Raw genomic sequence first — 57671 nt, forward strand, 5'->3', positions numbered from 1 at the left:
AAGTGACGATACGTGCTCGAACGTGATGGCTGACATCGTCGTATCATCAACGTATTAATAGTGCTTGTTTGAGGTGGCTAGGTGTTGTAAAGGTTGAGTACTGTTGCACGTCTTTTATTCCAAGCCTCGATGGTAGCTCAAACAAACCAGTTTTTGCTGAATGAACATCACGCAATTTTGATGAAGTTTTGTGTTGAAAAAGTAACCAGCATCACTCTTGTCGGCAAATCTAAGGGTATATTCAATTCTGTTGTTAAACTTTGGTCAGAGACTGTGTTCAGCATTGATGATTCTATAGTTTGGATGACAACTAACGCTTCCAAAGGCAGGAGCGTTAGTTATCTGGGTTGTTCCATTGAGAGCAGTGTTTCAATCAATGTGATTTCAGTTTATCGAACTGAGCTTTGGCAAAATCAATAAATGCTCTGAGTCGTTTTGGTTGATAGCGGTCTTTGTGGTAAATGGCAGAAAACTCGACGTGAGGGATATGCCACTGTGTAAAGACTTCTTCAAGTTGTCCTTGAGCGATTTCTTCGGTGCAATAAATGGTAGGGACGCGGATGATGCCGTTATTGGTTAACGCTCCTTTGACCAGAACACGTCCATTTTTACACTGTAAGCGACCTTTGATAGGTACATCGACTTTCTCTCCATTGTCATTGCTGACAAAACTCCATCGGGTGACAGAGCCAGTAAGACAGTGGTGCTGAGTTAAATCTCTAGGATGGGTGGGGCGACCTTGTTGTTTAAGGTAGGTTGGGCTGGCCAGTGTACTGATTTGGACATCCATGATCTTACGAGCAACAAACCCTGCGTCCTCTAACTTGCCCATGCGAAAGGCGATATCGAAATCGTCTTCGATCAGATCGATGCGGTGGCTGCTAAAGTCGAGGAAAATCGAGACATCAGGATGCAGCTCCATAAAGTCTGTTGCAATTTGCGCGATGAGCTCTTCACCCAAATACCCACCGACGCAGTTAATACGAATTTCTCCGCGGATCGCTTCGACATCATCAACCGCTGCCAACAATGCTTGATCAATACTATGAAGCGCTTGCTCGCACTGCTGGTAAAACGCTTTGCCAGCTTCTGTCAGCTTCAATGTTCTTGTGGTCCGGATAAGTAATGTGACCCCCATTTGTGCTTCTAAACTGCTTATCTGGCGTGAAACGTGTGATCGAGAAACACTGAGTGCTTCTGCAGCCTTAGTGAAGTTGCCCAGTTGTGCGATAAAAACAAATGAGCGGATGTCAGACAAATTGACTTGATTAAGCATAGTGATAGCCCCGAGGATAACTTTCTTTATTGTTGCACCATGACAACAGTGTTTCAACTCAAGTGATATATATCAACAAAATGGATGGGAGTAATATCTTCTCCATCGCAGCAATGGCTGCTCTAACTGAATCTTGAGGAATGAAAAGATGAAAAAACTGATTGTGATTACTGGTGCAAGTTCGGGTATTGGTGAAGCGATTGCTCGTCGTCTGAGCGATGAAGGGCACCCTCTACTTCTTTTAGCGCGTCGTGTTGAACGTTTGGAAGCATTGAACCTGCCAAACACAATGTGCGAAAAAGTTGATGTGACAGACAAAGCGACCTTTGAAGCCGCCATTGCCAAAGCAGAAGAGAAATTTGGTCCAGCTGATGCGCTAGTAAACAATGCGGGTGTAATGTTACTGGGTCAAATTGATACTCAAGATGCGGCAGAGTGGAAGTCGATGTTTGATGTTAACGTACTTGGCCTGCTAAATGGCATGCAGTCGGTACTGGCACCAATGAAAGCTCGTAATTCTGGCACCATCATCAATATCAGCTCGATTGCAGGTAAGAAAACCTTCCCTGACCATGCGGCTTACTGTGGCACTAAGTTCGCTGTTCATGCGATTTCAGAGAATGTTCGTGAAGAAGTGGCGGCATCCAATGTACGCGTCACCACGATTGCACCGGGCGCCGTTGAAACTGAATTACTGTCTCACACCACATCACAAGCGATCAAAGATGGTTACGATTCGTGGAAAACAGACATGGGTGGCGTTTTAGCTGCGGATGATGTTGCACGTGCGGTTGTGTTTGCTTACCAACAGCCACAAAACGTCTGCATTCGTGAAATTGCCCTCGCACCAACGAAGCAACAACCATAAGCTCCAAATTACGTTCCGCGTAATAAAACCAGTCACTTGTGGCTGGTTTTACTCTTTAATGGTGAGCGATTATTGAACGGCAGTGGCATTAACATGTAACCGTCTAAATTGGCTCAGTATTATATGGACTACAAATCTAAGTATTCGACTTTTGCGGTACTCACCGTATCCGTTATCGGCAAAAATGCGGGGTAGTGGAAGGCGTCTGGATTTCAGACCTGAAGTCTGGTGCTTCCCCTTTAATCTATACTGTATTTGACCCTACGTCTCCTTAGGTCGTTTGCCAATCAGTTTACGCTGGTTGGCTTTTTATTGTGGGCTTAAAAACAAAAAAAAGCGGTGCCTTAGCACCGCTTTGTATCGTGATATTAAACGAGGTTAACCGTTTTTAGGTGGAACAAATGCCGTTAGCTCTAGCTCAGGGCCTTGGTACTTTTCAATGCGTACTAGCGCTGAGTTCGCCGCACAGCCATTGGCAAGGCGTGAGGTTGGAATGTCCAGCGTTAAGACGTTAGCACCGCCGTTTTTACACAAGCCAGTCGCTTTATCTAGATCTGGCCAGCCACCTTCGTGGATACAAACCGAACCCTGTTTGATACGGTCTGTGACTTCAGCGCCAACCAGTACTTGACCACGTTGGTTGAATGCACGAACCAAATCACCACTCTTAATGCCACGTGCTTTAGCGTCTTCTGGGTGGATCCAAATAGGTTCACGATTGGCCACAGCATATTGCTCACGCAATTTCGCGTAGTTGAACTGGCTATGCAGGCGATGAGCCGCGTGAGCCGTCATCAATTGCAGTTCGCCTTCTTTTGCACTTCCGGTGTATTCCGTTGGTGCCATCCACGTTGGGTGCGCAGGGCAATCTTCCAGTGCGTAGCCTTCGATGGTTTTCGAGAAGATTTCAATTTTGCCACTTGGTGTGCCTAGTGGGTTCATCACTGGATTTTCACGGAAGTCTGCGTAACGAACAAACTGGGCGTTTTTCTCGTTCCACTTCATTTCGATAAGCTGATTGTCTTCCCAGAACTTGCTGAAGTTTGGCATTGCAACGCGGGCAGCACGGCCACTCTTTTGTGCTGCTTTGTAGAAGCTGTAAAGCCACTCCATCTCTGTTTTGCTTTCGGTGTACACCTCACGGCCACCTTCGCCAAGTAAGCCCGCCATATCAGCGAAAACATCAAAGTCGCTGCGTGCTTCACCTTGCGGCTCGACCACTTGTTTCATTGGCACTAAGTGCTGATTACTGTAGTCGCCAGTCATGGTCAAATCGTTACGCTCAAACGAGGTGGTGATTGGCAACACGATATCCGCGTGTTTTGCAGCGGCTGTCCAGTACGGTTCTGAAATGACAACCAACTCTGGTTTTTGCCATGCTTTGATCAAGCGGTTAGTGTCTTGGTGGTGGGTAAAGTTACCGCCACCAGCCCACCAGATCATTTTAATGTCTGGGAAGGTCAGATCATGGCCGTTGTGGTGGTATGACTGACCTGGGTTTTCCAGTGCTTCAACGATACGTGCAACCGGGAAGCTTTGCGTCGCCCCGGAAACCGACCAGTTACTGTCTGCGGCGATAGAGGCAGACATAGCAGGAAGTACGCCCGCATCACGTGCAGGGTTACCGCCGTTAGAGTAATGGTATGAGAAACCAAAACCACCGCCCGGTAGGCCAATTTGACCCAGCATGGCAGCGAGCACCACTAGCATCCAGTGACGTTGCTCACCATATTGCTGGCGCTGCATACCCCAACCTGCCATCAGCATGGTGCGGTTTTTACTGAAGATGTCAGCCAGCAGCTCGATTTGTTTTGTTGGAACACCACAAATGTCAGAGGCCCATTGTGCTGTTTTCTCTACGCCATCTTCTTTACCCAGTAGGTAAGTTTCAAACTTTTCGTAGCCAATGGTGTACTTGTTGATGAACTCAACATCGTGTTTGCCTTGCTTGATTAAGGTATGCGCGATACCCATCATCATGGCAACGTCAGTCATTGGGTGCGGTGCAATCCACTGTGCATTGTCACCAAAGAACTCGATGGTTTCTGAGCGAATCGGATCGATAGCAATAACCGTCTTGCCAGATTTCTTTAACTCATGGAAGAACTCTAAGCCCTTAGTATCGCTCGAACTCCACGCAATTTTTAGCGTGTTAATTGGGTTTAGACCCCAAAGAACAACGACATCACTGTGCTCCAGCACCATAGGGTAGGTGGTTTGTTGCTCATACACTTCGATAGAGCCAACCACGTGCGGCATGATGATCTGCGCCGCACCAGTCGAGTAATCCCCAAGGTGACCAGAATAGCCGCCCGCCATACTCATGTAGCGTTGTAACAGCGTTTGAGCTTTATGGAGCACACCACTAGAGCGCCAACCGTAAGATCCGGCAAAGACAGACGCAGGGCCGTTTTCTTTACGGATGCGCATATGCTGCTCGTGGATCAGTTGATACGCTTGATCCCAACTTACGCGAACAAACTCGTCACTGCCACGCACGCCTTCAGGCGCAGCAGGGTTGTTCAAAAAGCCTTTGCGTACCATTGGGTATTTTACGCGAGCTTGGGTATGAACCTGATCAGGGCCAGTACTCTGCAAGCTGTTTGGAACTGTTTGTGCCAATGCATTGGTGGTCGAAACCAGTTTTCCATCTTGCACTTCACACAATAGCGGGCCCATACGGCCTGCGGTAAGAATGCCTTTGCCACGTTTGTCTGAACTTGCGACAGACATCGGTGAGAAAGAGGTAAATGCCATTGCGCCAGCAGCCATGCCTGAGCCTTTCAGGAATCCACGACGTGTTAATTGAGTCATAATTATTTCTCTCTCTTAGTGACCAACCACATCTTTTGCGTGGTGCTGGAAGAACTTGGTAAGAATCTCTAGGTTCTCATCGGCAATATCGGTGCGTTCACCCATAGCTTTCGCCACCGGGCCCCATGCATTCACTGTGAAGTGATTGGCTGGGATCTTAGCGTGACAGGTTGAACAGTAAACGTTGTCCAGCTTTTGTGCGTAAGTCCAAACCGGCTCTAGATCATCCAGTACAGGCTGATTAATTTGCGCAGTCAGTGTTACTGGACGCCATTCATTGCCATAAGCATCAGCTTCGAATTCACCAGCATTCAGCGCTTTTTGACCTTGCTTGGTCAGAGTTGCAACGATTGAGCGTTTACCCAGATCCATGTACAGCACTTGTTCTGCACCTTTCATTTGGTACGCGTCTAGTTCGACAGTGCGCTCATCACCATTTGCGCTTACCACTTTCAGTTCCGTTGTTGGATTGATGGTGCCCAGTTCACCCATATCGATGGCCGTCGCTGGATAAACAACTTTAGCGTCAGCTGCGGTTTGTTTAGTGAACGCCATTAAGGTGTCGAATGCTTTGCTGTCTAGCTCGGCTTCTGGAGCGAAGTGAGCCACACCTTTGTGACAATCGATACAGGTTTGATCGTTGTCTTTTGCGTATTGGTGCATCTTCGCAGCATCTGCTGATTGTTCAAACTGTTCCATGGCGCCAAAGTCGTGGCATGAACGACACGTTGCAGAGTCGTTTTCGCGGAACTGTTGCCAAACGGTTTCAGCAAGCTCTTTACGATGAGCTTCGTATTTTTCTGGTGTATCGATCTTGCCAGTAACGAACTCGTGGTAGATGTCTTTTGATGCTCTTACTTTTGTAATGAGGTAATCCATCGGATCCGATGGGATGTGGCAGTCTGAACATTCTGCACGGATACCCTTCGCATTACTAAAGTGAACAGAGCCCTGATATTCCTTATACGGGATGTCCATTGAGTGACAAGATACACAGAACTCGGTATCTGATGTGTAGTGCATTACAGCGGCGGTGCCGCCTAGGGTCAGCCAGCCGATACCCATACCAGCGGCCGCTACCAGTGCGATATAGCGTTTTTTTATTGACATAATTAGTAATATCTTTTTAAGAATGTTTACATTGCGCCGCAAATTTACTCCTTTAGAGGTAGCTTGTCTTGACTCAGATCAGACACTTCATGTCGACTAATAATATTTGTCAGAATTATTAGACTTGATCTTATAAGTTAGACAAAAGTCTTTTATCTACAAATGGTTAGGTTCATATGTGAAACATATAATATGGCATACCAATGGATTGGTGAGGTCAATGTTTTGTGTGTGGTGCTATGTGCAATAGACTATCCGCAAGAAATAAAAAGGAATTCACCATGAAAATTGGAATTATTGGCTTAGGCGATATTGCACAGAAGGCTTATCTACCTGTTATGACGCAACTGGGTCAGGTGCAGCCAGTATTTTGTACTCGCGATCCCAACACCTTAGCCGCGTTGAGTCGCCAGTATCGCTGTGAACAGATTTGTCAGGACTATAAACAATTGCTGACGATGAATGTTGATGCGGTGATGATCCACGCGGCAACCAGCATCCATTTTGAGCTGGCTTCTTTTTTCCTTAGAAATGGCATCCCTACTTTTGTTGATAAGCCGCTGGCTGATAGCGCAGAACAAGTAGAAACGCTGTATCAACTGGCACAGCAACATCACCAGCCACTGTATGTTGGGTTCAATCGACGCCATATTCCTCTGTACAATCAATACATTCCTGAATTGGCACAAGGGCAGGTGGGAGCGCTACGTGCATTCCGCTGGGAAAAACATCGTTTTGATTTGCCGGGTGATTTGCGTACGTTTATTTTTGATGACTTCATCCATCCGTTGGACAGCATTAACCTCGGTGCAAAAGCCGATCTTCAAGATGTGTACATCACACATCAAAAATGCGGAGAACAACTCGCTCGCTTAGATGTGCAGTGGCAGGTCGGTGAGACCTTGTTACACGCGTCAATGAATCGCCAATTTGGTATCACGACAGAGCGTGTGTCTGCCAGCTATGAAAATCGGGCGTTTGAGTTTAATTCGTTTGTTGCGGGTTGTGAATGGCAGCAAAATACCAAACGTCAGCTAGCGCTGAAAGACTGGACTCCTATGCTGACCAGTAAAGGCTTTGACACCATGATCCATGACTGGATTCGAGTGGTCGAGCAAGGGAAGCTTGCCCAATCAGTAATAGAAAGGAATATTGCTTCCCATCGCCTTGCTGAATCGGTCTTTGAACGCGTGGTAAAACAATTCAACTAAGTGGCTGCTCAGATATTAATAAAAGGCAACCCGTATTGGCGTTGCCTTTTTTAGTATCGATGCGTTTTTAGTATGGGTGAGTGTTAGCCGTTTTTCGGTGGAACAAATGCGGTTAACTCAAGTGGTGCCCCTTCATACTTCTCGACTTTGACAAGTGATGAATTGGCTGCACATCCGTTTGCTAGGCGTGAAGTTGGAATGTCCAATGTCAGCACATTTGCCCCGCCGTTTTTACACAAACCGGTTTTCTTATCCAAATCTGGCCAGCCACCTTCATGGATACAGACTGAGCCTTGTTTGATTCCGTCTGTGACCAATGCCCCCGCCAAAACCTGTCCGCGACTATTAAAGACACGCACTAAATCGCCTTGCTTAATGCCTCGGGACTTCGCATCTTCAGTGTGAATGGTGACAGGTTCGCGATCGGCAATCGCATATTGCTCACGCAACTTGGCGTAGTTGAACTGGCTGTGTAAACGGTGTGCTGCGTGCGCCGTCATCAGCTGCAATTCGCCTTGTTTGGCATTGCCAGTGTATTCAGTTGGCTCTAACCAAGTTGGGTGTGGTGGACAGTCGTCAAGTTGGTAACCTTCAATGGTTTTTGAATAGATCTCGATTTTGCCACTTGGGGTTCCGAGTGGATTTAATACCGGATCTTTTCTGAAATCGGCATGGCGAACAAACTGAGCAGCTTTCTTATTAAACTTCATCTCAATCAGTTGGTTATCATCCCAGAACTTACCAAATTTCGGCATACGGACTCGTGCTGCTCGACCGCCTTTTTGTGCCGCTGAGTAAAATCCTTTGAGCCAGTCCATCTCTGTTTTGCTTTCAGTAAACACATCACGGCCGCCAGCTTTTAGCATTTCTGCCATATCAGCAAAGACATCAAAGTCGTTACGCGCTTCGCCTTGCGGTTCCACCACTTGTTTCATCGGTACTAAGTGTTGGTTACTGTAGTCACCGGTCATGGTGAGATCGTTACGCTCAAAGGATGTCGTGATTGGTAAAACCACATCGGCGTGTTTGGCTGCTGCCGTCCAGTAGATCTCAGAAATCACGACCAGTTCAGGTTTTTGCCATGCTTTGATCAAGCGGTTGGTGTCTTGGTGATGGGTAAAGTTGCCACCGCCAGCCCACCAGATCATCTTAATATCAGGGAAGGTAAGATCATGGCCATTGTGTTTGTAGGCTTTACCTGGGTTCTCCAGCGCTTCAACAATACGTGCGACAGGGAAACTATTAACCGCTCCTGAAACCGCCCAGTCATTCCCAGCCGATGAACCACCGCCGATAGAGGCGGATATCGCAGGTAACACACCTGCATCTCGAGTTGGGTTACCGCCGTTAGAGTAGTGATACGACAGACCAAAGCCGCCACCCGGTAAACCGATTTGTCCAAGCATGGCCGCTAGTGTTACCAGCATCCAGTGGCGCTGCTCACCAAACTGTTGACGTTGAATGCCCCAACCGGCCATCAGCATAGTGCGATTACTGCTGAAGATCTCTGCCAACATTTCCATCTGTTTAGCAGGTACGCCAGTGATTTTTTCTGCCCACTGTGGTGTTTTCTCAACGCCATCAGACTGACCAAGTAAGTAAGCTTCAAACTTGTCGTAGCCGGTGGTGTACTTAGTGAGGAAGGCTTGGTCGTGCTTACCTTTTTTCACCAGTGAATGGGCAATACCCAGCATAAGCGCGACGTCTGTCATTGGGTTTGGTGCAATCCATTCCACTTTGTCTTCAAAGAAATCAATGGTTTCAGAGCGCATTGGGTCAATGGCGATAATAGTTTTGCCCGATTTTTTCAGCTGATGGAAAAACTCTAGGCCCGTGCAGTCGGTTGATGTCCAAGCAATTTTGAGTGTATTGAGAGGGTTAATGCCCCAAAAAACAACGACATCGCTGTTTTCCAGCACCATAGGATGGGTGGTTTGTTGCTCATAAACCTCGATGGAACCCATAACATGAGGCATGATCACTTGCGCAGCCCCCGTAGAGTAATCGCCTAAGTGACCGGAATAACCGCCAGCCATACTCATGTAACGCTGTAAAAGGGTTTGTGCTTTGTGAAGCACACCGCTGGAACGCCAGCCGTAAGAGCCTGCAAAAATGGCCTCAGCACTGTTTTCTTTACGGATTCGCATATGCTGCTCATGGATGAGTTTGTATGCTTCATCCCAAGAGATACGCACAAATTCGTCGTCTCCACGGGTACCTTGCGGCTTACTTGGGTTGGCGAGGAAGCCTTTGCGCACCATGGGATATTTGACCCGTGCTTTTGTGTACACTTGATCTGGCCCAGTGCTTTGCAAGCTATTAGGAACGGTTTGGGCCAGTGCATTGGTGGTTGAAACGAGCGTGCCTTCTTTTACTTCACATAACAGTGGCCCCATTCGGCCAGCAGTCAGTACACCTGATCCCCGTTTGTTAGACGCGTTGACAGTCAGCGGCGTGAGGGAGGTAAAGGCTAATGCCCCAGCAGTCATCCCCGTTCCTTTCAGGAAACCTCGTCTCGTGGTCGTAATATCTTTCATGTTATTGTCCTTACTCTTAGTGGCCAGCCACGTCTTTCGCGTGGTTCTGGAAAAACTTGGTCAATAGTTCAAGATCGGCAGCAGAAATATCCGTTCGTTCACCCATTCCTTTTGCAACAGGACCCCAAGCATTGACGGTGTAGTGATTGGCAGGAATTTTCGCGTGACAGGTTGAGCAGTACACGGTGTCTAACTGTTCAGCGTAATCCCAAATCGGTTGTTGAGAGTCCAGTACTGGAACATCAATTTCAGTGGTAAGTTTGGCTGTGCGCCATTGGTTGTCGTATTCATCAGTCTCAAACTGTCCGACCTCCAACCCGGCTTGCCCTTGTTCACTGAGCATCGCCACAATGGCACGCTTTCCTTTGTCTAAATAAAGAACTTGTTCGGCCCCTTTCATTTGATAGGCGCTAAGTTCTATTTTTCGTTTGCCTTGCTCATTGGCGAGTACTTTGAGCTGGGTGGTTGGATTGATGGTCCCGATGTTATCAATGGCTACGGGCTCTATTGGATACACGAATGTCGCGTCAGGGGATGTATTTTGGGTGAAAGCAATTAAGTTATCGTACGCTTCGCTGTCCATCTCTGGTTCTGGGGCGAAATGTGCCACCCCTTTGTGGCAATCGATACAGGTTTGCTGATTTTTCTGTGCGTATTCATGCATTTTTGCTGCATCTTCTGATTGCTCGTAGTTATCCATCGCATTAAAGGTGTGGCAAGAACGGCATGTTGCTGAGTCATTGGCGCGCAATTGTTCCCATACGGTTTCCGCCATAGCGATGCGGTGTTGTTCATATTTTTCTTCCGTGTCGATTTTTCCCGTAACGTATTCGTGGAATATGTCTTTTGAAGCACGGATCTTAGTGACGAGATAATCGATGGGTTGGGAGGGAATATGGCAGTCGGCGCATTCGGCCCGGATGCCTTTCGCATTGCTAAAGTGAATAGAGCCCTGATATTCCTCGTAAGGAATGCTCATAGAGTGGCACGACAGGCAAAATTCGGTTTTGGAAGTGTAGTTCATGACCGCGGCACTGCCCCCAAGTGTAAACCAGCCAATAGCAACACCAGCTAGCACCAGTAATACGAGATTTCCTTTTTTTATTGTCATAAATTGCAACCATATATTTATGCATTCTCTCGCAAAGCTACTCCTTTAGTGGTAGGTATTTTTGACTTAGATCATAACCATTATTTTTTTAAGGTTTTTTGTGGCGAGTTTTTATTCTAGATCTCATTTATATAAAATCGATTGATTGATATAAATTTCATATGTGTAAAGGCGAGAAATTTTGCTTGTGGTTGTTAGGTGCAGGCGTCGTTATTGATACAAAAATGGCCAAAAAGCTGCACTGCTTTTTGGCCAGTAATATCTAGGTGTCAGTGACAAAGCTATACTTTGTACTTATCGATTTCCATCCTTAATGTTTCTGCAAGCTTAGCCAATTCTTGAGTGGAGTAACTGCTTTGCTCTGCACCTGTTGCCGTCTGATTAGAGATATCACTGATGGCAATGATGTTTTGATTAATTTCTTCAGTTACTAGGGTTTGTTGTTCGGCTGCGGTGGCAATTTGAGCGTTCATCGCGGTGATCTGATCAACGCTAGTCGTGATTTGTTGCAGTGCTTGCCCTGCCTCTCGAGCCTTTTCTACCGTCTGACTTGCGTTTTCTGCCCCATGTTCCAAGCGAACGGTGGAATCTCGACTGCCTTGTTGCAGCCTTTGAATGGTATTTAAAATTTCTTCTGTTGATTGCTGGGTTCGACTGGCTAATGTACGGACTTCATCGGCGACCACGGCAAATCCGCGTCCTTGCTCACCTGCTCGTGCTGCTTCAATCGCTGCATTAAGGGCAAGCAAGTTGGTTTGCTCTGATATCTCTTGAATTACATCAACCACACTGCCAATTTCTTCTGAATGCCGGGCAAGGGTTTGCATGGCCTGTACGGATTCATGCATTTCTGCAGATAATTGTTCAATCATTGTGGCGCTCTGTTCCACAATTTTCTGACCTTGAGCCGCGGCTAAATCTGCTTGCTCTGAAGCTTCGGCTGCAGAGCTGGCACTTTGTGCAACTTCATGAACAGTGGCGGTAAACTCGTTAATTGCGGTGGCAATTTGTTGGGTTTGATTTTGCTGATCTTCGACATTTTGCTTCGTTTGATCGGCTACCGCTGAGCTTTCTTCAGCAGAACGTGCGAGTTGTGCGACAGAATCACGGTTGGTTTGCACTACATGTTGGAAGCCCATAACAATGCAGTTAACCGACTGGCCGATACGCGCAAACTCATCTTCTCCCTGAATCGTAATTCGTTGGGTTAAGTCGCCCTCAGCAATAAAATTGGCGGACAGTTCGAGCTGACTCACAGCGTTGTTTACACGGCGGACGATCATCATAGAAAGCGACGTGATCACAATAAGCGCAACCCCAACAACACTTGCGACCACGAGAATAAAGTGGTCGATGTTCTGGTTGGCCTGCTGAAAGTTCTGTTTTCCTTCTGCGACTTGCAAGTCAAGGAACTGCTCGGTGTACTGATACGCTTCTTGAAAAAGTGGATTAATTTTTGTCAGCAATACTAAGTTGGCGGCGCGGTAATTACCTGCTTCCAGCTGTTGAATCGCTGGATTAAAACCGTCTTGAGTGATTTTATCTAGGGTGACAGCGAGTGGATTAATGGTGCTGATTTCTGTGCCTGTTAATTCTGAGGTCAGAATTTGATTGTCGATAATGTCTTGCAGTGTTGTGAGTGACGTTTGGATATCTTGAATGTGTTTGCTTATCGGATGGTCATGCATGTTAGCAAATTCAGAAGATGGATCATGTTGAAATGCGAGTAATAAGGAGCTTCGTGCGTTGCCGAGTTCATCAAGTACTCGGCCAGAACGAATGGTGTGCTGCATGCCTTGGGTGTACAGATCTTCAACAAAAGCTGCGGTCGTTTGCATTCCGGAAATACCTTTGTAACCCAATAGTAAAAAGGAAAGAAGGGTCAGTCCGATGATCAGCTTTAGCCTGAAACTGACATTTTGTAGTTTGTCGGTAAAGCGGGTGGAGGGTAACTCATGAAATTGTTGTTCTTGGGTGATTGATGTCGCCATAACTAGCCTCATTTATTATTTTAGATTTAGTTAATATAGGCGGGATGGTGTGGGAAGCGCTGAATTGAATTTGATATGGATCAAAGTGAGTATGTTTTATGAAAGACAAGACGATTTATGTTGCTTTGGTCACTATTTAGCCAGAAGTTAAGAGTAGATCTTCTGGCTAAATGAAAGAGCGTTATTGAAAACAGACTTGTGCCCAGCGAGCTAACCCGGCGGTCACAGATCCAAAGTAGTTGCCACTGACGACAGGAATGCCGGGCAGCGCTTGTTCCACCGCCGCGCGAAGGATAGGTGAACGTGCTGAGCCACCTGTCATAAAAATTACATCAGGTTTGGTGCCACCAAGCTCAATCGCTTCAGTGACCAGTTCGGTCATTTTTGACTTAGGTACTTCGATAGCGTCGATCATCTCGCTTTGCTGAATAGTGATATCCAGCAACTCTGCCGCTACAGGAAGCTGGGCTGTCGCCATCCCTTGTTCTGATAAGGCAATTTTCACTTCCTCTGCTTTTTTCACCAAGCTATAACCTAATGTGTCTTCATAAACCTTGATTAATCGCGCCAGTTTTTCCGGTTCGCGCGCTTCTTTATGTAGGTTAATCAAATCACGACGATTTTCCCGGCCATAGAATTTACCTTGTGCGCTGACGTCATTAATCGCAATAGGATTCCAAAACTGAGTCAGTGGCATGTCTAAGCCATTTAAGGTTTGGCTACCCAAACCAAAAGGTTGCATCAGTGTTTTAAAGGTTAAGTGAATGTCGAGATCATTACCGCCGATCCGCTGACCACTGTGGGCAATGAGGCTTGAATTGCGATCGGCTTTGCCGCGCCAAGTCGGGCCCATTTGAATCAGTGAGCAGTCCGTGGTACCCCCGCCAATGTCGACAATTAATACAGTTTTGTCGTCAGTTAATGTTGCTTCGTACTCTAACCCAGCAGCCACTGGCTCAAATTGAAACTCAATATGCTGGAACCCAGCTCGGTTTGCCGCGCGTCGTAATATACTTTCTGCTTGTTGGTTGGAGTCATAGCCGCCTCGGCCATGGAAGTTGATTGGGCGACCAATCACGGTGTGCTTGATCTCGCCACCGCTATTATGTTCGGCTTGTGTTTTGATGTTTGCCATCATGGCGCACACCAGATCTTCGAAGAAGCTTAGCTGAACGTCGCGCAGCCCCATCGTACCTAAAAAGGATTTAGGTGATTTAACGTAATAGACTTCTTGTGGGTCGGTTAAATATTGATTTAATGCGGCTTGTCCGAAGGTGACGTCGTCAAACAGAAGTTGGATATCTTCTTCTTTATTGGCGTTAATCGAGCGTCTGAGAAGCTGCTCCCCTAAGGCATCGAACGGTTTGATATCACGGTGACGAAACAGGTGCTCTGAAACCGACTCGCGGGTAGGTGCCGCAAGTGTTGAAGGGATGTAGAAGCTTTCTCCCTCTAACGGAATGAGTTGCGGTTGGTCTCCTTGCATTCTTGCTACTGAACAATTCGCTGTTCCGTAATCAAAACCAATGTACATTGTTACCTCCGCTCGATTTTAAAAAGGCCGCAGATGCTACCTCAAGCGTTCAAGGAATACCACTGATTATGGACAAAAAAGCCGCCATATTGGCGGCTATGTCGTGTTCGGGGGAATTAATTAAGCGTGCTTAATCAAGGTCGACTTTAATCCAGACCATACGGTGATCAGATGAGATGTCTTTGCCGTTGCCATATTTACCGATGCGACTATCGTTCATCAACAGATGTCCGGTTTCACTGGATGCAGGCCAGTATACGCCTGACTCTTCAACATCAAGTGTGACAGAAGGGATCACGTGATCGACACGTAAACCAAATGTGCTGGTGACCCGGTCTGGGTAGGTCTTATCGCTGTGTTCTTCTGCCGCGCCATTGCTGGTCGGCACCAGATTACCCACTGTGGCTTTGCCATTGACTTTGTCGTGGTTCAATAACCCAGCAATGGTTTGTTGGAATCCATCGCCGTCCACAGGGTCGGCATTGAGATCTCCCATGATGACAAAGTGCTGATTGGCTGCTAAGCCACCACGCACATTCGCATCGTCATAAATGTAATCAGCATTGTCGATGTAATCTGCCCAAAATTGAATTTCGTCTCTGTTCTTTAATTTATTGTGTTCAGTCACGGTATCAAAAACCGGAGGAGTCGGGTGTGATAGCAAGAGGTGAATGGTCTGGTTGCCATCTTCTGTTGGCACGATGATTGGTGCGTCAACATGATTTTTGGAAGAAAGACGCACGTCATTCCATTCTGCATCACTGTACCAATTGTCGCCACAAGCCATCCCGGCCGGGATTGAGTTCTGCGGATCGCTGCAGTTTGTAATGGTTGGCATTTGTGCGCTTGGCATGTCTTTCCACTTGAAGTTTTGGAAGGTACGTGTGTTGGCTTTGTCGATTTCAAACTTAGACATTAACGCAAAAGCATACTGGCCGTGGTATAAACCAAAGCCCCAAGCATCGCCAGGCATTTTGCCTGCAACACCATCATTATCTAGGTCAAGATTACTGTTTAGACCAGTGTTTGTGGCAAAGCTTTCTGCATAAGGGAATGAAATAGGCTTAAGCGTGTCGCCACCATCAATGCTATTCGGGCTTTGACCCACGCTGAGGTAGTTGTTTTGAAAACCAGTTAACGCGCGCAGATCGTTTCCGTCACCACTGTTGTTGTATTCACCCATCATCAGAACATCTGGACGATTGGTTTGGATGATTGCAGCCACGTTGCGGATCTGTATGATTTTTTCCGCTTTGCTTTTGTCACTGTCGCTCATACTGGCTTTATCGGTAACGTATTGATCGACTAGGGTTTGTTGCTCCTCTGGTGAGGTTTCCATCTCATCGACTAATTGTTCGAAAGAGCTTCTATCAAAAGAGAGGTTAAAAGCGGCGATAGTCACTTCATCGTTAGTTTCATTGGTATCATCGCATCCCATTAACAGCACAGTGGATACGGCTAAAGCAAGCGTAGTTTTGAGTAGTTTCATCGTGTTCTCTATATCATTTGATAGGGCGGCTGTAAGTGTAAAGACTCAAATAGATGCATAAAACGATGATTATCACGCTATCATGCAATAACGGTGTCTTGATGTTGATAATTGTGTGACTGATGCCAAATTGATTGCTGAGCTACAACGTAGGAAGTTAAGTCGATAGAAGGGTGAAAGGGAGCGTTGTCCACTATAATTATGGATGTCGCAATACAACTGAGGAAATCACATGGAATTACGTAATGAGCGCGGAGATATTGCCAATGTTGCCGATAATCTTACTCTGAAAGAGATCACTGAGATGGGGTTCTCAATCGATATTTGCGATGAGTCGTTTGATCCTTCTGAGCGATGGCATGCAAGTAGTGAAGCTCATCCCCAAAGTGCAGAGTTTCCCGAAGATTAGCTACAAGAGTCGTTATGTGCGTCTCTGAATTCCTAAGTTCTGAACTCAGAGGCGCAGTTTTGAATAAAGCGGTGGCAGATATCAATATTGCTTTACAGCATGGTGTTATGACCGATATCAAACTTCTTAGATAGAATATCCTTGGGTATTTCTCCTGCTTGTAGGCATAGCTTTTTTCTTTCTGCTTTTATTATGAGGCAAACATTTCCATTGCCGTCATCGTGAACGTAATCGTAGTAGCGTTTTAACCCAAGATCATTATTTAGTTTAACATTGAGTCCTTTTATGGTTGGAGAAAATTGACCATTTTTGTATATATAGGTGTCAGTCACGATAAATATATAATTACCAAAGAGCAGATTAAGAAAAACACCTTTATTAGCATGGTGTATCTCACCGTCAACATAAGCGATTGCTGTGTAATCAAACCCTTTGTAGCTTGATATAACAAGCCTAATTTCACCTGCATTATCATAATATGCCGTCATAGGTTGGTACGTAAAAAATGTTTTTACTATGACGTAAGTGATTAATAATGTGGTCAATGATAAGTTGATAATAAAAAACTTTTTCATAACTGAAATACCTGCCAATACTTAGCTATGATCAAAAACTGAATGACTAATAACACTAAGTTTAAATAGGTAAATTTGTTTTGAAATATATTTGCCACTTTATCTCGGTGAAATTGTGATGATGGCAGTGATGTTGATTCGCTTGATGGGAGAATAGGGGTTTTGATTTCAATTTCTTCGATTTTTTCCGCTAAATAGTAACCCTTGCCTCGAGAAGTCATGACGACTTCGTCTGGCGTAAAGCCACGAATATGTTTGCGTATGTTGTTGATGAGTACATTTAAAGAGCTTTGTGTGACCACTCTCCCTTCCCAACATGTCATTAGCTGCTCACGGTCACAAGTCTTTGGGTATGCGTCAGATAACATTTTAAGGACATTATATTCAACCAAGTTCAAAGGGACTTGTTTTATGATGTTTTCAGAGTCAGTAAATTGCAGCTCCTGACGATTTTTAACGAGTTTCAACATACACGCCTAAACTTATTATTATCAGATGGTGATTGTATAATTATGTACCCTAATTTTGAGTAAGTGCTGATAATATCATCTAATAAAGTTTTTGTAGAGTTAATAAGTGAAATGTAAATTATTGAATTTCGTATGTATTTTTAGTTTATATAATCAAGTTCAATAACTTGAATTTCACTTTGTTGCATAATAAATCTAGTTGGTACAATCATTTTGTCATCGGCTTTATTTAGAAAATCACACAATGCACTACCTTTAGATGGTTAAACTTTATGTTGGTTCACTTGTTGGATTAAATACGACTTTGGTTTATTTGAGTGAATATGGCTATGACAGAGCTATTTGTGAAGCTACACAGATTGAAGGGGAGCCGCTTGCCTGCTGGCGTGTTTCACTTGTAAAGTTGTTAGAGCGTTAAGTAACTGCAGGAGACGTGCGATGGAAGAGTGGCCACAGCCGAGGGAGATCATGCGAAGTGGTAACTTCCCCTATATCTTCAAAATCGAAGAGGATTTCACCCAGAAAACCAATTGGAAGTTGGAGAAAGCCTTTGACTCAGAATGGTTAAATATTTCTGTCGATGGTGTGATTACCGTAAAAGCCAACCGCACGGGTTATGCATGGGATGGGTGTACCCCAAAATGGAGTATTTGTAATTTATGGGTGCTAGGGGTGCCAGATGGGCACATCGATTACCGCACCATGCGCCCTTATACCTATCATGCATCACTAGTACATGATGCGCTTTATCAATATCTTGATACCGTTCCGGTCACCAAAGAACAGATTGATTCACTGTTTTTAGAGATGTTGGGTGACTTTAAACCAAGGAAGCTTTACCACTTTGCTGTAAAGCATTTAGGGGGAAGGGGTGTTAAGCAAACGGGCATTCGCTGAGGATTATCAAAGCGCTTACTATCCGTAAGCGCTTTTTCGTTGGGTTAACTAAGCAAGTTGTAGATCAGTGCAGAAATAGCCACAAGCCCAGTGAGTAAAATAAAGTAAGTCGCTGCAGTTTGACGATACGGTTTTAGTGCTTCTACTTTGAAAGCCGCAACCATCGGCATGATAAACAAAATCATCGCAATGACAGGCCCTGATAGGGCTTCGATCATGCCAAGAATACTTGGGTTAAGTACCGCTGCTGCCCAAATGGACAAAAATAAGAACAGCGTGGTAACAGCGTCAGATTGAATCGCAGTCAACTTGGTGTATTTGGTGAGAAGGCCATTCATGCTTTCGCGAGCCCCTAAAAAGTGCCCTAAGAATGAGGATGTTATCGCGATAAATGCAACTAAAGGCCCTAATGTTGCGATGTACGGATTATCGGTAACATTTGCTAAGTAAGAAAGCACGGAAACATTGAGGGACTTGGCTTGTTGTAGCTGCTCTGGTGATAACGCCAGCACACAAGAAAATACAAACAGCAAGACAAACGCCATCAGCATCAAACTGGTTCGCTTTAAGATCTGCTCGCTCTTTTTCTGATAGTTGTTTGGGTATTCGCGTCGTTGCTTGTTCGCAAAGCTTGAAATAGCTGGTGTGTGACTAAATGAAAAAATAATCACAGGGACCGCTAACCAAACGGTACTGATAAATTGTTGCCCATCAGGAATTGAAAGATCTGGCATTTGCCAGTTTGGGATCAAATACAGTGATAACAGCGCCAGAATTGCAACCAAAGGGTAAACCATGATGGCAAAGGCACGCAGCATTAACTTTTCCCCACCGAGCATAATCGCAATCAAGCTAAAGACAAGCGTTGCAGATAAGAGCTCTCGAGGCGGTGGTGTCATTTTTGCCTGATTGACCAGAAAACTATCGACAGTGTTGGTAAGACCTACGCCATAAATCAATAAGATAGGAAAAATGGAAAAGAAATAAAGCAAGGTGATTAACCGGCCTGCATAAGAGCCGAAGTGTTCTTCGACCACATCAGTAAAATCCGCATTTTTATTCTTTGACGATAGAACAAAGCGCGCTAAACCACGATGCGCGAGATAGGTCATCGGATAAGCTAACAGGGCCATCAGAATGAGCGGCCAGAACCCACCAATACCGAGGTTGATTGGAAGAAAGAGAATGCCTGCACCAACGGCGGTGCCAAATAAACTGAGCATCCAGTGAGTATCCAGCTTTGACCAATGAGAGCTATTGGTTAATTCACTGAAATATCTTGTTTTTCTAGATTCTTGCACTTCGTTATTAACTTGTTTTGGAATTTTAGGCGGTGGATAGTAACGAAATTAGTGAGGTGGATCATTTTAGGGAGCTAGATGAATGTGCTGGATATGTAACGTGTGTTTTACGGTCTCACTAACTGAAGCTAATTTTTTAATTAATTACTCTGGATTATTAGTATTTAATGGATTTATATGTCGAAATTTTAATGTAATTTGGTTGTTGATAAATTAAGCTATTTTATAGAATGCTATAACTAATAGTCTCAAGAGCATTTAAAGACAACGCGATTTTTACCTTGTCCTTTTGCTTCATACAAAGCTTCGTCAGCTCTTGCGATAGCTTGATGGAAGTTAGAGTCGGAAAGTTCGGGTACGGTGACACCAATACTGGCCGTGCAGTGAATACGTTTACCGTTATTCTGGATATAAGTACCTTCGATTAAGGCTCTTAACGTTTCCGCAATTCTTAGCGCATTATCCTTATCGACATTTCTCAGTAGGAGCGTGAACTCTTCTCCGCCAAAGCGAGCAAAGAGATCATCCTCTCGCTTGTATTGCTCAACAACTTTAGCAATCGCCTGCAACATCTCGTCCCCTGCCATATGACCATAAGTGTCGTTGAGGTGCTTAAAGCTGTCGATGTCGATAAACAAAATGGCATTAGCCACATCATAATGGCGCGGTTGTTGGCCGATGGTTTTGGTCGCATCAAGAAATGCTCGGCGGTTTAGGATCCCGGTGAGTGGGTCCAAGTTTGCTAGTAGCTGTAATTCATCCAGATGCTGCTTTTCGTAAATTTGCTTAGAAATCCATTGGCTTAAGGTCGAGAATATCAGAGCGTCATGTTGTGAGTACGCATCGGATTTATGATGCGCAATATTTAGCGTACCAAAGCACTTCTGGTTGTGTATCAGAGGGGCGTCCATACATGAAAGCAAGTTTGCACTTTCTAACCAGCGACAGTCTTTCCATTGGCATTCCCGAGTGTCAGGACAAATGGCGACTAATTTTTGCAAAAATACCTGACCGACAAAGGTTTCAGAAATGGGGATCAATGTATCTTGAGGAATGATGTTTTTGCCATCAACTTTATAAAGTCTTAAGTGTTCGCTATCAGCACTAAACGTAATGCTGGTACGGTCTGAACGGAAAACTTGTCTTATCCAGTGTGTGGTTGTCGACAGCAGCTCTTCAAGTGAATTGGCTCGTGACAGTTCGTCGAAAAAATCGATGGGTAAGCTGACGGTGCACTGCGGTGTTGATTTACCTGACTTGCTCGGTTCCATAACGACATCCTGTCCTTGCACGATATCCTCTCATTACGTGATCACTATGATCAAAGTGTAGGGAAAGAGATTCGACAAGCCCGTCTTATTTGTGAGACTTTATAAAATATAGGCTGGAATATAATTCCAGCCTATTCATGATTTATCGTAATCGTACAACGTTCGTTTCTTGAGCGCGCTGTACATCAGAGAAGCTGCGTACAAATGGGCCTTGCGCTTGAACTTGGTTTGGCAAGCGGTTGATTGCCTGTTTTGCCTGCTCGTAGCTGCTGTAATCACCGTAAATGACCACGTACCAACTTTGTCCGTTTGAACGTGTCCAGTTTACCCAAACTGGGTCTGCGCCTGGTAAAAAGCTAAGTTGGCTGCGCAGATCTTTCTCTTTTTGTAGAGCAAGTACCTGTACGGTGTAATGTGTTGGGTTTAAGTCTGCGTAAGCTTCTTCTGATGAAACGGAGTTTTCTTCACTGATCTCAACATCTTCAGGGATGGTGTTTGTTACCAATGCTGAATCTGCTGGATCTTGGTTATTCAGGCCAGCGTCGTAATCGTAGTTGTATTCACTATCAGTGCTTGTTTCGCTTGAGCTATAGGCTTCCTGACACTGGAAATTGTCATCGCTGATTTGAGATGGTAGTAGGTAGTTTGTGCTACATGGGCTTTCTGAAGTTGCACAACCTGCAAGCAACAATGTGGCTGCAATTGCTGATGCTGCCATCTTGCGAGACATAGTTTTCATGTTGGAATCTCCGGTTAACTAAATGCTTTTTTGCGTTTGCGCATGGGATTCTATAGAGTTCCGACTCGAATTGTGCGTATCTAAGTTGAGAGACTGCTTAGAAAAAAGTTTTCTGACAGTGTGCTTACATCAGGTTGAAAATAGGCTAAAAAAACTGATGTTTTTGTATACAAAATGGCTCCTTGAAAGGAGCCATATAAAAATTGCCAGTAATTACTTAAATGAAAGCGTTGCGCTGTTCAATGTACCGGCATCGTCGGCGTATTTATCTTCAATGACTAAACGCCATTGACCATTGATATCAGCCTTAGTTAATCCCGTAATACGAGTGTTAGTTTCGAATACTTTACCTGAGTCGTTGCCGTTACTCGCTTTAAGATGGAGGAACTTGTTGGTCGGGGAGTACAGTTTGATGTCTAAGTCGCCAATATATTGGTGTTTAACATTAATAGAGAAAAAGACACCATTTAATTCACCGTTATATTCAACGTTAAATGGCACTTCTGTTGTGCGCGCATCCAATAAAGCAACAGGCTTAGAAATAGAGTACTCAGATTGTCCGTCAGGTTTAGGCTCTGTTGGAGGTGGAGTACCTGTATCGGTGCCAGTGCTCTCAAACATGTTAGCAATGATTGGTGCATGCAAATTGATAACACGTACTGAGTTTGCTTCGCCCTTCACGCCACAAGGCTCTTGGTCACCCGTTGGGCCACAAAGTGTATCTGGGTTGGAGAAGGTGTAAGACGGCCCATGCACACCAAATTTGAAACCGTAAGCCATGGTTGTTGCGAATTTATTCTGTGAGGCATGACCATAAGCATCAGGATAGGCACGCTGATCGATCCCTTGGGCGCGAGCATGTTGTAGACCGAAATTATGACCAAGCTCGTGGATTAAGGTATCTTCACCACACAACTCACTCATATACGAGTGACTAAACATGGTTTGTTTCGCTGGTTGTTTGAATGTGGTCCACGCAAGCCCGCAACTGAATAATCGTCTTACCGGATCATAGTCTTGAGGCGTATTGTCTAAATCGAAATGACGCAGAAGTGCAACCATATCTGCACCTGCTGCTTTACGATCGGCTTCTACGGTTTTAAACGCAGGATCTTGCGCAGATTTATTAGAGAAATATCCGTCAGGGGTCAAGTCACTGAGGGCTTCACTTTGTGATTTTTTACGCCCTGGTAATGAGTCATAGTTGTACTCTTTGGTTGCAACCATATTAACACGCACATCAAGACCACTACGTTTCAATATTTGGTTACCCACATTAAAACGGTGCTGCATCTCTGCAATATGATCTTTCGATTTATTTTTAAACCATTCAGCGGTTCCTTTTGTATATACTGCCATTACATCAATATTTGTCGTTTCACTAAACGCAGGCGCAGAAATACCCGCCGCTACAGCTACAGCCAATAACGCTTTTTTCATAATAGTTTCCTAAGTGTTGTGTTTAATCTTTATTAAGTTCTATGTTTAATTTTCTGATTTAAAATAGACTTAGTTTAAATATGGAAATTAGTGAGACATACCCTCCGGGAGATCATGACTGTGATCATGAGGTTGAGGCTGTCTAGTTGGTACTTCATATATCCAAGCACTACTTCCTTTTCCTTCAACTCTAATTACGCCATTTGGGTGACCAATAAAGCCAAGAACTGAAGACTCACCAAAGGTAAACGTCACTGGGTAATTTTGTCCTTCTACATCAAAATTGCCTGACCAGGTACGAATGCCTTGATTCTGAAATTCGTTGAACTCCACCTCGACATTGATATCAGAACTATCCGGCAGATTGAGCGTGAGTGAGTCACCTTGATTGAGTGCGCGGAATTTAGAAATGTTTTCTATTTCAATGGCTTTGATGTTTTCAATTAGTGAACTCTCTGGTTTAAGGACATCGAGTTCAACGGTGGAGTTAATGTCTTGCCAAGCGCTACCTAAATTCTCGGGTGCGCGTTTTTTTTCTATAGTCATCGCTGGTTGAACCATTGACTCAGGTTCATCAGTTTTATTAGGGATCATGACATCTTCATTGTTGCCATCTAGCTGGGACGGCTTAGAAGTGCTGACTGCTTGACTCGGTTCTTTAATCACTTCAAATGACTCATTCTGCTTGCTGTTAGTTTTTATATTTTGTTTTGGGTTGGACGATGGTGCTTCAAAGATAAATACGAAAAGCACGCTAACCAATAGAATAAGTAGTAATGAGATGGACAGTTTATATTTCATGTATATTTCCTCATCTGTAAACTTCCAAGATTCGGACAATATAAGAATAAATTTTTTAAAATAAATAAAATTGATTTGATATAGGTTCCATATTTTGTAGAGTAATGAATCTACAAATATAGTTTTATGGGTTAGGTTCTCACTTTAAATTAACTTTTAAATTATTGTTTCTATACTGACATATTAAGAACAGCTTAATTTAGTGTTTTTATTATTAATGTAAGATTAAAAGTTGATTATTTTATTATCGTTAGAACAATTAATTTAAAAACACTATTAATTAAAAGTAATTTCAAAAGGAGAAGATATACAGGCTTACTTGGGCTTTGTTGCTTAAATCAATGGAACTAAATCAAGAAGCTACGATCTGATCGGCTACACCCATCAATCGTCGTAGCCTCATGCCGAAACCTCGTTACAAAACAATTAACTGGAAGCAGTACAATAAAGCCTTAATCAACCGTGGTTCTCTGACCTTTTGGATTGATGAGGATACGATAGCCGAGTGGAAGCAAAACAAACAAGGTAAGCGCGGTAGACCTCGTCGATTCAGCGACTTAGCCATTACTACCGCACTGATGGTGAAACGCGTTTTCTCTATGCCATTGAGAGCGCTGCAAGGTTTTCTAGACTCTGTATTTAAGTTGGCTAACATCCCACTTGTTTGCCCGCACTACACCTATATAAGCCGCCGAGCTAAGGAAGTGGAGGTTTCATTTAGACCCAAAACCAGAGGAGCAATACAACATCTGGCCATTGATGCCACAGGCCTCAAGGTTTATGGCGAAGGTGAATGGAAGGTCAAGAAGCATGGTACTGATGGGAAGCGCAGAGTCTGGCGTAAGCTGCATATCGCAGTAGATACAAGCACCCACGAAATAGTCGCAGCAGAGTTGAGCTTATCTAACGTAACCGATGCCGAAGTGCTCCCCAACTTACTCAAGCAGACACGTCGTAAAATCATTGAGATATCAGGTGATGGCGCTTATGACACAAGGAATTGCCATGATGCTATACGGATCAAGTGAGCGGTTCCGCTCATCCCGCCACGAGAAGGTGCTGCCTTTTTGGAGCAAGGACACCCTCGCAATTTAGCGGTAGGTTGTCAGAAGCTCTACGGCTCCAACAAGAAGTGGAAAAAGCGGTATGGCTATCACAAGCGCTCGCTATCAGAGACAGCGATGTACAGAGTAAAACAACTACTAGGTGGGAAATTGAGCCTAAGAAATTACAATGCTCAGGTTGGCGAGACTTACGCCATGATCAAAGCACTGAACAAACTTACAGGGCTTGGTATGCATGAAACTCAGTGTATTGTATAAAAGTCACTCAACTTTAGGAGGTTTGGTTTCTCGTCTGAATTACGCAACAAAGCCTTCCACTTAGTTCAATATTATGTAAATAATATAAGTTTTTATTTTGGAATCATTTGAAATGAGACAGTATGGCTATCTTTTGTTTATATCATTTTCAGTTTTAATTCTAGGCTGCGATAATCATGAAAGTGTAAGGGTAGAGCCTAAAGTAAAGAAGCATAATGAACCCGTTCCAATTCGTTTTGGTTACCTTCCTTATGGTGAGTATAAGGTTTCTTTGAAACAGACTCATACAAGAACTATAACTACAACACCTCAGCTCGCTCAAACTCGAGATAATCCTCTCATTGTTGAAAGCTACACTGAGTGGAACTTGACTCATAAGGATGATTATTATCAGTTTAATTTGGTCGATCTACACTATGAGTATGAATTTCCTTCTCATATTCTAGTATTCGATACTCGAACTGATAGGGTGGCAATCGAGAATAAAATTAATGGTGTTGCTATTAGTGTTACGGATAAGGGTAAACAAGACTTCGCCACTGCGCTTGAATCGTTAAAAAAAGTTAAGGGCTTTTCTTTCTCTCTAGGAAGAGATACAAACCTAGCAGAAGGGACTTTTGATCTTATTTCAAGTTATCAGCTACTTCCGGACTCTTTTCAAGTTGTAGATAACCCCTATTCTCCTCATGAGGAAATTGAGCTGCATCTGGGGAAGGAAAAAATCATTCCGATATTTACAATGATGATGGCTCGTCCATTAAAACCCATGATTGCTAATGAAAAGTATGAATCGGATTTAGGAAATTGGACGCTATCATCAGGGGCAGATAGGTTGACTTATGAACTGGAAAGCGGAGACGCTACGAGATTAATAGTAAATAAATTTGATCGTAATAATCGTTTGAAAAGTAGCTATTTTAGGAGTGTTAGCTCAACCAAGCAAAAGACAAAATTTGGAGGGATTATCAGGAAGTATGTTCATGAGGCAGAGATCGTTCTTACTGTTGCTGACTCTTTATAAAAGTCGTTCAGGTTGTCTGGATACAATACAATGGCGGTGCCGTAATTTGTGAATACACTGAAGGTCAGCTATTAAGCTGGTCTCTTGAGCGCAAGTCTAGTTAATCAAAAGACTTAGCCAGTACATACCCTTCAATGATGGTTTGTAACCTAAATCATCCTTGCCATAACGTCTTTATAGAAGCACGATTCATTCGCTTAGTATTCTTCCAATGTAATAGTCTGGTTAATGTGACTATTACAGAGTCAATACTATTAATTAATGAGGGAATATTTGATGAAGGGGTTCAGGTTATTTATCGGAAAGTCAATTGATATAATTTTTTGATAAAAATTGTTAAGGTGGTTCAAAAGCTATAAAATGCTTGAAGCTACAGATTGTTTCAAATGTGATAAGTTACTAGCCTCATTTTTAAATCTTGATTGCTATGAAAAAATCCCCGTTTCGCTTGAACGTGCTAGCCGCTTTAGTTTTAAGCTTTCCTGTCTATTCGGCTGGACCCACTTTCGAATGTAGCGACCAAGCTACCGAAAAAGCAAGAGCGTTGTTTCTTAAACACTATAAGAGAAAAGATTACGCAGCGGCATACTACTCACTTTATTTGTATACAGATACCTGCCCTGAACTATTTCGGTGGTCTGCCAATGAAAAAAGTCTGTGGCTAATCAGTGATTATGCCTTAGTTGCCACTAAATTAGCTGATCCTCAGCGCTGTGAAGAAGCTGCTAGGCTCGTGCACGCGACATCACCAATAAGGAAAGAGTCCATTGAGCAAGCTTTCTTAACCAATTTAAGCATTTGCTCTGTTCAACAGATAGAAAGACAAACCCAGCAGATTTATTCTCGTCGCACTTGTAAGCAAGATAAGTCAATGCTTGCCCTCCCTGAAGCGTGGAACGCAACCTTTGCAGGTTATGATAATGTCGAATGCGTTGGCCCGAAAACACTGACACCTGATTCGAACCTGAGCGTACTCACCAAGAATATTGAAGGTAAGTTTGAAAAAAGCGCTATTCAACCTGACCAGAACATTGAAGATGGAAAAACCCGCTTACTCTTTCTTGATGAAGCGAAACCGTCAATTTTGGTTAATGTCTTTAACCCAGCAGATGCAAATAGCTCACAACCTACGGATAAGCCAGTTGAGTATTTAACAGCAAGAAATACAGAACAAAGTCAGCAGCAAATCGATCAAGTTGACATTGTAAACCGTGGTATGACTTTTATCGTTGCCGACAAACAAGCGCAAGCTTCGGTTGAATATATGGAGTCAATGAAAGCTTCTGTCATGCCCGGTTTAACTGTTGACTTTAATGCGACTTGGATTGGGAAAGAGTTGGTCACAGAACGGCCTTTTAGCTCATCCAACAGCTATGCAGTTGCTCAATATGATAATCAAGTTAAAGTAATCTTCTCGTACTTTTCATCACCGGAAGTACGTATGATTGATTTGCTCACGGGTAAAGAGTCGGTATTGTTTGTGGCAAAATCAGACATTCGAGTATCTTCTGTTATTGGCTCAAAAGTCTACTTAAGTCAGAACAATGATCCACAAAACACTTTAATGATTGACCTTCGCCAAGATGAGCTAAAAGCCGTATTAGCAGTCAATCCACCACAGAAAATCACAGGTCATGCGAGTGGCTCTATTCCTTCACCTCATGGTGATGCGAAGCTAACTCTAGATGATGGAGTACTAAAAATTGAGGATACCCAAGGCACTTCTGTAGTAATCAATATAAGAAAAGGGAATAACGGTTGGAGTGGCTGGCTTATCAATTACCTAGGATGGGGTGTAGATAACTATGAGTTTTACTTCGATAACTCTTCTGCTTTTGCCTGTATCTGGAGAGCGGATTTATTAAATAAACGCCTAGAGCGAATCGTGCCAGTAGAGGATGCTGTAAAACCCTACGCTTTCCGTATTGGCAATGTACCTTATGTCCTCTATACCCACGTATCGGAGAATAAGCTTTATCTCGCGAGCCTAAATCCCTAATAATCAGCTCATCACATCTATATTCAAGAGCAGATCATTGGCTGCTCTTGTTATTTTCTGAAATAGGTGCGTCAAAATCTATATATATCAGCACCTATACCGAATCAACTTGAAGATGCGGGCTTGAGAACCTGAAAATTATCATTAATTCGAGATGTCAAAGAGCCTGCGCTCTCTGGAAGAGTCACAGCAAAAAATTGGGCTATTGCCGCCTTGAAGTCGCGTTTCCTACTGAAGTAAACGTTGTTTCTCGACTTCTCATTCATTACTTTCCATAGCGGCTCTATTGGGTTGAGGTTTGGACTGTAAGGTGGAAGATAATGCAGTTCAATATTAAGGACAAACGCCGCATCTCTGACTAAGTTACTGCGGTGATATCCCGCACCATCTAAGATGATATGAAGCTTATGAGCTAACGGATAACTCTCTCTTAACTTACAGAAAAAGCGAACAATCGTTTCACTGTTAATGCTCTCATAATCATGAACAATAGTAGCCCCGATCCCGATATCTGACAGGTTCAGTGCGCCAATAATGTTCAATCGGCTACGATTCCCCGTTGTTTCAATCGCTTTATCCTGACCATTACAAGTACGTATCCAGCCATGAGATATTTTTGTTGATAGTGTTGGGTGAACTGCGTCGATAAAGACGATCGATTCATTCTTGCCACAGCTTGCCTTTAGCGCTTCGTAAGCATCTATGAAAGCTTGTTGTTTTGCCTCATCAAACTTGTGTGGAATGCCTTTCGGTTGCTTGTAGCTAAAACCATTGTGGTGAAGCCATTTGTTCATACCAGAAACAGTATAATTAAGTCCAAATGTCTCTTCAACGTAGGTGACAATTTGATGAGTATGAGAATAAGTCTTCTCAATCAAATGCTCGATTAGGTGCGTGGTTTGAATAGTAGAAAGCTTGCTTTGGCTTCCGCCATGTTTTTCAGAAAGCACGTAGTCAATGAGGTGGCGTGCAACGGTCGATTCATGAATACGAAGAGCTTGTGAAATCATAGTCTGACTCCAGCCCTCAGAAGCCAGCAAAACAGCCTTAATACGGTCGCAGACCCGACTATCACGTTCAATACCATGCATTTGTTCGAGTGGTAATTTCTGTTGAGGAGTCAGCGTAATTTTCATGATGTGTAGCATGATCCTGATTCTATTGAAAATCAAGCATCTTCAATGATCACGGGTATATACGTTTTTATTTCATTATCTCAATCGTACGACCAATCAACAGGCTAGGCCCCGCTGATATAAATATTAATTGCACTAGATTAAGCCAGTCACCAAAGTCAGATGGAAAAGTCACAGTTAAATATAGCGATACTACAAGTAATACATAGATTGAAATACCATAGCAGACTTGCTTATAGACTCGGCTGTTATTTTTCATTGTGGCAAAAAATAGGGTAAAAACCACCATAGGAGTCAATGCTTGACCCAAGGTGTATAACAAGCCGGACTCATAATAAAGCGCGACGATACTCAATAGCAGCGTAAGAGTGAACGCAACTAAACCAGATAGGATTACTCGCCACCAACTAAAGGTTACTGCGTTAAAGTTAGCGTATAGGGATTCAATACTACTATCTTTGGATGAAAAAACCTTTTTAATTGTATTAACTTCGGTCCAGCTTCGAATAGACGTTGGCGTCCAAATTCGCTTATTCTGGAGATCAACGCAAAGGTAATGAAAGAAATTCTTATCTAGAGCGACACGCTTAGTGTTTTGTTTAGCAAACTGACGTGCAGCACAATCCAGTTCACGAACCATGACTACCGTAATCATCACCGTATGTAGGTTGTTTTTTTCTATACCGAAAAAGTCTAGAACCTCACTGCGCGCTTCATTGCAAATCTGGGTAAGCTCTTTCTTACCAACACGAGAACAGTTGGCATCTGTAAACAAAAGTACTTTAGTCCCCATAGGGTTTATCTTTACTAGCACTCGATTAGCGTAATTCTTGAGGGGCTGTAAAGATGGAATCACCGATTTACTTGGCTTCCAAACAACCTCGTCATCTTGTCGCAATATCGTATTGATAAGCTCACCTCCTATAACCGGTAGTGTTTCTTGATGAGCCTCACAAGCCTCTAAATAATCGATAATATCTTGTTCATATGATTCCGAATCACTGCGCTCCAACTTGTCAGCCCAAGTTTGCTGTTCTGGAAGCTGAGAAGAATGTTGATCAGCATCTAATAATAATGAATAGTTCTGCTCCACAAGCAAACGGTACATCAGCGCTTGCTCGAATGTATCTTTGTTCATATTTTCCTCAGTAGAACACTGCAAAGGGCAATTTTGTTGATAGGTATATGCCCCACTTCTCAGTTAATAGCAATGTTCGTACCATTTTATCAATTCATACGAACTCTTGAAGGAAGCGGGGAAGGCATGACTGAGGTTAGCTAATCACTACCACTCTAGAGCAAAACTTTGCACAATCAGGATGTTTTTTACCTATTTGATATTGTTTAAAGCGCATAGCAGGCCTGGAAAGAGAAAATGCCCTATTTCCACTTATCGCGTGACTAATAAGAAGCCTATCAAACAAGTAAACATGGCTTCTATATGTACAATAGTTTGCAAACCTAGGTATCAACGTTGAGCGAAAGCAACCAATTTTGAGGAACCTAATAACAGCTTAAATATTCACGTTGAACACATTTTCTGGCTCATGTTCACAAAAATAACATTATCCCAGGCAGCTTATTACCTGCCGGAAATTACCAAAGGAGGCTAACATGTGACTTAATGCGCAAATATTAGTGAACAATCCTATCAGCTAGTAGTCTCTTGCCCAAAACATCGAGTAGCCACCTATTTGGGCCAGTTTTTGCCCACCGAGGTTAACGTGTAATATTATCAGCTTAGTATTCACCTTTAACCATTGAATGCATTTGAGAGATCTTCAGTATCCTCATTGTGATTCCGTTCTTACGATCGGCCAGCACATCAAACAGATACATGAACGACAAACATCAGTAAAAAGGAAAAATAAAAATGGGGATGGCAATACTATTTTTAGGCTCTATAAACGCCTTCAAATTTGGAGCATTTGGACTTTTTTTCGGACTGCTGATGCTTTTATTTTTTTGTGAAATATTAAAAAGTAGTGCGCATAGGGTGTTACTCGTGTTGGCTTCTACGCTATTTTTTGCTTTTTTGGGATTTGCAGAGGTCGCCAACACCGCATTCAAGGCCATGGGCTGAGTGAGATGAAGTACACTCACAGGAAAGCTTTTGATGATCGCTTTTGTATTCATTTTCATGTATTTAACTTAGTATCAATCGTAGAACTTAATCAGAAACCTGTAGCAACTAATGAGTATTTACCTACTTAAACCTAAGTTTCAATCTCTCTTGCGTCCTTATGTTGTACGCTTGGCTGATAATGGAATCACGGCTAATCAAGTCACCATCTTTGCGCTTATGGTGACACTCTCATGTGCAGCACTACTCTTTACAATAGGTGCGAGCGTCTGGTGGGGGCTTTTACCCTTAATACTTTTCATCCGTATGGCCTTGAATGCTATTGATGGGATGCTTGCGCGCGAACACAATATGGTTTCACCGCTCGGGTTCGTTTTGAACGAAGTATGCGATTTGGTTTCAGATGCAGCGATTTATCTATGCTTCATCGCAATTGCTGGATTTCATGCTTACGCAATCTTTTTCTTTGTCCTGTTAGCATGGTTAAGTGAAGTTATTGCCATTCTCTCTTTTAAAATCACACAAACACGCGCTAATCAGGGCCCCATGGGAAAAAGTGATCGCGCGTTCTTATTCGGGTTACTGGGCTTGCTCGTTGCAATTGGGGTAGATTTCTCGTCAAGCGGGTCATGGATATTACTTTTCGCGGGACTCACTTTAATCATCACAATATACCGACGTTTACAAACCATTACTTAGGCAAATCATGACACTAGATCACCAGTATTTTAATTCTTGGGATAATACAAAAATTATCTACCGTTCTTGGAACTTAAAACCTGATACTAAAGGGATCATCTTATTACTACACCGAGGACATGAGCATTCAGAAAGAATGGCCGCAATGGCAGATTTCTTTGTGGAACAAAATTACACAGTTTATGCTTGGGATGCACGTGGCAATGGATTATCAGAAGGGCCTAGAGATGACGCAGAGTCCTTTTCCGTTTTTGCTAGAGACCTGCAACTTTTTGTTGAAGTAATTACACAAGAAACTAAATGGTCTACTGAAGAAATGTTGATTGTCGCAAGTAGTATGGGAGCCCTGATAGCAACAAGCTGGGTGCACGATTACGCGCCGAATATTCGTGGGATGATTCTAGCAACCCCTGCATTCAACATTCGCCTTTATGTACCTTTTGCAATCCCACTCCTAAAAGCCGCTAGAAAGTTGTCACTGCTCCCTCGGGTATCGAGCTATGTGAAATCAAAAGTACTCACTCATGATCGTGCTCAGCAGGCAATCTATAACCAAGACCGACTTATTTCAAGCTCGATATCCACAGACCTGCTGATCGATACCTACCAAACAGGACAACGCCTCATCGATGACGCCAGCGCGATCCACACTCCTACGTTGCTCCTCTGTGCAGGGCAGGATTGGGTGGTCAGTAGGTCTGCACAACGGCGCTTCTATAATCGCCTCTCTTCAGACAAAAAAGAATGGTGCTATTACCCTGATCTTTACCATGCGATTTTCCACGAAGATAAAACTAAGGAAGTATATCAGCGCTGCAAGCACTTTATTGAAGAATGCTTTTCACAACCATTGATTCAAGTAAATTATGATAACGCCGATAACTATGGCGTTAGCAAAGACAAGATGGATTCGTGTTTGCTACCTAGTCTAAATCCGATTTATCCCATCACCAAAGCAACATTAAACTCTCTGGGCCGCCTGAGCCAAGGCATTCAAATTGGTTTAAAGCACGGTTTCGACTCTGGCCAATCGCTTGATTATGTTTATACCGATCAAGCACAAGGTCGCTCCTTCGTTGGAAAAATCATCGACCGAATCTACCTTGATAGTCCTGGTTGGCTAGGTATTCGTTGTCGAAAAGCCATCATCAACCAACTCCTCGATAAATATCTAAAGAAAACACAAACCTCTCGTGTTCTTGATGTCGCTAGCGGTAATGGGCGCTATCTGTTTGATCTGATGCAGTCTAACCCATTAATTTTTGTAGAAATGCGAGATTTTGACGACACCAATGTTCATATTATGAGATCACGCATTGAAAGCATGGCGCTAGGTGAACGTGCTCAAGCAATTCAAGCTGATGCTTTTAATAAAGATAGCTATGATAGCGAATCTAATTTTGATCTTGCTATCGTTTCCGGATTATTTGAACTTTTCTCTGATAACGACTTAATCTCCACTGCCATAAAGGGAATGGCTAATCAATTAGCTCCGGGAGGCTATTTGCTTTACACCAATCAACCTTGGCATCCACAACAAGAATTTATCGCCAAAACCCTACGCAATCATCGAGGTCAACCGTGGGTGATGCGTTGCCGCTCCCAAGCAGAAATGGACTCATTGATTACTGAAGCTGGACTCAAAAAAGTCGACATGATAATCGATTCAAGTGGCATATTCAGCGTTTCTATCGCGCAAAAGTGTGACTAACCATGACCATTAATCACGAGCTCTCGGCGGATTCAGGGGCACCAATCACAAAGCCGTTTAGCCATGCGATGCTGATGTCGGGGGGAGGCTCTCGATTTGGCTATTATCTCGGCATGTATGCGGCTGCGGTTGAGTATCACAAGCAACCTGATGCTATTTTTGCTTCCTGTGGTGGTGCTATTGCTGCCGGTCTGATCGGTGAATTTGATAGTGTGAAAGAACAAAAGGAAGCATTGCTAAGCCACGAACTCCATCAGATGGTTCTACGAGTTCAGTATGCGAATAAGCACGCGCTTACAACAATCTTGTTCGACCTTACTAAACGCTATTTGTTACGCAGAGTAACCAAAGTATTTCCTGATTTAGAGCACGATGCACTTTTTGAAATTCACGATGAATCAAAGCCTTGGTTTCCCTTCAATCCAAGCTATACATCCTCTAAAGCCACCATATATATTGTCGGTTCAAAACTATGTTTTGACCAGAGTCAGGTAGGGCAATTTAGAAAATCTTCCCCGCTGTTTGAGGAAGTCATTTTGAGTGATAGTTCCGCTCTAAATGCGTTATCAAACGCGCCCTATTCTCCTCCTTCGTCACTGATTAAAAGTGATTTCGTAAGAGAATCTTCGATCGCATTTCAAGAAGCTATTCGCATATCGGTGTCCGATATTTATTATCTACCACCTTACGCTATCGCAGGCTCATATTATATGGGGGGGATGTTGGATTTGGTTCCTTTCCATCTAGCACAGCACTGTTCGGCTACATTGTCTTTGGAAACGAAACACGCTTTTTCTAGCGTCACAGCAGTGCCAGCTTTTTACACTCTTTTGGGGTACAACCCAAATGATGTTCTACGGGCTTTGCCAACTAGGGCACAAGACGTAAGGATTAATACTGCGGACTCTCCACAACAGCTTCAAGGCCATCAAATTCATAAAAAAATACATTGGTTATCAAACAAAATAGCGCTTAAATCACCTAACTACGATCAGTTCCGAGCTATGATGCAAGCTCAATGGGATTATGGCTATCAACGAACTTTAAAAGCATTTCAACACCACAATCAATCGGTGAGCATATGAATGTCGTTATTATTGGCGGCACAAGTGGTGTCGGGCTCGGGCTCGCAAAACACTACCTCAGATCGGGTCACCAAGTTGTCATATGCGGCCGAGATATCAGTAAAGTCCCACAAGATCTAATCACGAAATCGCTATCAATGATGAGCCTCGATGTCAGCAAACCCAACGACATCATCGCGTTTTTCAATACACTAAATAACCAACCTATCGACATGCTCATTTACTGTGCTGGCAAGTACTTTAATGAACGCCGTTGGAAACTCAGCTTAGATGAGCAAAAGGAAATGGAAGCAGTTAACGCAACAGGTTTTCGTCACTGTTTTGATCTTGCTGCAAACAGAATGATCACTCAAGGGCACGGACACTTAGTGACAATTGCTTCCATAGCTGGGTTAGTCAATTCTTCATCTCCGACACTTTATAGTCACTTAAAAGCCCAAATGATTATTCAGGGACAAGCGTATGCACAACGCTTCGCCTCGTATGGAATTAAGGTGACAGTGATCGCCCCAGGATACATAAATACTCAAAAGCTGCGTGATCTCAATGACGGAGACGCCTCCCACAAGCCTTTCCTACTCGAGGAGTCTCACGCGGTCAAACGTATTATCACCGCAATTGAAAAGGAAAAACAGCTAGTGATCTTTCCTTTAAGAATGAAATGGTTGATCCACTTATTAAACTGTTTACCCTCCCACTTTATTAGTAAAATATTGAAGACCCGACGATAAGCAAGAAGGTAGGAGTGGCTAAAAGTAAACTATCAATACGATCTAAGATTCCTCCATGGCCTGGGATCAACGTGCCCATATTTTTAACACCGACTCGACGCTTAAACCACGATACACAGACATCACCCAATACCCCTAATGGAGTAAGAACAACGCTGATGGTAAGAGCAACGCTCAAAGAAAAGGGCGTGATACATAAAGCAATTACCGTCGCTAAAAGAGACACAACAACACAACCGCCAACCGCACCCTCTATCGTTTTATTAGGGCTGATGGTGGAACACAATGGGCGTTTACCAAACTTCTTACCAATAAAATATTGAATCGCATCGTTAAACTGCGTCGCAAAGATCAAGTACAACACATAACTCAGTGCAAGCTCACTATTAGGTTGATTAAGCAACAATATTAAAGAATATAGGCAGACAGCGAGTAAAATGATTAAACTGACCAAAGCCGTGAGCGCATTACATTCACCAAGTACTCCTTGCTCTTTATACCAAAACAAAGACGTCACTGTGACAGTTACACCCAAAGCCCCCGTTATCAACATCAAATCAACAGACCAATAACTCATTAATATAGAAAGCGTCATCGTGATAACTAAAACCTTGGTCGTGAAAGCATTTAGCTGACAGACGCTAGCAATCTCCCTACTTCCCATAAAGGCCATAAACCCTACTAATAACGGCATCATAGAGATAGGAAGCAGCGCAAACAAAGTCAGTATCAACAACATCCACCACCATGATCGAACGCGTAAATAAAACTCATGGCTCAAAGCTTGTTGTTTCATATAGGTCAACACTTGCGCGCACGAGATAAACGCAAACATCAACAGCATAAAAACGAGGCCAGAACTCATACTTCCTCATACTCCTTTTAATGTGTATCTCAATAAGCCTTGACGCGCTATGTATTAGGATGTTTGTCGACTTAGTTAGACCTGCCTTTACGTTAAGGACATAGATTGCTTACACCGTAAGAACAACAATAAATGACAAATACAAAGAATCATGGAACCTAACATCATACCCCAAGCAGAAATGTATGCCTGGTCGCTAAAATCCGATGCATATTTTGTAATAAGTACATAATTAAAGTGCGCTACCAATAATAATGATATGTAACTTGTTACTTGAGAGTGTTTAAAACCAACAATAGGAACATAAGCGATGTAAAAATGAATCATTAGAGACAGAATAGCATCGGAGCGTATACTAATCACAGACCAGATAAAACAACCGGGTAAAGTCAAAAATAAAGCTAATATCTGTATTGCATCTCCAACACCGTTACGCTTTTTGTTCCTCCAAAAGCAAATTGCTTCTTCTTTTGAGCAAGATGGATGCTTCTCCACTAAAATGGAAAAGCCAGCTTGCTTGAATCTAAGAATAACTTCATTCGAGAAAGACTCATCATATTCTACCGCTGAGATTTGATTGCCTTTCTCAAAAAGAGTGTAATAGTTCATATTTTCTCCACTCACCTGATGTCTCTCATAGTAACACTTATGAAGCAGTCACTTTGAATCGCTAATCTCACACATCTGACTTGATCCAAAGGAATACGAGCGTATAACCATTCTTGGGCTATCTCTTTATGGGCTTTCCTGCTTGAAAGTTTACTAAAACGAGATCACGCCTGATTTGACTAGTCTCTTCATGCTTATGCATACCCCGTTAGAACCTATATTCGGAATATCAACAAACGAGAAAATCTTGATAGTCAATAACAGCTTAATATCACGTTAAAGTCGCCCTCATCAAACCTATCCCCATCAAAATAAAGCACATAATGGTTATTACCCGTTTCTGTTTAGGCAACATCTTATACACCAGTCCCTGACGTTTGAGGTAAACATCGCCACTTAACACTAAACAAAGCGTTAAAGGCATAAAGAGAAGCAATGTTAGCCCAATGAACCAACGGCGGCGAAACCAAGGTGTATGCTCGTAAGCGATATCTAACAATTCGAATCGATCATCAGGTAATCGAGTAGCATCTGAATTTTGTGTCACTAGGTGTCCTAATTTATTAAGTTTCCATACCCTTGTACTATGACGTTGTGCGTCAAAGCTCCGGAGCTCTTCGAAAAATAGAGCAAGGATCTAGGCAATACACCTTGATACGTACCACTAATCAAAACAGGAGATAAACAAAGAGGCTCACCGTCTAATTGGTAAAAGATAGCTTAACTGGCATGATGTTTGTTTTATTTCCGTTGACCTTAATTAGTGTAAATATATGGTGGGTTTGACTTGCGGTTTAAGCTTCTCTGCTAAAATATCGGCTTTTCGAATATCTTCATCATTGAACTCTACATTACTGTACTCTCCAGTTGACCTATAAGCCCCTACACTTGCGAGATTAATATAGCTGATGACGAGTGCTTCTGGCTCCGCATTGTCATCTTGAAAACTATAACCACTATATGCATAACCATCTAGTGCTTTTGCGTAAGCTAGGCCTTCAATAGCTAGGGGTAGATCAGCGTCTGTATAAAAAGTGTGGAGGGTGTGTTCAAAGCCGTCCGGAGCCATCAATAACCAGCGTCGAAGATAGTCGAGATATTCGTCACGATTAAATACCACTTTTAATTTACTCAAGAGAAACTCAGAAACAGCGACGTCATGATCGAGAAGCCAGAGCAAAACCCTTTTTAGTAACTCTTTTTCTTCTTCACTATAGTTAAATGAAGTTCGTTTGTCCCAAAAAGGACCATTTGGTGAAGTTAGATCATATAAACGTTCTAGGATTGGCACATAATAGTTATTTTTTGCTGCGTTAACCGCAAATTCAAAACTCTTAAGATAGTCTGATTTAGTCACAATATTCTTGTCTAGTTTCCAAAGCCTATATTCAGCTTGCAAATCTCCAGCTAGTTGCCTTTTTTCTAATGTTGCACGAGCTAAATTTAACCAATCACTTTTGCAGTTATTTGATTTGTCGTCTATTACTTCGAATGAGTGGGCTTGCTCTAATTCTCGACATAAATGGGACATGCGAAGTTGAGCGTAAGGGTTTCCGTTTGCCGCTGACATTTCAAGCAAATCATATTTTGAAAGGCCGATATTGCTAATTCTACCTGTGACACTAGAAGAACCATAATTGATAGCATAATCAGCCCAATACAAAGATGGTTCCTCCATCTTATTTACATAAGGCTCTAGTGCTGTTAAAGCGCTCTTCCACTGTTGTTTCTGTAGCAGCAGCATAATAGAATGCCAAGCAATCTCATCGTGTTGTGGAGCAGTGATAACTTCAATTTTTAATAGTTCTTCAAGTTCAGAGCTTACCGCGCTGACACCTTTTGCAGATTCGAATTGTGCTTCATTAGGGAAATGTTTGTACCCTAGCGCAAGAATAATCCCAAGAGCAGTAACACCTATCAAACGAGCTAAATATAAAACCAAGGAATATAAAGGCCGCATCACAACACCCATTTAAATAAATGTTTTTCATCAACACTATTCATTTCAGGATACTGTTCAAGCAAGAACTGACGAACTAACTTAAGCTCTTGCTCACTGTTAAAACATAGCGTCATTTGATGCCAGCTTAGAGTTGAAAATAAGTGAACTTGCATAGAATCTAGGTTGGACTTTAACCAAACTCGCGAGTTGGATGTTTTTACAGGTTTGAAATCAAATGTGCGTTCAATATGATGCCAGTGATCAGGGTTAAACAACTTGTGACTTTGCCAAATAATAAAAGGACACGCGATGACTGCAACTAGAGTTGCTAGGGGATCAAATAGAAAGCCAAAAATCAATATGATGATGGAAAACACGATGCTTAAAGCTGATAGCCCGCGGAATAGTCTTAATAACCAATTTTCGGGTACATTTGGTTTGGCAGTAAGGGTAAGCCGGTCTTCCTTAAGTTTATAGGCTATTTGTCGAGTCATTGATGGGCGGCTAACCTTTTCATATAGAGCAATAGCAATTAGTAGCACGGTAATCCAAATTAGCAATGGAGAAGCCATATAAGGTAGCTCTAATACCAGCCAGAATCCCCAACCTCCCATACCTACGACACCTATATATCCAAGCCAACGGATGTAAGTAGCGAGTTTTCCATTGGAGGCTATTGTGCCAGAATCAACTTCCCAAGTTTTAGGTAATAACTTAGCATCCTTCATAAAAAGGCTCCGGCATCGTTTTTTGATTCATTTTGTTTTGGTCGAAATACTCTAGTGAAGGTGGGTTGTTTCTAGCGATAGTTTCTATCACCATTTTTCCGGTTCTATCAAAGTAGCGATCTGGTCCCGCGCGTTCACCATCAAAGCTGTTCGGTATAAAATCAAAAAAACTAATATCACTAAAATAGGTTTCACGATAGAGCTCCCCGGTAGGGTAATACTCTAATTTGAGATAGTGTTGCTTGTCAGCAAGAAGTGAAATCAACCATTGCTTGTTCCCATTAGGGTAAAATCGCAAGTCAAACAGTAATTGGCTTCCATCTTGATAACTTCTTACATTAGTTAATTGTTTATTTTCATTGAACAATAAACTTTCTTTCTTTTTAGTTCGCATATTTTCATCTGTGAATTTTCGAACACAAGTGCCGCCATCTTCCCCCCAATGTTCTTCGATATTATAACTTGTGGGATCTTGTCCATGTATATAAGATTTAGTATGCGTGAGTTCATTCTTCTCAAAATATCGCCATTTCCCATATCTCGTAGAAAGAACAGGCCCTTCACTCATGGAGTGAGCATCTTCTGACTGAAGCACAGGTAGAATATGAAACAACTGATATTTGACGCGTTCAGGATACAAAGTTAAATAAGTCATCGACTTCTTCTTAAAAACTAGATGTTTAGCAAAGTAGAGCACTTTATCCGGGGCAGAAACACCAACTGAATGCCCTGTATAGTATACATCTGTACTCTTTTGAACTTTCCATTCCCAGTGCTGAGTGTTAGCTAAGCGTTTACCAATAAGGTGACGTCGATAAAGTTTGTCTTGGTCATAGTGATTAAGCTGGCTTGCTCGAAGGTGCTCTACTTGACGTAGCTCTCCTTCATCATATGTCTCTACAATCTTAATTGGGATATGGTTAACTAATAGATAGGTAGTCCATTCCCCATTACGTTTCCCTTTTTCAAAATACCCTACAAACTTCAGGTAAGAACGTACCTTTACCTCGTAATCTGGATTACGTCGATAGTATATATTATCACCAATTCGGTTCAGTTCAGCAGACCCCGTATAAGGGGTATCATTCAAGTAATAAATATCATTGCGATATTCAAGGTCATCAAGCTCTACTGCATTCAAATAAAAAGGACAAAGTATACTTACGACCCCACACAAGAGAAATAATATGAATCTACTAACAAACATAATTATGCCTAAACTTTGGAATGGTAGTCATCAAAAATAGGTTCGTATGACACCTAAAGTTAAATATCAATAATAAGCCTGCTTTGTTGCTTAAATCAATAGAACTAAATCAAGAAGCTACGATCTGATCGGCTACACCCATCAATCGTCGTAGCCTCATGCCGAAACCTCGTTACAAAACAATTAACTGGAAGCAGTACAATAAAGCCTTAATCAACCGTGGTTCTCTGACCTTTTGGATTGATGAGGATACGATAGCCGAGTGGAAGCAAAACAAACAAGGTAAGCGCGGTAGACCTCGTCGATTCAGCGACTTAGCCATTACTACCGCACTGATGGTGAAACGCGTTTTCTCTATGCCATTGAGAGCGCTGCAAGGTTTTCTAGACTCTGTATTTAAGTTGGCTAACATCCCACTTGTTTGCCCGCACTACACCTATATAAGCCGCCGAGCTAAGGAAGTGGAGGTTTCATTTAGACCCAAAACCAGAGGAGCAATACAACATCTGGCCATTGATGCCACAGGCCTCAAGGTTTATGGCGAAGGTGAATGGAAGGTCAAGAAGCATGGTACTGATGGGAAGCGCAGAGTCTGGCGTAAGCTGCATATCGCAGTAGATACAAGCACCCACGAAATAGTCGCAGCAGAGTTGAGCTTATCTAACGTAACCGATGCCGAAGTGCTCCCCAACTTACTCAAGCAGACACGTCGTAAAATCATTGAGATATCAGGTGATGGCGCTTATGACACAAGGAATTGCCATGATGCTATACGGATCAAGTGAGCGGTTCCGCTCATCCCGCCACGAGAAGGTGCTGCCTTTTTGGAGCAAGGACACCCTCGCAATTTAGCGGTAGGTTGTCAGAAGCTCTACGGCTCCAACAAGAAGTGGAAAAAGCGGTATGGCTATCACAAGCGCTCGCTATCAGAGACAGCGATGTACAGAGTAAAACAACTACTAGGTGGGAAATTGAGCCTAAGAAATTACAATGCTCAGGTTGGCGAGACTTACGCCATGATCAAAGCACTGAACAAACTTACAGGGCTTGGTATGCCTGAAACTCAGTGCATTGTATAAAAGTCACTCAACTTTAGGCGGTTTGGTTTCTCGTCTGAATTACGCAACAAAGCCGCTTACTTGCTAAATTGTTGCCGATATTGTGTTGGAGAAACACCAACAACACGGCGAAAGTGGTGGCGCATTGTGACGGCATTTTCAAAGCCAGTACGCTGCGCAAGTCGTTCCATATTTTGTTCAGCACTTTCAAGTAACCCTTTCGCTTGTTCAATTCGCTGGAGAGTCAGCCACTCTTTGGCTGAGAGATCAAAACTTGCTCTGAATTTTCGATCAAATGTACGTCGCGACATATTGGCTTGTGAGGCGAGCTGATCGATGGATATTGGTTGATCTAAATGACTTAATGCCCATTCGAGTGCTTGTGAAAACTGGTTGGGGATTTCTAATATAGGGGAGTCGACAAACTGAGCTTGTCCACCATTGCGGTGGCCAGAGACAACTAACCTTTTCGCCACTTGATTGGCGACGTGGTAACCGAAGTCGTGCCGGATCACTGCCAGCCCCAGATCTAACGCTGAAGCACTGCCGGCAGAGCAACCTATCTTTCCATCAAAAACATACAGCACGTTAGCGGTATAGCTAACTTGAGGAAAACGCAGTCTAAATTTGTCTTCGAACATCCAATGTGTTGTCGCGTTTCGATGATTAAGTAGTCCTAAATCAGCAAGCAAAAATGCACCTGAGCAAAATGAGAGGATGCGTTTGTTTTGCCGTGCAAAGTGCTGAACCTGCTCTCGAATGCGGTTGGGGGTGGGATAACGTTCCGTCGGCCAACTTGGGATCACTAAGGTATCGTATGGCGCTAATGACTCAACAAACTGCGTATTAAGGCATATTTGCCCTGTACTATTGATGGCGCAATCTTCGAGGTTAACCACATCGGTTTGGTACCAAGGATTAAATTCTGGCCGTGGCAGAGCAAACAACTCGACGGCGCAGGCAAGCTCAAACAGTGACACGTGACGGTGACTTAAAATTGCTACTCGATGCATGACCTCTCCTTGGTTAGCACTTCCAGTTTTGATGTTCGATATGACATTCTTCAATTTGGCTTGATATTAACGAACCTTGTCTAATAAGCCAATTTTTGAGCAAAGGAAATGTGTCCAAACTGGTTACAAAGGCATCAAGGAAAGGAAGGACATGATGAGTGCAGTTACTCGGATACCTGCTGCTAGCAGTGAAGAAGCACACGCCCATTTCTCGGCTTTACTACGTTTTGAAACGGATTGTTGGGATGTACACCATGCGTTGAATAATGGGCAACAAGATTTTGTGTTAGTTGATGTTCGTGGGGAGGCGTTATTTCAACAAGGACATATTGAGGGGGCCGTGAATATTCCCCACCCAAGATTAAATGAGAAGACATTAGCAGGTTACCCCAAGGAGACCATGTTTGTTGTTTACTGCGCCGGACCTCACTGTAATGGTACGGAGAAAGCGGCAATCCGATTGGCAAAGTTACAAAGGCCAGTAAAAAAGATGATTGGCGGTATCACAGGGTGGTTGGATGAAGGCTTTGAGCTTAAAAGTGAGGCAGTGGAAGCGAAATGAATATCGGTATCTATATTTATGATGGTGCCGAGGTACTCGATTTTTCGGGACCATTTGAAGTTTTCAGTACGGCAAAACGGTTGGCGGGAAAGGATTGGAACATCAATTTAGTTGCACAGAGCTGGCAACCCATTGCTGCACGTGGTGGTTTTCAAGTTATACCTCATCAAGATTTTAGCAATCATGAACAGTATGATTTATTGCTAATATCAGGAGGCGAACATCACGCGCAATTAGAAAATCAACAAGTGCTTCATTGGCTGAAAATGCAAGCCGAGCGAGTGACATATTTAGCGTCGGTTTGTACAGGGGGATTCTTACTTGCCGAAGCTGGGTTATTAGATGGCCTTCAAGTGACTACCCACTGGGAAGATTTAGCTGATCTCGAATCGCGATATCCTGCACTTGATGTGATAGCAAACCAGCGCTGGGTCGAGCAAGGTAATGTGCTGACTTCTGGGGGCATATCTGCTGGCATCGATATGAGCCTTGGTTTGGTCGGTAAACTGGCGTCTGGGTCACTGGCCCAACAAACAGCGAAGCAAATGGAATATGTGTGGAGTAAGAACCAATAGTCGTTTTCATGAAACGTTAAGCTTTTGAACAATAGAATGTTATTAGTTAAAAGACCGTTTACTTAAGTGTAAAAATAGCTCCTGTAAAAAGGAGCTATATCATGGTTGTTCGTCAATTATTTATTATCAGTATTACAAAATTTAATGCGTTAGTATTAATTTCGTATTTATTTTTAATTATTTTGGAGGTGCTTCTATATATAAATCCATAATGCCAACTTTGATATTGAACTAGTACATGAGATATACCAATCATCATGATAATAGTTTGTTATATTTTATTATAAGATTATAATTGTATTTTATTTGAAATATATTAATTTTGAATGAAATGTATAACAAAACTATAGCTCAGGCTTATTTTTTATCATTATGACGTTGGCCTTGTTTATTTGGTACTTCATATACCCAGGCGTTCGAACCGTTGCCTTCTACTCTAATAACACGGTTTGGATGGCCAATAAAACCTAATATTGAAGATTCACCAAAGGTGAAAGTTGCTGGGTAATTTTTGCCTTCTATTTCAAAATAACCAGACCAACTTCGAATACCATGATTTTGAAAAACGCTAAATTTAATCACGATATTAATGCTGGAGTTATTTGGTAGATCGAGTATGAGTTCATCTCCTTTTTTTAATGTTCTGAATTTGTCTATATCTTTGATTTTAATTGCTTTAATGTTGTTAATGAGAGGGCTGTGTGGTTTGATTTTATCCAGTTCTGGCGTTGTGTGGATGTCTTGCCAAGCATGCCCTATAGATTCAGGTGTTCGTTGTTTTTCTATTGCTGCTCGCTCTGTTTTGTTAAGTTCATCAATTGTTGGACTTGGGAGTGTTTGTGTATTAATTGAGCTTACTTTAGAAGTGTTTTCTTCCTTAGTTGTTTTATTAACATCGGTAGATTGTTTTTCTTTTGTTTTAATACTGGTATCTGGTCCAATTATTTTTGCATTAAAGATAAATACGAAAGTAATGATAATTAAAAAAATAAACAGTATTGAAATGGATGGGCGGTACTTCAATTATATTTCCTCATCGATATATTGGTGATGCGAACAATATACGAATAACTTTATGAAATAAATTGAATAAATTGATCTTGGTTCCATTTTTTATGGGGTGATAGTTATGCAAATAAGCTTTCGTGAATTGAGATCTTATTTTGATTTATTTTTATTAACTATTGTTTTTGCTCTGACATATCTGTATTTCTTTATTGAATTCTAATATTGTCAATTTTCGGTGAAAATAATCAGCTGTTTGTTATTTTTTATAATAAGACTATTAATTTAAAATTAATAGTCTTGAGACGCTTATATTATGAGATTTCTTAATAAGTGTTGTTGTTATTTCTATAGAAAAATGAAGACAGTAAAGTAAAACCATAGGGGATAACCAAATAGCACTCTTGTTAGAACAATCACTTAAGCTAGTTGTTTACTGTTATAAGGAAGAAATCGGGTGTTGGAGCTGCTAATCGGCTCCATCTTTTGTCTTCTTAGCAAGTGAGTTGCTCACGCATCCTGTACTAAAAGTCCGTTCGTTTCAGAAAACCGGCTACGTCTTGAATAAATTGATAACTGAATTGTCGCGTGATTGTTTATGATGGTAGCAAATAATAACTTGCGGTTGGTTTTATGTTTTCTGAATGGTTTACCACACCAGCGCTGATTGCTGCCTTTCTGATTTTTCTCGGCTCATTTGTCCAGACAGCAATCGGGTTTGGTTTGGCGATTGTGGCTGCTCCTTTGCTTATTCTGATCTCTCCTAGTTATGTGCCGGCACCCATTTGTCTGGTGGCCTTGTTTATTTCGATCCTTAATGCACTCAAACATCGCGCCAGTGTCTCTATTGGTGGGTTAAAAATGGCGTTGATCGGTCGAGTCCCAGGTTCTATCGCGGGTGGGGTACTATTAGTCATGGTGTCGACCGATGTATTGGCTCTATGGTTGGGTGTATTAGTGCTGTTTGCAGTTGTCGTGAGCTTGTTACCATTTCGAATTGAACCGACGCCAACACGGATGGGGGTAGCCGGTTTCTTCTCTGGTTTCTTTGGTACGAGCAGCGCTATCGGTGGACCGCCAATGGCATTGTTACTGCAACATCAAGAAGCGAATCAACTTCGTGGCAATTTATCGGCATTCTTTGTTTTCAGCTCAATCATTTCACTGATCATTCAAATCCCGGCGGGATACTTTACGTTACACCATCTTTGGATCAGCGTTCCTTTACTGCCAGCCGCTTGGTTTGGGTATAAGTTGGCCCGTGTAACGACGCATTCACTTCCCAAGGAGAAAATACGTACGGGGGCGCTCCTGTTATGTTCAATCAGTGGTGCGACGGCAGTATGGCAAGGGCTACAACTGTAGCTTTATTATTGTTCTTTTAAGTCGCGGTATCGCATGACTTTGTTAAGATAAGCCATTGTTCATATTAGGTTAAGGGAAGATCATGATACTGGAAGTTGCAATATTGGATGTAAAGCCAGCTCAGGAAGAGGCATTTGAGCAAAACTTTGCTAAGGTGCAGACTATTATTTCCGGGATGCAAGGGTATGTTTCTCATCAACTTCAACGTTGTATGGAAACGCCTAATCGATATATTTTATTAGTGAATTGGGAAACATTGGCAGATCACGAACAAGGGTTTCGTCAGTCAGCTCAATATCAGGAATGGAAAAAACTTTTACACCATTTTTACGATCCATTCCCGAACGTAGAGCATTATGAGCGGGTTTTCTAAGGAGATACAATGCGTACATTAGGTAATATTATTTGGTTCCTGTTTGGCGGTGTCATCATGGGGCTATTGTGGTGGTTTTTCGGCTTGTTGGCTTTTATTAGCATCATTGGTATTCCATGGGGCCGAGCGTGCTTCGTGATGGGGAATTTTTCTTTCTTCCCATTTGGTCAGGAAGCGATTGGACGTGACGAGCTGACTAATGAGTCAGATATTGGTACCAGCCCGCTAGGATTCATTGGTAACGTGATTTGGTTCTTACTTGCAGGTATTTGGTTGGCAATTGGCCACATCATGTCTGCGGTTGCATGTTTTGTAACCATCATTGGTATTCCATTTGCGTTGCAGCATTTGAAACTGGCGTACATCTCTCTAGCGCCGATCGGTAAAACTGTCGTTTCAAAAGAAGAAGCGGCCGCTGCTCGTTTTATGAATAATCGTTAAGAGCAAAACTTACCTCACCAAAAAAGCACTGGTTCTCACTAGTGCTTTTTTATTATCTCGTGTTGTTCCATCCTTCATTTTTCTCATATAACCTGTATCAAAAATGACACTGGTGTTTCATTGTTGATAATGCCAAAGAGTGTACGTGTCGACAGATACGGGCACCAAGTCGGTATGAATACGAAAGAAATAGAAATATTCTTCATATGTGCGCAATTATTATGAAGCACTGCACGGTTATATTGTCACTATTGATTTACTTGTCACTAATGCGAGACTTTTATTAAATAATCGTAAATTGCCTCAATATCTCACTGCGTCATTTATGCTCTTACCCTGATTTTACTTTGTTCATCTCCTTAACTTATATATGAGCTGCCCAGCGTACTTTTCGGTGGTGGGAAGGTCATGTGTTTTTAAAAACTGTGGACATGACAGTTTTTCTTAAATGCCCCTCCTGCAACTGTTTCGCAATCTTCTGGGTAACTGTTTTTAGCATGACGCTTATTACGCGTTCGGTTAGCCAATAAACTCGAGGAAGATGAAATGAACTTTTCACGACGCGCCTGTCGTCAGTTGTTACTCGTTACTGTTTTAACTTCTCCTTATGCCATTGCTGAGCAAGCACTCAATACAGAAAGCCCTTATCAGTGGTATATCGGAGGAAAAGTTGGAGCTGCATATTTCCAAGACGGATGTGAAGCTTGGTCGCTAAGCTGTGATCGTCATTCGGTTGCCGGAGGTGTATATGCAGGTTATCAGTTTTTACCATGGTTAAGTGTGGAAGGCGGATATACGTACTTAGGGGAAGCGGTCGCAGATTATCGCAGTGGTACTTCTGAAGGTACCATGTATTCCTATGACCTTTTTGCAAAAGCTTCTTACCCGTTGACGGAGCGTTGGTCCATATTTTCAAAAATAGGTGCGGTACGCTGGGATGCTGAAGTCTCTCATCCACTTCAATCACGCAGTGCTGATGGTATGGATTTAGGCGTTGGTGCTGGTTTGAGTTATCGATTAGGCTCAGATTGGCAAGCGCAAATCGAATACCAGTTTATTGATGGTGTTGGTGATGAATGGGTTGGTCAGTCGGATCATCATCAAGTCACCTTTGGTCTGGCGTATCTGTTTGGCACACAAGAAGCTGTTGAACGTCATCAAGAATATGAGCCGACGATTCCTGATGAAGTGCCGCCTGAACCTATGCCGACAACCGTGGTTAAGTCTCATCAGACTGTGGTCGATACATCCTTATTTGCCTTTGACAGCAGTGAACTGGCTCAGACTGGTCCACTTGAAGAAGTACGTGATCTGTTGCTTCGTTATCCTCAGTCTAACGTGAGCATTGCAGGCTTTACCGATAGTGTCGGTAGTGCTAGCTATAACCAACAATTGTCAGAACGACGCGCTCAGGCCATTGCCAACTACTTTATTGAATCAGGTATTACGAGTGACCGTATTACGGCGATTGGCCGTGGAGAAGCGGCTCCAGTTGCTGATAACCAGACTGCGGAAGGCAGAGCCATGAATCGCCGCGTAGAAATTGTGATCCCAGAATTTGTCGTTTCACAACAAGCGGAGGATGTGCAATGAAGCTTTCGTATGTTTTTCCGGTAATTGCGCTGGGTATTTTGCAAGGTTGTGGCAACGGTGATGATGGTTTTCCTACTGACCCAGCTGGGGGAAATCATGCGCCTGAAGCTCAGAACCTTGAGATTCATAGTGCACTGGCTGATCTGTTTATTCCCGGTTTACCGGTAATATTGAGCGGAAATTACTACGATGCAGAGGGTGATGAAGGTGATACGCACCTTTTCACTTGGCTGCGCAATGGCAATAAAATTTCCGGAGCGGATAGCTACAAGTACACGTTAACTAAAGCGGATGCGAATACCACCATTTCTGCTTGTGTGACACCGAGAGCCAAAACTGGCGTACGAGAAGGACAACAAACCTGTACCGAAATTGAAGTGGCGAGTGAGATTGACTTGACGGATGCGCCAACAGCGGTTGTCACCATTGACGATACAACAATCCCGTTTGCTGGAGAAGAGATCCGTTCATCTTATAGCTACAGTTCTCCAGTATCGGCCAATGAAGGGCAATCCCTCTTTCTATGGGTTGAGTTAACGGATAATTTCCCAACGGTACAACAGTGTGCCACTGGCGCGAATCAAGATTGTATCTTGCCAGTGCCTGACGCGCTAAATGGCAAAGTGATCGAATCGTGTGTGATCCCCGTGGATGAAAATAATCTTCCGGGTCCGTTAGTGTGTGACAAAACGTTAGGGGCGGGCATCGCATTAACGGGTGAGCTGCAATATCGCAAAGACTTGAAAGCTGATGTCTTTGGCCTGCCATCTGGCTCTACATTTCACTGGAAAATGGACTTGAGTAATGATGATGGTCCGCAAGGCAATCTAACATATGCTGATCAAAGTACTGGTGCCGTCGATGGAGCCTTGTTTACCACTCAGTTTAATGTGGGCTCAATCGAGGCATTAAAAGATGAGCAATATTATATGGATGTGAATGGCAATGGCATTGTTGATGACCATGATTGGCAGTACGCCGGTGATTTAGCAATACCAGCGGCACGCGAGTACATTGGTAAAGATGTTCAGTTTTGTGTGGACATGCCAGCAGGCTATACTCCAGCCCAGAAATGTCAGCTTGCATCCGAAACGCAAGCCTCTGATGGCACTCTATGTAGTGATGCAACAGCGTGTGTTGTCGGTGGGGTGTATTATGACAGTCAGGTAGGTATCACCGCTCGCGGTGTGGAGCCAACCCGAGTCGTTACGATTGAAGAACCACACGATGTGGTTGAAATTGCCGCACCGACAACGTTCCACCGTCCGATTTCAATGGCCGAGTATGAGATGAGATACGTATTGGCTTTAGGAAATCTTCCCGAGCCAGATAGCACTACGATGCAAACAGGCATCGACTGGGTAATGTACCGAAATGGTGTGCCATCGAATATGGCGGGTTCTTCGAAAGCACTGGATTTTTGCTCTAACTTAACCAGTGCGGACGCAGACAACTGGTCGCTACCTGTGACCAGTGATAGTTTCAATACTGACAGTCACGCTGGTTCAAATGGAGGTAATGCGGCGCCAACTGGGCTTGGACAAAACCTTGATACGTTTGCCGATGCGGTGATATCTGGTGGTGCAAGCCGTGATGGTGTTTCATTCACGTGGGGCTGGCCGGTCGATAATCAGTACAATAGTGCAACTGCGGCAAAATCAGGGACTCATCGTCCGGTGAGTTTAAATACTGGTGCAGCTCAAGGGTATGTGAGCGATTCAGCCGTATTAATGACAACATGTGTTAAGTAGAGCACTAACTAACGGGTACATACTGTACCCGTTATTACTTTCATCAGTACCATTCCTATCTATTTTCGTAAACATTTCGTCTCATTCTCTTATGTGACTTAATAAACAATGCCACCTTGAAAAGAGGAAACTCTTGGTATCCACCTAGAGTTTTTGCTTGCTGCCAGTTTAGCGATGTCGTCTTTGATGCTTAAATTAAGGTATCAATTATTTAGGAAACAACCAGCTTATGGAGCAAGCGCCTTCATCCTTACCTGACAAACGACGATCTTTAGCTTTACTGGTTGCGATTGCACTGGGTTCGTCAGTGATTACAGCGGCAAGCTATCATTATTGGCAACAGAATCGGCAAGCACAACGGCAAGTGACAGAACAGCAAATTGAGTCTGCGGTCATGGCGATTCAAAGTGGTGATGTTGCAGAAGGGGCGTTGGCACTGGCTCGCGTGGATTTTTCTGAGCCAGATCTTGCTTATCTTCAACCTTTGGCTGATCGCTGGTCTTCTCGTTTAATCCCCGCGGCACAAGTATTGGACTATCTAAAGCCTTATCAGATTTATTCGTGGGGCTCGCGTTTTTTCTATCTTCCAGAGCAAGGAACGGCCCATTTTTTACCGGAGCGACAGGTTGTGACTTACACCCATGACGACATGGGTGACACGCTTTATGTGTTGAGTCTCGATAGCCAGCAGCAATTGTGGCTCAGCATTTATCGAACGCGTGACTTCACTCTTGAAGTGGAGTATCCGTTAGATGATATTGCAATGGAGGCCCCGACATTTATTGCTTTGGCAGAGAATGACAGCGTGTTTTTAAGTGCGCATCGGGTGCAACAGGGTCAGCCCAATCAATACCCAGATTTTTTCAAGGTGACACCAACCGGACTTGAACCCATGATCCGTTGGGAAGCGCAGTCGCCTAGTCAGCTTTATGCCTCAGAACAGTGCGATAGCGCGATCACGATTCAACAGAACAAAATTCACTTTCATCAACTGTCGTATGAATTGTTAACGGGTAATCTGCCGAAGGACTTTTATGACATCGGTCATGGGCCTGTACCCAGTGAAGCAGAGCTACGAAAAGCGCTGCAGGCACAAATTGATACGCAAGGGTTGATATACATTAAAGATGATGAAGGGATCTCGCTTTATAACCGCAATGTCGAGTTTGTTGGTCAATGGGTCGCGGATGGCTTAACGGATTGGTGCAGCCGAGATCAGTCGACGGAGGTACTTCAATTGCCTCAGGTACTGGCATTTGAATCTCAATGGAAAACCACGGTTGAATCTATTACACCCCAACAAGATTATGCGATGGAGCGGCTACAACGTGCGACACCGGCTGAGTTGTTGTCATTGGCCAAAAACGCACATTGGGACTTAATGGGGTGGGGTATCGCTGGTGCCCACTTGTTAGTGGACGCGATATTAACGCAAAGTTCACCGGACAAGCCATGGCCAAAAGAAGCGGATAACCTGCGCAGAGCACGAGAGGTTTGGGCGTCGCGAACTGCAACCGGAGTGGTGCTAGGTAGTTATCAACTAATGAGTGCTCAAACTGCGGAACTGACGTATTGTTTGCTGGATGAGAAACAGGACCAGATCCAGGTGTGCCATTCGCAAGTCGTATATACAGACATGCTTGATAGCAGCTTACTGTCGCCAAGTGGGCGTTGGATATTAACGCTATACGCAGGTTCTGGAGGGCAACGGCTGACGTTAATGGAATCAAACACTATGCAGGTCAAAGCCACGCAAGAGATGCCTTACCTGTATGTTAACAGCAAGAGTCATATCGCATTCAGTCCGGATGAAAGCCACTTTGCATTGTTTGATGATGAATCGGTGTATCTCTACCAGTATCACTCTGGCAAGCTCCAATTAGCGCAACAATTCAATACCGAGTTGTATGATTCAGGCTACGATCAGAGTGAGCCACTGAGTGGTGGTTTTGTTGATGATTCGGAAAATAAAAGCCTTGTTTTTGTTGGAAATGATCGCCTGCTTTACCGGGAAAAAGACGATAGGGTGATCCTCCGAAACATACGAACAGGGCTTAGGTATTGGCAAGCGACATTGAACCTAAGTGACTATGGCGAAAGTGCGCTTTACTTCTTGCTGGATGAAGAAAATGATCAAGTTGCGCTTTACACGGCTGAAGGGGTGCAGCTACTGCAATTAAGTACGGGCTACCCGCTAACACCATTTACGTATTTTATTGATATTGAGCCTCAGGATTATCTCAGTGATGATGTTTACTATCACTCGATTCAAGTTCGCTTTGAAGGTAAGGCTCTAGTCGTCGCGATTGGAGCGCTAAAGCATATTTTAGGAACGCCAGCACGTTTTACGCCACTAACCAAAGAAGAGATAAAACGGATAACGCAGCTTAATACGCCTTAATCCCATATTCGCGCAGTTTAGCGGGGAGTACTTCGTCCAGATGAGCAATCTCTTCGGGGTAAATCTCAATCAAAGCAAATTGGTGCTCTTGGTAAATGGACTTCAGGTCGGCGATGGTTTTTGGATCACTTGGGCCGTGATCATCGCCCCAATATTGGAGGTAGACTTTGCCTGTTGGCAAATAAAAGTCACTGAGTACATCTTGTTCGATTGGCAGTTGTCGATCGTACGCGTGAGCCACCCCGTTCATGTAGAGCCAATTATCGATGATCAGCTCACCAGTTGAGCGAACATAATGGCCATCAAGTGTACGATGTTTCGCTTCGAATTTTTGGCGAAAACTAGAGAGAGACTTGTCGGTTGCATGAGCCTCGGAATCTTGGCCGAGAAACTCAATCACCGACTGTTTTAGCCGTTTATTGCGTACAATAGAATCATGCCAGACCACAAATTGATTGTTACTAGCTTTGTCTTCACGTTGGTAAGCACCAACTTTCAGCCCTGCCTTTGTTACCTCCCAGCCTTGTTCTACTTTTATTATCCATCCTAGCTCACTGAGCAGCTGATTCACTTTTTTCGCGGCGAGCTGGAAACGTTCACCAATTTGGGTAGCGCTCAGGGTTTTCCCGCTGGTGGCTTCCATATCAATTAAGAGGTTTGTCGGCCAGACAATGAATTGGCCAAATTTAGGGTGGGAGGCATATTCACCACCAAATTTAACCCCCAATTCTGTCAGCACCCAATGTTCGGCATCCCGGTTAATATATCCAGCGGTTTTTAAGTCGGTGAATAGCTGCTTTGCGTCGATATCACGCAGCTTTGCAAGCGCTGTAGTGGATAATTTATCGGCCATAATTCTCTCCTAATGATGCTCTATTGTGGTGATGGATTTGGATAGAATCAATCATTTAAATCCGGATTTCAGAGTTGTATCGGTTAGGATGAAGAGCAATAAAAAGGAGGCTGATGCCTCCTTTGTCGGTTATTTTTTGGGGAGAACGTTAATTTTAAGCGCTTTATCGATATCGATAGATTTTGCGAGTTGTTGGATATCGGTAGCGGTTACCGCTTTTAACGCGTCGGTATATTTTGTTTCGTTTTCAACCAAATCAGCTTGTGATTGCGCTACAGTCGATAGGTTCGACCAATATTGGTTGTATTGCTGATTATGGGCCAAAGACTCCAGTATTGGCTTTTTCAATTGTTCCACTTCTTCTGGTGTGAGCGTGGTAGCCTGAAGTGATCGCCAGATTTTTTTATAAGCCTGTTCGACAGCCGCAACATTTTCTGTATTTGTATTACTGTTTAGGCTGATATAACCGAAGTTGGCAAACCAATTTGATTGGTTGATGCCAGCCCATGGACTATACGACACTCCCATCTCTTCCCGAACGATCTTGTCGAGTTTTGTTTGCAAAGCTCGTGCTAATACGGTGTATTTGACGTTGAGTTCAGGGTTTCGTCCGTCTGGAATTGGCCAATAGGCGGCGACAACGGCTTTGTCGGCTTCACCAGTATGGAACAGAGTCACAGTCTTCGTTTTGATTGGCCCCATGGCAACTGAGTATGGTTTTGCTGGTGCTTGCGCTGTGATGCTCAATGCACCAAAGGTACTGGATACCGCTTCAATGGCTTGCTCGGTTGTGATATCTCCTACCAGTGAGATTTCAACAGGTCCTGCGTAAATGGCTTGCTCAAGTAAGGGTTTTAAATCCTTAACATTGAACTGATTTAATTGTTCAACGGTTGGCATTGTCCAGCGAGCATCTTGATTGAAAAGGTATGCAGACAAGTGATTGTTTAGTACCGCATTAGGGTCATTTTGAGCACTCGCAAGTTGGTGTTGGTATTGACGAATCCCAGCCTCCCAAGCTTCTTGACGGAAACCATTGTCGGTATACAGCGACGCATAGACTCGTAGCTGGTCTAGAACATCCGCGGAATCCAGCACTATCTTACTGATGTTGTGGAAATCGCCTATTGCGAGATCGAGCCCCATAGAGCGACCAGTAAATAAATCCTGCAATTGATTAATGTTGTGCTGTTGCATGCCACTCATTGCGACTGCCACGCCAAATATCGCTGACAGAGGGGCATTTTCGTTGCTTAAACCAAGGCGCCCAGTACCGAAGTTAATGTTCAGATAAACTGTATTTGGTTCGATGTCCGTCGGTTTAATATTAAGTCGTACACCATTATCGAATTGGTATCGCTGAATATCCCCAAATTGAGTGGGTGCTAATGGTGTTGCTTTACCCGCAGGGTCAAAGTCTGTGTATGCGAACGCTGTGGCCTGCTTTGACTCATAAGGGTTTACCGCGACTTTTTGCTCGGCTTGATAGGCCAGAATCAGTTGCTGATTGATGTCTTCAGGTGCTTGACGATCAGCAAGGTAGATCCGCGCATTCTTGTTTGTCCATTGTTGTTGGAAAGTTTGGTTAATCGCATCTTGTGTGAATAACGGTCGCGCTTCTTTGAACATCTTTTGGTATGTCATTGCTGATATTAAGGGTTCTTTCGAATCCAATGCATTGACAACGCGATCCGATAAAACGGAATTGTTGGTATAGCTTGACTGCTCTATATCCACTTGAAGACTGTGTTCGATGATTTTGATCTGGCGGTCGATTTCTTGTTGGCTAAAGCCGTAAGTGGTTGCTTGTTTCAGCAATCGTTGAATGGTTTGTAAACCATGACGCCATTCCCCTTGCTCTGTTTCGACAGAGATATTTCGAATGCTTACCACATCGGATTCTGTTGACAGTGAGGCGCTTAGGTCACGAAGCTTGCCATCACTTTGGTTAACGAATTGTTCGAGCCGATAGTTCAGTGCTCTGATGCCGATATATTCTTTGAGGAATTCAATATGCTCGGCTTTTGAATAAGGTTTGTCTTCTTCTGGTGCAATGAAATTGAGCCCAACGGAAGCAGATTGGTTTTTGGGACTAATGTTGGCGTAGGCTTCGGTTTTATTGGGTAGTGAGTAGGTCACCGTTGGGTCAACGATTTCATGCGAGCTTGACTTGGTTTTCCAGTTGGCAAAGTACTTATCAATTTTCTGTTCAAGCTGTTTGTCTTTGATATTGCCGGATATCACCAGTGTCGTGTTCTCTGGCGTATAGTAATTTTGGTAATACGCTTTTAAGGCTGCCTGATCGATTTGATTAATGGCTTCTTTTGTACCAATAGGTAACCGTTGATACACATTGGTGTCACCAAGTAAGTACTGGATTCTTGACAGGCTGCTACGAAAATCATGGCTGTTTCGTACTCTACGTTCAGCTTGGATCACCCCACGCTCGCGTTTAATCGCTTTCGGTGCGAGTGTCAGTTCAGAGGCGGTTTCACGCAGCAAAAACAGCGCCGTATCAATTGCTTCAGGTGTTGCATTTGGTAGATCAAGCTCATAAGAGGTGTAACCCAGACTGGTGGTGGCATTGGTATCCGCCCCAAAAGCAAGGCCATGCTTTTCCAGCATCGGAATCATAGCGCCTTCCGCGACATGAGTAGAACCGTTAAACGCCATGTGCTCTAAGAAGTGCGCAAGTCCGGGATAATCTTTAGGGTCTTGAAAAGAGCCTGCATCAATAAACATTTGTATCGAGAGGCCTTGTTTTGGTAAGTGGTTTTCGGTCATAACCACTCGCATACCATTACTCAGCATGGAGACTTTAAATTGCTCGTCAATCGGAATGTCACTGCTGGGGTACCAGAGTGAATTGAGAGAGGGTGCCGACAGCGCTGTGAACGACCAGCTAGCAAGCAAAAATACAGCGGCAGGCTTAATGATGTGTTTAAACATAAGTATTATTTCTTGTAGTTAATTATCATTTATAAAATTGATAGATAACAAAACTATCGTTTGGTTCCATAGAAGTCGAGCTTTTTTCTTTTGGCATTTATAAAGGGAATAAATAACAGATGTGGAATGACACGAGGAGTGATGAAGCTAAGTAATGCCTTACTTGAGGAAGAGAAACGGAGGTGATGCCTCCGTTTATGTAAAGGAAAGAACGTTAATCTGTGAACAACTGACCATCGACCATCACGCCAGCAGTTTGATAGTGCGAGGTTAAAATCGTCGCCGCAGCGGTGGCTCCTTTTTTAAAGTGACCAAGGTTATTCTGTTTTAGTGCTTGGGCAGGATAGGTTGAGGCCATTTTTAACGCTTCTGCTTCATCAATTCCCCAAGATATAACATTCGCCACGGACTCATCCATGCCGATATGAGCACCAGCGAGGCTGCCATTGGCATTAACAAGTTTGTTGTCGACGACAGAAATGATCTCACCGTCTAATTCGAAATGAGGGCTATCACTGCCTACTGTTGCCATGGCATCGGTCACGATGATTAATTGACCCTTCGGTTTAGCTTTGTATGCCAGCAAGACACTTTGCGGGTGTACATGAATGCCATCAGTAATGATGGAGCACCAAGCGCTGTCTTGGCTAAGTGCGCTACCGACTACGCCGGGCTCTCTACCTTCAAACGCAGACATCGCATTAAAAAGGTGAGTATATCCGTCAAGGCAATGCAGTTTCTCTTGGGTCA

At 43.3% G+C, this 57671-nt stretch carries 47 protein-coding genes and 2 pseudogenes (1 of these 49 running past the window's edge); 20 read left to right on the forward strand and 29 right to left on the reverse strand.

What is annotated here, in order from left to right:
- Nucleotides 1-373 precede the first annotated feature (373 nt).
- Nucleotides 374-1276, reverse strand: coding sequence for a LysR substrate-binding domain-containing protein (locus ACQEXS_RS08290; RefSeq protein WP_427013472.1), 903 nt, complete (start codon nt 1274-1276; stop codon nt 374-376).
- A gap of 148 nt (nt 1277-1424) precedes the next feature.
- On the opposite strand from ACQEXS_RS08290, the gene ACQEXS_RS08295 reads away from it, so the two are divergent.
- Nucleotides 1425-2144, forward strand: a complete 720-nt coding sequence (locus ACQEXS_RS08295; protein WP_367989248.1) for an SDR family oxidoreductase — start codon at nt 1425-1427, stop codon at nt 2142-2144.
- A 378-nt stretch (nt 2145-2522) separates the two neighbouring features.
- On the opposite strand, the gene ACQEXS_RS08300 is transcribed toward ACQEXS_RS08295, so the two are convergent.
- Together ACQEXS_RS08300 and ACQEXS_RS08305 are read right to left on the reverse strand one after the other, a co-directional pair.
- The gene (locus tag ACQEXS_RS08300; protein WP_427013473.1) at nt 2523-4958 is read right to left on the reverse strand and encodes a trimethylamine-N-oxide reductase 2; all 2436 of its coding nucleotides are present in this window, start codon (nt 4956-4958) and stop codon (nt 2523-2525) included.
- 15 nt (nt 4959-4973) lie between these two features.
- Nucleotides 4974-6068 carry a NapC/NirT family cytochrome c gene (locus ACQEXS_RS08305; RefSeq protein ID WP_427013474.1) on the reverse strand — a complete coding sequence of 365 codons (1095 nt, stop codon included), beginning with the start codon at nt 6066-6068 and terminating at the stop codon, nt 4974-4976.
- A 281-nt stretch (nt 6069-6349) separates the two neighbouring features.
- Here ACQEXS_RS08305 and ACQEXS_RS08310 point away from each other — a divergent pair, with 281 nt between their 5' ends.
- Entirely contained in the window at nt 6350-7279 is a 930-nt protein-coding gene (locus ACQEXS_RS08310) for a Gfo/Idh/MocA family protein (RefSeq protein WP_427013475.1), read from the forward strand.
- 83 nt (nt 7280-7362) lie between these two features.
- Here the strand turns inward: ACQEXS_RS08310 and ACQEXS_RS08315 are convergent, their stop codons facing one another.
- The 5 genes from ACQEXS_RS08315 to ACQEXS_RS08335 all read right to left on the reverse strand — a co-directional run bounded on the left by ACQEXS_RS08315 (nt 7363) and on the right by ACQEXS_RS08335 (nt 15941).
- Nucleotides 7363-9816: a trimethylamine-N-oxide reductase 2 gene (locus ACQEXS_RS08315; protein WP_427013476.1), complete on the reverse strand. Its 2454-nt coding sequence runs from the start codon at nt 9814-9816 to the stop codon at nt 7363-7365.
- 16 nt (nt 9817-9832) lie between these two features.
- Nucleotides 9833-10927 carry a NapC/NirT family cytochrome c gene (locus ACQEXS_RS08320; RefSeq protein WP_427013477.1) on the reverse strand — a complete coding sequence of 365 codons (1095 nt, stop codon included), beginning with the start codon at nt 10925-10927 and terminating at the stop codon, nt 9833-9835.
- 281 nt (nt 10928-11208) lie between these two features.
- Nucleotides 11209-12918 (reverse strand): methyl-accepting chemotaxis protein, encoded by a 1710-nt coding sequence (locus ACQEXS_RS08325; protein ID WP_427013478.1) that lies wholly within the window; start codon nt 12916-12918, stop codon nt 11209-11211.
- Nucleotides 12919-13099: 181 nt separating this feature from the next.
- Nucleotides 13100-14452 carry a molecular chaperone gene (gene yegD, locus ACQEXS_RS08330; RefSeq protein WP_427013479.1) on the reverse strand — a complete coding sequence of 451 codons (1353 nt, stop codon included), beginning with the start codon at nt 14450-14452 and terminating at the stop codon, nt 13100-13102.
- Nucleotides 14453-14582: 130 nt separating this feature from the next.
- Nucleotides 14583-15941 (reverse strand): endonuclease/exonuclease/phosphatase family protein, encoded by a 1359-nt coding sequence (locus ACQEXS_RS08335; protein ID WP_427013480.1) that lies wholly within the window; start codon nt 15939-15941, stop codon nt 14583-14585.
- Nucleotides 15942-16173: 232 nt separating this feature from the next.
- On the opposite strand from ACQEXS_RS08335, the gene ACQEXS_RS08340 reads away from it, so the two are divergent.
- Nucleotides 16174-16350, forward strand: a complete 177-nt coding sequence (locus ACQEXS_RS08340; RefSeq protein ID WP_367989258.1) for a hypothetical protein — start codon at nt 16174-16176, stop codon at nt 16348-16350.
- Between the two features lie 92 nt (nt 16351-16442).
- On the opposite strand, the gene ACQEXS_RS08345 is transcribed toward ACQEXS_RS08340, so the two are convergent.
- Together ACQEXS_RS08345 and ACQEXS_RS08350 are read right to left on the reverse strand one after the other, a co-directional pair.
- Nucleotides 16443-16925: a hypothetical protein gene (locus ACQEXS_RS08345; protein WP_427013481.1), complete on the reverse strand. Its 483-nt coding sequence runs from the start codon at nt 16923-16925 to the stop codon at nt 16443-16445.
- The gene (locus tag ACQEXS_RS08350) at nt 16922-17395 is read right to left on the reverse strand and encodes a winged helix-turn-helix domain-containing protein (RefSeq protein WP_427013482.1); all 474 of its coding nucleotides are present in this window, start codon (nt 17393-17395) and stop codon (nt 16922-16924) included. The genes ACQEXS_RS08345 and ACQEXS_RS08350 overlap by 4 nt, the downstream gene beginning before the upstream one ends.
- A gap of 438 nt (nt 17396-17833) precedes the next feature.
- Here ACQEXS_RS08350 and ACQEXS_RS08355 point away from each other — a divergent pair, with 438 nt between their 5' ends.
- Nucleotides 17834-18292 carry a hypothetical protein gene (locus ACQEXS_RS08355; RefSeq protein ID WP_427010498.1) on the forward strand — a complete coding sequence of 153 codons (459 nt, stop codon included), beginning with the start codon at nt 17834-17836 and terminating at the stop codon, nt 18290-18292.
- Nucleotides 18293-18336: 44 nt separating this feature from the next.
- Here ACQEXS_RS08355 and ACQEXS_RS08360 read toward each other — a convergent pair whose 3' ends face one another.
- The 5 genes from ACQEXS_RS08360 to ACQEXS_RS08380 form a co-directional block, all read right to left on the reverse strand.
- Nucleotides 18337-19593 (reverse strand): aromatic amino acid transport family protein, encoded by a 1257-nt coding sequence (locus ACQEXS_RS08360; protein ID WP_427013483.1) that lies wholly within the window; start codon nt 19591-19593, stop codon nt 18337-18339.
- 248 nt (nt 19594-19841) lie between these two features.
- Complete coding sequence (locus ACQEXS_RS08365; RefSeq protein WP_367989263.1) at nt 19842-20864, reverse strand: sensor domain-containing diguanylate cyclase; 1023 nt, start codon at nt 20862-20864, stop codon at nt 19842-19844.
- 142 nt (nt 20865-21006) lie between these two features.
- Nucleotides 21007-21603, reverse strand: coding sequence for an SPOR domain-containing protein (locus ACQEXS_RS08370; protein ID WP_427013484.1), 597 nt, complete (start codon nt 21601-21603; stop codon nt 21007-21009).
- Nucleotides 21604-21816: 213 nt separating this feature from the next.
- A complete protein-coding gene (locus tag ACQEXS_RS08375) occupies nt 21817-23043 on the reverse strand; it encodes a proprotein convertase P-domain-containing protein (RefSeq protein WP_427013485.1) in 1227 nt (408 codons plus the stop codon).
- A gap of 87 nt (nt 23044-23130) precedes the next feature.
- A complete protein-coding gene (locus tag ACQEXS_RS08380) occupies nt 23131-23844 on the reverse strand; it encodes a hypothetical protein (RefSeq protein ID WP_427010495.1) in 714 nt (237 codons plus the stop codon).
- A gap of 401 nt (nt 23845-24245) precedes the next feature.
- On the opposite strand from ACQEXS_RS08380, the pseudogene ACQEXS_RS08385 reads away from it, so the two are divergent.
- The 3 genes and pseudogenes from ACQEXS_RS08385 to ACQEXS_RS08395 all read left to right on the forward strand — a co-directional run bounded on the left by ACQEXS_RS08385 (nt 24246) and on the right by ACQEXS_RS08395 (nt 28186).
- Nucleotides 24246-25166: pseudogene (locus ACQEXS_RS08385) on the forward strand (IS5 family transposase).
- A gap of 112 nt (nt 25167-25278) precedes the next feature.
- The gene (locus tag ACQEXS_RS08390; RefSeq protein WP_427013486.1) at nt 25279-26187 is read left to right on the forward strand and encodes a hypothetical protein; all 909 of its coding nucleotides are present in this window, start codon (nt 25279-25281) and stop codon (nt 26185-26187) included.
- A 427-nt stretch (nt 26188-26614) separates the two neighbouring features.
- A complete protein-coding gene (locus ACQEXS_RS08395; protein ID WP_427013487.1) occupies nt 26615-28186 on the forward strand; it encodes a hypothetical protein in 1572 nt (523 codons plus the stop codon).
- 104 nt (nt 28187-28290) lie between these two features.
- Here the strand turns inward: ACQEXS_RS08395 and ACQEXS_RS08400 are convergent, their stop codons facing one another.
- The 3 genes from ACQEXS_RS08400 to ACQEXS_RS08410 all read right to left on the reverse strand — a co-directional run bounded on the left by ACQEXS_RS08400 (nt 28291) and on the right by ACQEXS_RS08410 (nt 31464).
- Nucleotides 28291-29322 carry an IS630 family transposase gene (locus ACQEXS_RS08400; RefSeq protein ID WP_427013488.1) on the reverse strand — a complete coding sequence of 344 codons (1032 nt, stop codon included), beginning with the start codon at nt 29320-29322 and terminating at the stop codon, nt 28291-28293.
- Between the two features lie 67 nt (nt 29323-29389).
- Nucleotides 29390-30460 (reverse strand): hypothetical protein, encoded by a 1071-nt coding sequence (locus ACQEXS_RS08405; protein ID WP_427013489.1) that lies wholly within the window; start codon nt 30458-30460, stop codon nt 29390-29392.
- 713 nt (nt 30461-31173) lie between these two features.
- Nucleotides 31174-31464 (reverse strand): hypothetical protein, encoded by a 291-nt coding sequence (locus ACQEXS_RS08410; protein WP_427013490.1) that lies wholly within the window; start codon nt 31462-31464, stop codon nt 31174-31176.
- A gap of 52 nt (nt 31465-31516) precedes the next feature.
- Here ACQEXS_RS08410 and ACQEXS_RS08415 point away from each other — a divergent pair, with 52 nt between their 5' ends.
- From ACQEXS_RS08415 to ACQEXS_RS08430, 4 genes are read left to right on the forward strand one after another with little or no spacing between them, the layout of a single operon-like run.
- Nucleotides 31517-32104, forward strand: coding sequence for a CDP-alcohol phosphatidyltransferase family protein (locus ACQEXS_RS08415; RefSeq protein WP_427013491.1), 588 nt, complete (start codon nt 31517-31519; stop codon nt 32102-32104).
- 7 nt (nt 32105-32111) lie between these two features.
- Nucleotides 32112-33815, forward strand: coding sequence for a bifunctional alpha/beta hydrolase/class I SAM-dependent methyltransferase (locus tag ACQEXS_RS08420; protein WP_427013492.1), 1704 nt, complete (start codon nt 32112-32114; stop codon nt 33813-33815).
- 2 nt (nt 33816-33817) lie between these two features.
- Nucleotides 33818-34900 (forward strand): hypothetical protein, encoded by a 1083-nt coding sequence (locus tag ACQEXS_RS08425; RefSeq protein WP_427013493.1) that lies wholly within the window; start codon nt 33818-33820, stop codon nt 34898-34900.
- Entirely contained in the window at nt 34897-35631 is a 735-nt protein-coding gene (locus tag ACQEXS_RS08430) for an SDR family NAD(P)-dependent oxidoreductase (protein ID WP_427013494.1), read from the forward strand. Before ACQEXS_RS08425 ends, ACQEXS_RS08430 begins: the two co-directional genes overlap by 4 nt.
- Here the strand turns inward: ACQEXS_RS08430 and ACQEXS_RS08435 are convergent.
- From ACQEXS_RS08435 to ACQEXS_RS08460, 6 genes are all read right to left on the reverse strand, one after another.
- Nucleotides 35603-36496, reverse strand: a complete 894-nt coding sequence (locus tag ACQEXS_RS08435; RefSeq protein ID WP_427013495.1) for a phosphatidate cytidylyltransferase — start codon at nt 36494-36496, stop codon at nt 35603-35605. The genes ACQEXS_RS08430 and ACQEXS_RS08435 overlap by 29 nt on opposite strands.
- 87 nt (nt 36497-36583) lie before the next feature.
- The gene (locus ACQEXS_RS08440; RefSeq protein WP_427013496.1) at nt 36584-37105 is read right to left on the reverse strand and encodes a hypothetical protein; all 522 of its coding nucleotides are present in this window, start codon (nt 37103-37105) and stop codon (nt 36584-36586) included.
- Nucleotides 37106-37376: 271 nt separating this feature from the next.
- Complete coding sequence (locus ACQEXS_RS08445; protein ID WP_427013497.1) at nt 37377-37652, reverse strand: hypothetical protein; 276 nt, start codon at nt 37650-37652, stop codon at nt 37377-37379.
- 213 nt (nt 37653-37865) lie between these two features.
- A complete protein-coding gene (locus ACQEXS_RS08450; protein WP_427013498.1) occupies nt 37866-39065 on the reverse strand; it encodes a hypothetical protein in 1200 nt (399 codons plus the stop codon).
- Complete coding sequence (locus tag ACQEXS_RS08455) at nt 39065-39775, reverse strand: hypothetical protein (protein WP_427013499.1); 711 nt, start codon at nt 39773-39775, stop codon at nt 39065-39067. The genes ACQEXS_RS08450 and ACQEXS_RS08455 overlap by 1 nt, the downstream gene beginning before the upstream one ends.
- Nucleotides 39762-40982 (reverse strand): hypothetical protein, encoded by a 1221-nt coding sequence (locus ACQEXS_RS08460; protein WP_427013500.1) that lies wholly within the window; start codon nt 40980-40982, stop codon nt 39762-39764. Before ACQEXS_RS08460 ends, ACQEXS_RS08455 begins: the two co-directional genes overlap by 14 nt.
- Nucleotides 40983-41140: 158 nt before the next feature.
- Here ACQEXS_RS08460 and ACQEXS_RS08465 point away from each other — a divergent pair.
- Nucleotides 41141-42061: pseudogene (locus ACQEXS_RS08465) on the forward strand (IS5 family transposase).
- A 56-nt stretch (nt 42062-42117) separates the two neighbouring features.
- On the opposite strand, the gene ACQEXS_RS08470 reads toward ACQEXS_RS08465, so the two are convergent.
- Nucleotides 42118-43053 (reverse strand): helix-turn-helix domain-containing protein, encoded by a 936-nt coding sequence (locus ACQEXS_RS08470; protein WP_427013501.1) that lies wholly within the window; start codon nt 43051-43053, stop codon nt 42118-42120.
- 151 nt (nt 43054-43204) lie between these two features.
- Here ACQEXS_RS08470 and ACQEXS_RS08475 point away from each other — a divergent pair, with 151 nt between their 5' ends.
- A complete protein-coding gene (locus ACQEXS_RS08475) occupies nt 43205-43615 on the forward strand; it encodes a rhodanese-like domain-containing protein (RefSeq protein ID WP_427013502.1) in 411 nt (136 codons plus the stop codon).
- Complete coding sequence (locus ACQEXS_RS08480) at nt 43612-44190, forward strand: DJ-1/PfpI family protein (protein ID WP_427013503.1); 579 nt, start codon at nt 43612-43614, stop codon at nt 44188-44190. The genes ACQEXS_RS08475 and ACQEXS_RS08480 overlap by 4 nt, the downstream gene beginning before the upstream one ends.
- Nucleotides 44191-44547: 357 nt before the next feature.
- Here the strand turns inward: ACQEXS_RS08480 and ACQEXS_RS08485 are convergent, their stop codons facing one another.
- The gene (locus ACQEXS_RS08485; RefSeq protein WP_427013504.1) at nt 44548-45213 is read right to left on the reverse strand and encodes a hypothetical protein; all 666 of its coding nucleotides are present in this window, start codon (nt 45211-45213) and stop codon (nt 44548-44550) included.
- Between the two features lie 615 nt (nt 45214-45828).
- Between ACQEXS_RS08485 and ACQEXS_RS08490 the strand changes: the two genes are divergently transcribed.
- The 6 genes from ACQEXS_RS08490 (at nt 45829) to ACQEXS_RS08515 (ending at nt 53119) form a co-directional block, all read left to right on the forward strand.
- Nucleotides 45829-46560 carry a sulfite exporter TauE/SafE family protein gene (locus ACQEXS_RS08490; protein WP_427013505.1) on the forward strand — a complete coding sequence of 244 codons (732 nt, stop codon included), beginning with the start codon at nt 45829-45831 and terminating at the stop codon, nt 46558-46560.
- Nucleotides 46561-46642: 82 nt separating this feature from the next.
- Nucleotides 46643-46933: an antibiotic biosynthesis monooxygenase family protein gene (locus ACQEXS_RS08495; protein WP_427013506.1), complete on the forward strand. Its 291-nt coding sequence runs from the start codon at nt 46643-46645 to the stop codon at nt 46931-46933.
- Nucleotides 46934-46942: 9 nt separating this feature from the next.
- The gene (locus ACQEXS_RS08500) at nt 46943-47374 is read left to right on the forward strand and encodes a YccF domain-containing protein (protein WP_367989273.1); all 432 of its coding nucleotides are present in this window, start codon (nt 46943-46945) and stop codon (nt 47372-47374) included.
- Between the two features lie 546 nt (nt 47375-47920).
- Nucleotides 47921-48967, forward strand: coding sequence for an OmpA family protein (locus ACQEXS_RS08505; protein WP_427013507.1), 1047 nt, complete (start codon nt 47921-47923; stop codon nt 48965-48967).
- Nucleotides 48964-50718 carry a hypothetical protein gene (locus ACQEXS_RS08510; RefSeq protein WP_427013508.1) on the forward strand — a complete coding sequence of 585 codons (1755 nt, stop codon included), beginning with the start codon at nt 48964-48966 and terminating at the stop codon, nt 50716-50718. The genes ACQEXS_RS08505 and ACQEXS_RS08510 overlap by 4 nt, the downstream gene beginning before the upstream one ends.
- Nucleotides 50719-50947: 229 nt before the next feature.
- The gene (locus ACQEXS_RS08515; protein ID WP_427013509.1) at nt 50948-53119 is read left to right on the forward strand and encodes a hypothetical protein; all 2172 of its coding nucleotides are present in this window, start codon (nt 50948-50950) and stop codon (nt 53117-53119) included.
- Here the strand turns inward: ACQEXS_RS08515 and ACQEXS_RS08520 are convergent.
- The 3 genes from ACQEXS_RS08520 to nagA all read right to left on the reverse strand — a co-directional run.
- Nucleotides 53106-53972 (reverse strand): glycerol kinase, encoded by an 867-nt coding sequence (locus ACQEXS_RS08520; protein WP_427013510.1) that lies wholly within the window; start codon nt 53970-53972, stop codon nt 53106-53108. The genes ACQEXS_RS08515 and ACQEXS_RS08520 overlap by 14 nt on opposite strands.
- 129 nt (nt 53973-54101) lie before the next feature.
- Complete coding sequence (locus ACQEXS_RS08525) at nt 54102-56921, reverse strand: M16 family metallopeptidase (protein WP_427013511.1); 2820 nt, start codon at nt 56919-56921, stop codon at nt 54102-54104.
- A gap of 214 nt (nt 56922-57135) precedes the next feature.
- Nucleotides 57136-57671, reverse strand: the final stretch of a protein-coding gene (nagA, locus tag ACQEXS_RS08530) for an N-acetylglucosamine-6-phosphate deacetylase (protein WP_427013512.1). 601 nt of this gene lie beyond the right edge of the window; only the last 536 of its 1137 coding nucleotides appear in the window; its start codon lies off the right edge, out of view; the stop codon is at nt 57136-57138.

This window comes from Vibrio sp. TRT 17S01, from assembly GCF_050113695.1.
Taxonomy (GTDB): domain Bacteria; phylum Pseudomonadota; class Gammaproteobacteria; order Enterobacterales; family Vibrionaceae; genus Vibrio.

Coding starts and splice junctions, on each gene's coding strand:
- ACQEXS_RS08290 (WP_427013472.1), bottom strand. CDS start 1,276: ATGCTTAATCAAGTCAATTTGTCTGACATCCGCTCATTTGTTTTTATC.
- ACQEXS_RS08390 (WP_427013486.1), top strand. CDS start 25,279: ATGAGACAGTATGGCTATCTTTTGTTTATATCATTTTCAGTTTTAATT.
- ACQEXS_RS08340 (WP_367989258.1), top strand. CDS start 16,174: ATGGAATTACGTAATGAGCGCGGAGATATTGCCAATGTTGCCGATAAT.
- ACQEXS_RS08450 (WP_427013498.1), bottom strand. CDS start 39,065: ATGCGGCCTTTATATTCCTTGGTTTTATATTTAGCTCGTTTGATAGGT.
- ACQEXS_RS08515 (WP_427013509.1), top strand. CDS start 50,948: ATGGAGCAAGCGCCTTCATCCTTACCTGACAAACGACGATCTTTAGCT.
- ACQEXS_RS08405 (WP_427013489.1), bottom strand. CDS start 30,460: ATGAACAAAGATACATTCGAGCAAGCGCTGATGTACCGTTTGCTTGTG.
- ACQEXS_RS08380 (WP_427010495.1), bottom strand. CDS start 23,844: ATGAAATATAAACTGTCCATCTCATTACTACTTATTCTATTGGTTAGC.
- yegD (WP_427013479.1), bottom strand. CDS start 14,452: ATGTACATTGGTTTTGATTACGGAACAGCGAATTGTTCAGTAGCAAGA.
- ACQEXS_RS08510 (WP_427013508.1), top strand. CDS start 48,964: ATGAAGCTTTCGTATGTTTTTCCGGTAATTGCGCTGGGTATTTTGCAA.
- ACQEXS_RS08505 (WP_427013507.1), top strand. CDS start 47,921: ATGAACTTTTCACGACGCGCCTGTCGTCAGTTGTTACTCGTTACTGTT.
- ACQEXS_RS08295 (WP_367989248.1), top strand. CDS start 1,425: ATGAAAAAACTGATTGTGATTACTGGTGCAAGTTCGGGTATTGGTGAA.
- ACQEXS_RS08430 (WP_427013494.1), top strand. CDS start 34,897: ATGAATGTCGTTATTATTGGCGGCACAAGTGGTGTCGGGCTCGGGCTC.
- ACQEXS_RS08410 (WP_427013490.1), bottom strand. CDS start 31,464: ATGAAAATGAATACAAAAGCGATCATCAAAAGCTTTCCTGTGAGTGTA.
- ACQEXS_RS08480 (WP_427013503.1), top strand. CDS start 43,612: ATGAATATCGGTATCTATATTTATGATGGTGCCGAGGTACTCGATTTT.
- ACQEXS_RS08440 (WP_427013496.1), bottom strand. CDS start 37,105: ATGAACTATTACACTCTTTTTGAGAAAGGCAATCAAATCTCAGCGGTA.
- ACQEXS_RS08400 (WP_427013488.1), bottom strand. CDS start 29,322: ATGAAAATTACGCTGACTCCTCAACAGAAATTACCACTCGAACAAATG.
- ACQEXS_RS08525 (WP_427013511.1), bottom strand. CDS start 56,921: ATGTTTAAACACATCATTAAGCCTGCCGCTGTATTTTTGCTTGCTAGC.
- ACQEXS_RS08365 (WP_367989263.1), bottom strand. CDS start 20,864: ATGGAACCGAGCAAGTCAGGTAAATCAACACCGCAGTGCACCGTCAGC.
- ACQEXS_RS08420 (WP_427013492.1), top strand. CDS start 32,112: ATGACACTAGATCACCAGTATTTTAATTCTTGGGATAATACAAAAATT.
- ACQEXS_RS08395 (WP_427013487.1), top strand. CDS start 26,615: ATGAAAAAATCCCCGTTTCGCTTGAACGTGCTAGCCGCTTTAGTTTTA.
- ACQEXS_RS08475 (WP_427013502.1), top strand. CDS start 43,205: ATGATGAGTGCAGTTACTCGGATACCTGCTGCTAGCAGTGAAGAAGCA.
- ACQEXS_RS08495 (WP_427013506.1), top strand. CDS start 46,643: ATGATACTGGAAGTTGCAATATTGGATGTAAAGCCAGCTCAGGAAGAG.
- ACQEXS_RS08520 (WP_427013510.1), bottom strand. CDS start 53,972: ATGGCCGATAAATTATCCACTACAGCGCTTGCAAAGCTGCGTGATATC.
- ACQEXS_RS08470 (WP_427013501.1), bottom strand. CDS start 43,053: ATGCATCGAGTAGCAATTTTAAGTCACCGTCACGTGTCACTGTTTGAG.
- ACQEXS_RS08500 (WP_367989273.1), top strand. CDS start 46,943: ATGCGTACATTAGGTAATATTATTTGGTTCCTGTTTGGCGGTGTCATC.
- ACQEXS_RS08335 (WP_427013480.1), bottom strand. CDS start 15,941: ATGAAACTACTCAAAACTACGCTTGCTTTAGCCGTATCCACTGTGCTG.
- ACQEXS_RS08345 (WP_427013481.1), bottom strand. CDS start 16,925: ATGAAAAAGTTTTTTATTATCAACTTATCATTGACCACATTATTAATC.
- ACQEXS_RS08375 (WP_427013485.1), bottom strand. CDS start 23,043: ATGAAAAAAGCGTTATTGGCTGTAGCTGTAGCGGCGGGTATTTCTGCG.
- ACQEXS_RS08305 (WP_427013474.1), bottom strand. CDS start 6,068: ATGTCAATAAAAAAACGCTATATCGCACTGGTAGCGGCCGCTGGTATG.
- ACQEXS_RS08460 (WP_427013500.1), bottom strand. CDS start 40,982: ATGTTTGTTAGTAGATTCATATTATTTCTCTTGTGTGGGGTCGTAAGT.
- ACQEXS_RS08425 (WP_427013493.1), top strand. CDS start 33,818: ATGACCATTAATCACGAGCTCTCGGCGGATTCAGGGGCACCAATCACA.
- ACQEXS_RS08415 (WP_427013491.1), top strand. CDS start 31,517: ATGAGTATTTACCTACTTAAACCTAAGTTTCAATCTCTCTTGCGTCCT.
- ACQEXS_RS08455 (WP_427013499.1), bottom strand. CDS start 39,775: ATGAAGGATGCTAAGTTATTACCTAAAACTTGGGAAGTTGATTCTGGC.
- ACQEXS_RS08350 (WP_427013482.1), bottom strand. CDS start 17,395: ATGTTGAAACTCGTTAAAAATCGTCAGGAGCTGCAATTTACTGACTCT.
- ACQEXS_RS08300 (WP_427013473.1), bottom strand. CDS start 4,958: ATGACTCAATTAACACGTCGTGGATTCCTGAAAGGCTCAGGCATGGCT.
- ACQEXS_RS08310 (WP_427013475.1), top strand. CDS start 6,350: ATGAAAATTGGAATTATTGGCTTAGGCGATATTGCACAGAAGGCTTAT.
- ACQEXS_RS08490 (WP_427013505.1), top strand. CDS start 45,829: ATGTTTTCTGAATGGTTTACCACACCAGCGCTGATTGCTGCCTTTCTG.
- ACQEXS_RS08355 (WP_427010498.1), top strand. CDS start 17,834: ATGGAAGAGTGGCCACAGCCGAGGGAGATCATGCGAAGTGGTAACTTC.
- ACQEXS_RS08435 (WP_427013495.1), bottom strand. CDS start 36,496: ATGAGTTCTGGCCTCGTTTTTATGCTGTTGATGTTTGCGTTTATCTCG.
- ACQEXS_RS08320 (WP_427013477.1), bottom strand. CDS start 10,927: ATGACAATAAAAAAAGGAAATCTCGTATTACTGGTGCTAGCTGGTGTT.
- ACQEXS_RS08315 (WP_427013476.1), bottom strand. CDS start 9,816: ATGAAAGATATTACGACCACGAGACGAGGTTTCCTGAAAGGAACGGGG.
- ACQEXS_RS08325 (WP_427013478.1), bottom strand. CDS start 12,918: ATGGCGACATCAATCACCCAAGAACAACAATTTCATGAGTTACCCTCC.
- ACQEXS_RS08370 (WP_427013484.1), bottom strand. CDS start 21,603: ATGAAAACTATGTCTCGCAAGATGGCAGCATCAGCAATTGCAGCCACA.